The sequence below is a fragment of the Pseudomonas sp. Xaverov 83 genome (genome assembly GCF_019352905.1).
GTDB classification, from domain to species: domain Bacteria; phylum Pseudomonadota; class Gammaproteobacteria; order Pseudomonadales; family Pseudomonadaceae; genus Aquipseudomonas; species Aquipseudomonas yamanorum.
Genome location: NZ_JAAAFU010000029.1, coordinates 259622 through 315789, shown reverse-complemented (window position 1 = coordinate 315789; position 56168 = coordinate 259622). Strand labels below are relative to the sequence as shown.

Genomic DNA, 56168 nt, shown 5'->3' with positions numbered 1-56168 from the left:
AAATGACTGACCAGCAACACCCCCAGCGGTGCGCCGATGGCCAGGGCGCCGTAGCTGGCGATGCCGTTCCAGGAGATGACCTTGGCGGTATTCGCCGCGCCCACCCGGCCAATGCCCCAGCCGATGGAGCCCGAGCCCACCAGGCTTTCAGCGCTGCCCAGCACCAGGCGGCCGATCAGCAGGCTGGTGAGGCTCAACGCCGGCAGGTGTGACAGCCACGCCGAGAGCAACATGAACACGCCACTCAACCCGCAGCCCGCCAGGCCGTACATGACGGCGCGCTTGCTGCCGCGGTTATCGATGATGCGCCCGGCATAGGGCCGGCTCAGCAGGGTGGCCAGGTATTGCACGCTGATCACCAGGCCCGCGATCACGGCGCCAAAGCCCAGGTCGCTGTGCACGTAGCCGGGCAACACGGCCAGGGGAATGCCGATATTCAGGTAGCCGATGAAGGTGAACAGAACGATGGAAACGACTTGCAGCGTGACCGCCATGGGGCGCTGGGTATCTGGCATGGGGAGAGGTCCACTGTCGCAGCAGGAAAAGATAGGCTGCTTATGATACCGATGCTGGGCGCGTGCGGGGGCAGCAAACCAAACTTTTAGCGATCGGCGGGGTTGAGCAGTTGCGTGGTTACCAACGCGGCGAGGGCGTTTTCCTGGGTGCCGAAGCGCTTGAGCAGGAGGGCCTGTTTTTCCGGGGTGAGGCGGTTCCATACGTCGACCATCTGCAGGGCAGTGTCGAGCAGGGCGGTATCGGGGGTGGTGTCGGTCATGGCGGGGCTCACGGTGTTCAGGCGGTGTGGAAAGCGCGCAATGTCACGCTTTCCACACGGTCTGGGTACGGCTCTCAGTCTTCGCGCTTGCGGTCGACCGGTTTTGCCTCTTTTGGCTCGGGCTTGCTGGCACCGGCCTGTTGCGGGGTTGGCTGCTCAGTTTCGCGCAGGCTTGGGAAGGGGAGATTAGGGATTTCGTGCATCGTCGTCGCTCCTCGCAAGATCTGTTTTATCAATCGCAGGTGATTCCGCGCTTTCAAAAAGCTTGGGCAGGATACAGCACTGTAAATGACAGAAAGATTTTATCTCGAAAAATGAACACCTCTTCATCCCGCCGCGCAAGTGACGTGGCGCCACAGGTGGATCGGTTGTCATCGTACAACATCACCCGTAACGGATTGACATCGTGTTGCGGACTGAATATAACGCTAACAGTTGTATGACGACATATGACGTTACAGTTTTATAGCGCCCGTAATACGGGCGCGCTCGGTCGCAGAACGTAAGCCTCAAATCTAAAAATAATTAAGGTGAAGCGATGAAAATCAAAGGCATCCGTTGGTGGATGGTCGGGCTGATGACGGTCGGCCTGATTATTAACTACCTGGCCCGCAACACGCTGTCCGTCGCAGCCCCCACGCTGATGACCGACCTGAGTATCTCCACTGAGCAGTATTCCCACATCGTTGTTGCCTGGCAGGTGTGCTACGCCTTGATGCAGCCGATCGCCGGTTATGTGATCGATGCGATTGGTACCAAGATGGGCTTTGCGATCTTCGCCATTTCCTGGTCGGTGGTGTGTGCGCTGGCGGCGTTTGCCACCGGTTGGCAGAGCCTGGCAGTGGCCCGTGGCGCCCTGGGGCTGACGGAGTCGGCGGGCTTCCCCGGGGGCGTCAAGGCGATTACCGAGTGGTTCCCGGCTAAGGAGCGTTCCGTCGCCATCGGCTGGTTCAACTTTGGTTCGTCGTTTGGTGCGCTGCTGGCGCCGCCACTGGTGGTCTGGGCGATTTTGCACAGTGGCTGGCAGTTGGCGTTCCTGATCGTCGGCGGTATCGGCCTGGTATGGAGCGGGCTTTGGCTGCTGCTGTACAAGCACCCGCGTGACCAGCGCCTGCTGGCTCAAGCCGAGCGTGAGTACATCGAAGCCGGCCAGGAAACCCACCTCAAGGAAGGTGTGCAGAAGAAAGCCAGCTGGAAGCGCATCCTCAAGAGCCGTAACTTTTTCGCCATCGCCTCGGCGCGGATGCTCTCGGAACCGGCCTGGCAGACCTTCAACGCCTGGATTCCGCTGTACCTGATGACCGAGCGGCACATGAACATCAAGGAAATGGCGCTGTTCGCCTGGCTGCCGTTTCTGGCCGCCGACATCGGCTGCGTACTGGGTGGCTACCTGAGCCCGCTGTTCCATCGCTACTTCAAGGTTTCGCTGTTCACTTCGCGCAAGCTGGTGATGCTGTTCGGTTGCCTGTGCATGATCGGCCCGGCGTGCATCGGCCTGGTGGACAGTGCCTACACCGCGATTGCCCTGCTGTGTGTCGGTGGTTTCGCGCACCAGACCTTGTCCGGCGCGCTGTTTTCCATTGCCTCGGACTCATTCGGCAAGAACGACGTGGCCACCGCCACCGGTGGCGGGCAGATGTGCGGGTTTATCGGGGCTGCGGCATTTACCGCCGTGTTCGGCGTGCTGGTGACCAAGGTCGGCTACAGCCCGCTATTTGTGGTGCTGGCGATTTTCGACATCATCGCGGCCATCATCATCCTGACTGTGGCCCGGGAGATTGTTAAAGGCCCGGAGCCGACCGTCCAGACGGGGCACGGCGGCAGGTTGTTGCCGGTTTAACCCTGGCGCTCCATCGCCGCCTTGTAGAGCGAGTGCTTCGGCTGGGCAAACACCCGCGCCAGCATCGGTTCGAAGAAGCTCAATGGCAGGGTGTCGTAGGCTGGATCGAACGCCGCCGCGTCGTATTGCGCGCAGAACTCGATGGTTTGCCGGTACTGCGGGTGGTCGCCAAATTGCTCGCGCAGGTGGCGGTCCATCCCCAGGTGATGGAAGAAGTAGTAACCCTGGAAAATCCCGTGCTTCTCCACCATCCACAGGTTCTCGGGACTCACAAACGGCTTGAGGATCGCGGCGGCGATGTCCGGGTGGTTGTAGGAACCCAGGGTGTCGCCGATGTCGTGGAGCAGGGCGCAGACCACGTACTCTTCATCACGTCCGTCGTGCCAGGCGCGGCTGGCGGTTTGCAGCGAGTGAGTCAGGCGGTCCACCGGGAAGCCGCCGAAGTCGCCTTCCAGCAGTCGCAGGTGCGCCACGATTCGGGTTGGCAGTTGCCGGGCGTAGGCGCTGAAATCCTTGGCGATGATCGCCCAGTCTTCCTGGGTGCCATCCTGCATATGGGTGAAGCGGGCCTGCTGGTTCATCAAAGCCTCTCTTATTGTTTTTGAGGTGCAGGGCTAGAACGGCACCTTGCCTAGAATCATGTCGCGGTACATCACAAAATCCCCCAACAGGCTGTAAAGCGGGTGCTGGAAGGTCGCCGGGCGATTCTTTTCAAAGAAGAAGTGGCCGACCCAGGCAAAGCTGTAGCCCGCCACCGGAACCGCCAGCAGCAGCCACCAGGCGCCTTTGCCGATCGCGAACGCCAGAATGAAGATCACCAGACTGGTGCCGATAAAGTGCAGGCGACGGCAGGTGCTGTTGCCGTGTTCCCTCAGGTAATACGGGTAGAAATCAGCGAAGCTATTGAATTGTCTGACATTTTCCACAGTATCCGGCCCTCTGATTATTGTTCTGCCCGACAGATGTTCGGCGGGGAGCTTATTTGAGTCTAGAGTCATCAGTGGTAACAGCCAGTGACAATAGATGCCACTTTAGTATCCTTCGGATTCCTGGCTGTCGTTTCAGCCTTCCTTGTTAAGAAAACGCCATGAGCGAACGAACGACTTCTGCAAGCTGGGCGATGGGGATAGTCAAGGCGCTGGAGATGGACGGCCTGGATTGCCGTGCCTTGTTCAAGCAGCTTGGCCTGGATTACGCCGCGCTGAATGACCCGGATGCACGTTTCCCCCAGGACTCCATGACCCGGCTCTGGCAGCGTGCGGTCGAGCTGTCGGGCAACCCGGCGATCGGCTTGAACATGGGCAAGGTGGTGCGCCCGGCGTCGTTTCATGTGGCTGGCTACGCGTTGATGTCCAGTAACACCCTGGCCGAAGGTTTCATGCGCCTGGTGCGTTATCAGCGAATCATCGCTGAAAGTGCCGACCTGAGTTTCCGACTGTTACCCGAAGGTTATGCGTTGATTCTTACCGTGCACGGCGACCACCTGCCGCCCACCCGACAAAGCGCCGAAGCGTCCCTGGCCAGTGCCCTGGCGTTATGCGGCTGGCTGACCGGGCGCACTCTGCAACCGCGCAAGGTGCTGGTGCAGGGCGATCAACCGGCGGACCTGGCACCCTACAAACAAGCGTTCCATGCACCGTTGGTGTTCAACGCGCCCTATGACGCGCTGATCTTCGAGCGGGCAGATATGGAGGCGCCGTTGCCTACGGCGAACGAGGCGATGGCGTTGCTGCACGATCGTTTTGCCGGGGAATACCTGGCGCGGTTTTCCGAGAGCCGGGTGACCCACAAGGCGCGGCAGGTACTGTGTCGATTGCTGCCTCAAGGCGAGCCCAAGCGTGAGGTGGTCGCGCAGACGTTGCACCTGTCCCAGCGCACCTTGCAGCGTCGTTTGCAGGAGGAGGGCACCAGTTTCCAGACCTTGCTCGATGACACCCGCCGCGAACTGGCCGAGCAATACCTGGCGCAGCCGAGCATGACCCTGCTGGAGATTGCCTACCTGCTGGGGTTTGCCGACCCGAGCAACTTCTTCCGCGCGTTCCGCCGCTGGTTCGATGCCACGCCCGGCGAGTACCGGGCGCGGTTGCACGAGTTGCCTGTCAGTGACGCCAAAACGCCGGAATGCACAGCACAAACACCGTAATGATCTCCAGCCGGCCCAGCAGCATGCCGAACGACAGGATCCACTTGGCGGCATCCGGCAGGGTGGAGAAGTTGCCGGCCGGGCCGATGGTTTCCCCCAGGCCCGGGCCCACGCCGGACACGGTGCTGGCGGCGCCGGTCAGCGCGGTCATCCAGTCCAGGCCCAGCAGTGACAGGGCCAGGGCGATGGCGCAGATAGTGATGGCGAAGAAAAACGAAAAGGTCAGGATCGAACGCACGATTTCTTCATCGAGGCGATGGCCGTTGTACTTCTGCTTGATCACTGCCCGTGGGTGAATCAGCTGGTTCAAGTTGGCCTTGAGCAGGATGTAGGCCACCTGGAACCGGAAGATCTTGATCCCACCGGCGGTGGAGCCGGAGCAACCGCCCACAAAGCCCAGGTAGAAGAACAGCATCAGCGAGAAATTGCCCCAGATGCTGTAGTCCCCCAGCGCAAAACCGGTGGTGGTCACTACCGACGTGACGTTCACCGCTACGTGGCGCAGCGCCTCCAGCCAATGCAGATTGGTGGTCCACCAATACCAGGTGCCGAGCACCAGCCAGGTCACCACCAGCAAACCGAGCATGCCCTGCACCTGCTGGTCCTTGATCAGCGCCCGGCGGTTGCCGCGCATCGTGGCCACGTACAGGGTGAACGGCAGGCTGCCGAGAATCATCACCACCACCGCCACCCAGTGCACCGCCGGCTGTTTCCAGTGGGCCAGGGATTCATCGGAGGTGGAGAACCCGCCGGTGGAAATCGCCGACATCGCATGGTTGATCGCGTCAAACAGGCCCATGCCTGCCCACCAGAACGCCAGGCTGCCGAGGATGGTGATGCCCACGTACGCCGCCACGATCAGGCGCGCCACCATGTGCGAGCGGGGCATGACCTTTTCCGAGCGGTCGGAGGACTCGGTCTGGAACAGGCGCATGCCACCGATGCGCAGCAGCGGCAGGATCGCCACCGCCATGCCGATAAAGCCGATGCCGCCGAGCCAGTGCAACAGCGAGCGCCAGATGAGGATGCCCGGGGACATGGTGTCCAGGCCACTGAGCACCGTGGAGCCGGTGGCGGTGATGCCGGACATGCTTTCGAAGAAGGAGTCGGTGTAGCTGATGTGCTGGGTCAACAGGAACGGCAGTGCAGCGAAGATGCACACCACCAGCCAGCTTGTCACTGTGAGGAGGTACATGTCCCGCGGGCGCAGGTGCACGTGTTCCGGGCGACCGGGAATCACCAGCGCCAGGCCGGCGATGAAGGTAATCAGGCTGGCCCAGAGGAACGATGGCAGGTCGCTGGTGCGTTCGAAGAAGACCAGGGTCGCCATGGGGATGACCATGGCGATCGCCAGGGTGATCAGGAAGATGCCGATTATGAAACCGATTATCCGTAAGGTCGGCAACGCCATGAGGTCCGCTCGGTGTGACAGGAAAGGCGCCATTCTACCTGCGGTGCAGGGCAAGTAAACCGGGGGCTGGAAGGCGACGCCGGGCAAATGTGGGAGCGGCTTGCTCGCGAAAGCGGTGTGCCAGTCAACGGATGCATTGGCTGACCCACCGCTTTCGCGAGCAAGCCCGCTCCCACAGGGGGGTTGCGGTGGTTAATGGACCTTGAAGGGCAGGCACAAAAAAGGCGACCCGAAGGTCGCCTCATTCAACGCGGCACGGATCAGAATTCGTGATCAGCGTTATCCGGGTTCAAGTCACTGATGCCCAGCTTGCCAGCGGCCTGTTCGATCGAACCGGTCTGCTTGACCAGCGCGGCGATGGCATCACGCACGATCTGGTTGCCTTTATCGTTACCGGCAGCGATCAACTGGTCGTAGTGTTCGCCGTTGTTGGCGTGATCCACCATCACCTGGATCTTCGCTTCGGTCGACGCCAGGTCGGCTTTCAGTGTCGCATCGGCGGTTGGATCAGCCTTGGCCACCAGGGACGACAGGCTTGGACCGGTCATTTTGGTACCGTCGGTGCGGGTGTACTCGCCCAGGTAAACGTTACGAATGCCTTTGGCGTCATAGAAGTGCGAGTTGTGGGTGTTGTCGCTGAAGCAATCCTGTTCGTCTTCCGGCGAGTTGGCTTCCAGGGAAACCTTCATGCGCTCACCGGCCAGTTCGCCCAGGGACAGGCTACCCATACCGAACAGCATTTTGCGCAAGCCATCGGTCGGCGCTTCGGCTTCCAGGGTGGCGCGGTAGTTGTCTTCGACGTTGGGTTTCCAGTTGCCGACCATTTCTTCCAGGTCGCTGACCAACAGTTGAGTCACGGCGCGCAGGTAGGTGCGGCGACGCTCGTTGTGGCCGCCAGTAGCGCCATCACCGGTCATGTAGTCCGACGCTGGACGATTGCCGGCGCCCGGGCCGGTGCCGTTCAGGTCCTGGCCCCAGAGCAGGAATTCAATCGCGTGGTAACCGGTGGCCACGTTGGCCTCGGAACCGCCCAGTTCATTCAGGCTGGCGAGTTTTTCCGGGGTGATGTCTTTCACATCGACCTTGTCTTCGCCGACCTGGATTTCGTTGTTGGCAATGATGTTGGCGGTTGCGCCAGGGTTGCCCAGGGCGTGTTCGTAGGTTTTGTCGACGTAGTCGATCAGACCTTCGTCCAGGGGCCAGGCGTTCACTTGGCCTTCCCAGTCGTCAATGATGGTGTTGCCGAAGCGGAACACTTCACTCTGCAGGTACGGCACGCGCGCGGCGATCCAGGCGGTACGGGCCGCTTTCAGGGTGTCGTCGTTCGGGTTGGCGAGGAAGGTGTCGATCGCGGTTTGCAGGGTCTTCGCAGTGGACTCGGCATCGCTGTATACGGCGAAGACCATGTCAGCGTAATGCGCGACCACGGCCTTGGCAGCGGCCTCGTCGACCTGGCCTGCCGGGGCAGCCGCAGGGGCTGGAGTGCTGGCGGCGGCCGGGGCTTGAGGCGCGGCGGCCTTGTCTTTGCCTTCACCGCAACCGGCAAGAGAAATGGCAATGGCGAGAAGGCTGGCGGTGGCCAGGGGCATACGAATCATGGCGAACATCCTGCTTCGGTTGATGATGGGGCACGCGGGGGGCGCGCAAAACTGCGACATAATGCGAAAGATTTGCATTTTGTGTAAAGGGTTATAACTAGGAAATATTTAGTATCGATTTGCTGGCCATCGGCGCGTGCGGCACCGCTGGCCAGCATTGCTTCAGAGAATGGCGGCGTTATTGCGTTGGGCCTGTTTCAAGTAGGCCGCCAACTCCCGTGCCGGCAGGGGTTTGCTGTAGTGGTAGCCCTGACCTTCGTGGCAACCCTCGGAGATGATGTAGGCCTCCTGTTCGGCGGTCTCCACACCTTCGGCGATCACCTGCATGCCGAGGCTTTTGCCGAGCTGGATGATCGCCCGCACGATGGTCGCGTCGTCGTCGTCATCCAGCAGGTCCTGGACGAAGCTCTTGTCGATCTTGATCTTGTCCAGCGGCAGGCTTTTCAGATAGCTCAGGGACGAATAGCCGGTGCCGAAGTCATCAATTGCAATCAACGCCCCGGAGCGGCGCAGGCTCAGCAGGTGCTGGGCGGCGGTGCTGATGTCTTCCATCAGGCCGGTCTCGGTAACTTCCAGCTCCAGGCTGCGGGGCGGCAGGCGGTAGATTTGCAGCAGGTTGTTGACCACCCGTGGCAGCTCGGCGTGGTGCAACTGTACGGTGGACAGGTTGACCGCCATGCGCAGCTCGGTGAAGCCTATGTCATGCCATTCCCGGAGTTGCCGGCAGGCCTGGTCCAGCACCCATTCGCCGATGGCAATGATGGTGCCGTTCTGTTCGGCCAGGGGGATAAACAGGTCAGGCGGCACCAGGCCATGTTCCGGGTGCTGCCAGCGAATCAAGGCTTCGACACCCACCACGCGATGGTCGAGATAGCTGATCTGCGGCTGGTACACCAGGTGGAACTGCTCGCGGCTCAAGGCGTCGCGCAAATCCTTTTCCAGCTCGCGGCGGCGGCGCATTTCGCTGTCGACGCTGGCGATATAGAACTGGTAGCGGTTGCGCGAACGGCTCTTGGCCAGGGTCATGGTCTGTTCGGCTTTTTGCAGCAGCTTCTCGGTGCTGTCGCCGTCTTCCGGGAACAGGGTGATGCCGATGGTGGCACGCAGGCGGATCTGTTCGTGGTCGAGGGCGAATTCGGCCTCCAGGTCATCGAGGATGCTTTGCGCCAGCTCGGCTGCTTCGTAGGGTTGCTCGATATCGGCCTGCACCAGGGCGAACTGGTCGCCACCCAGGCGGGCGAGGGCGCCGAGGCGGCCGCTGTGGGCCCGCAGGCGGTCGGCCAGGGCCAGCAGCAATTGATCGCCGGCCTGGTAGGTGAACTGCTCGTTGACGCTTTTGAAGTCATCCAGCCCCACACACAGCACTGCGACACGGCGCTGCCGGCGGCCGGCGTCGGTCAGGATCTTGTCCAGTTGCTCCTGCAACTTCTGGCGGTTCGGCAGGCCGGTGAGAAAGTCGTACTGGGCCATGCGCAGCAGGCTGTTCTCCGCCTCGTGGCGCAAGTGGGTGTTGCGCTCGATGGATTCGAGCAACTGGTTGGCGGTGCTGATCCAGATCCCAAGTTCGTTTTTCTCGTGGCCCTTGAGCTGCGGAATCTTGTGCTCGCTGGGGCGATCGGGGTTGATCGAACTCAGGTGCTCGATGACGCGGGACAGCGGCTTGGTCAGCAGCCAGTGATAGACCAGGTACAACACCAGGCCCATGGCCAGGGCCCGCAGCACCCCGGAGATGAAAATGATCACCGAACTGACGAGAAACCCTTTGCCATAGGTGGCGGTGTCGAGGGTGATGCTCAGGTCGCCGTAGTACTCGCTATAAGGCCCGCGCCCCACCAGTGGCGTGGTGAAGGTGCGCTCCTGGCCCAGAATCAGGTCGGTCAGCCAGCGGGTCGGGGATTGTTGCAGGTCGCGAGTTTTCTCCGCGAGCATGGTTTCGTTGGGATGGCCGATGGAGGCCATGCGCACGGCATCGTCCTGGAACAGACCTTCGATGACCTGCATGCCCATCTCCCGGTCCAGGCTGTAGACGGCCTGGGTCGACGGGTCGCGAAACATGTCGAGGATGCGCTGGGCATCACCGGCCACGGCCTGGCGCGTCTTATAGGCATCAAAGACGATCTGCGCCGCGCTCAGCACCACGCCCACTGCCAATGCCGAAAGCAGCACCACCCGTAGCAACTTCACCGACAAGCTGTTTTTGAGTTCCAGCTTCAAAGGGGTATTCCTTGTTCCATGCGGGTAGCCTCAATATGCCATGAGTATTGGCAATCCGGTGAGGGCAGTCAAAGGAACATTGGGCTCGGAGCACCTGAATGCTAACAACTGAAGGTTGGGAAGGAGGAGGGCGGATCTGTCCGCCGTCCTCTTGTACTGCGCGGGGAGCGAAGGTGAATGCCTTTTTTATAGCTCGCGAGAGGTTGCCAAGGGTTTTGTTAGCCGAAAGTAATCTGCTCGGATGATTTCTGGTGAGCATCTTCGCCGATTTTACCCGGTTCCCCACCTGCGCTCTGACTTGTTGAATCCATCAGCTTGCTCAGCAGGTCCATGCCTTTTTCTGCCAGTGGCATGGCTGCTGAAACCGCTGACATTCCCATCGATAAAGGATCCATTGCGGACTCTCCTAACTGAAATGAGAGAGTTATTTCTCTCACTTGTTGGGTGGCCAGTTCATCGCCTTGAGTTCCACGGGTCCTGCATTACGCTTTTGTAACCTCCACAAAAAAGCCCGGCAATCGCCGGGCTCTTTCTACTGCAAGCAGTACTTAAGCAGTGAAGGTTTTGCCTTCGAACTGCTCAGCCACGAACTTCCAGTTGACCAGGTTCCAGAACGCTTCCACATACTTTGGACGCACGTTGCGGTAGTCGATGTAGTAAGCGTGTTCCCAGACATCGCAGGTCAGCAGCGGGGTGTCGCCGCTGGTCAGCGGGTTGCCGGCGCCGATGGTGCTGGCCAGGGCCAGGGAACCGTCAGCCTTTTTCACCAGCCAGCCCCAACCGGAACCGAAGGTACCGACGGAAGTCTTGGTGAACTCTTCCTTGAACTTGTCGAACGAACCGAACGCAGCGTTGATGGCTTCAGCCAGCGCGCCGGTAGGTTGGCCGCCGGCGTTTGGCGCCAGGCAGTTCCAGTAGAACGTGTGGTTCCAGACCTGAGCGGCGTTGTTGAAGATGCCGCCCGAAGAAGACTTGACGATTTCTTCCAGGGTCTTGCCTTCGAACTCGGTGCCGGGCACCAGGTTGTTCAGGTTCACGACATAGGTGTTGTGGTGCTTGTCGTGGTGATATTCCAAGGTTTCCTTGGAAATGTGCGGCTGCAGGGCATCGTGTGCGTAGGGCAGCGGCGGCAATTCGAAAGCCATGATGATTCTCCTAATCAGGTCAGTTGCGGTGAGCGCAAGGCCGATCACGGGCGGCCAAACAAGCGCCGGGGAGTTTGTACTCTTTGCGGCGCAGGGGCTGGATCATAGCACCGGGGGTGCGGCAAAACCACGCAACAACTGTGTGGGATAGAGGTTCCAGAGGGTTTTGGCTTCTGTTGAAAAAAGTTTATGCGGCGCTGATTAATTGATAGGCCACGCTGAACATCATGGCCGCCACCAGCAGGTCCAGAATTCGCCAGGTGGCGGGGCGCGCCAGCCACGGTGCCAGCCATGCGGCGCCCAGGGCCAGGGTCATGAACCACAGGAATGAAGCGCTGGCGGCACCGGCCACATAGGCGCCGGGTTCGGTCTGCTGGGCACCGAGGGAGCCGATCAACAGCACGGTATCCAGATACACGTGGGGATTGAGCAAGGTCACTGCCAGGGCGCTGAGCATCACCGCCTTCAGCGAGCGCACCTTGAGGTTCTCACCCTGGTCCAGGCTCTGCTTCGAGCAGGCCCGGCGCAAGGCGAGGGTGCCGTACCACAACAGGAACGCCGCACCGCCCCAACGGGCAACCGCCAGCAATATCGGGTTATGCGCCAGCACGGTCGCCAGGCCGAACACACCGGCGGCCACCAAGATTGCATCGCACACCACGCATAACGCCGCCACGGGCAGGTGATGTTCGCGCCGCAGGCTCTGCGCCAGCACAAACGCGTTCTGGGTGCCGATGGCCATGATCAAACCGAAGGCTACCAGCAGGCCGTTCATATAGCTTTGCCACATAGGATTTACTCCGCGTCCGCCGCCAATTGCCGCAACACCGCCATGGCGCGCTCGGCATCGGCGCGGCCAACAAACAGGTGATCGTGGTAGTAGCCGGCAATCACGTTGCAACTGATCCCGGCCTTGCCCAGGGCCGTGGCAAACGCGGCGGTCAGACCCACCGCTTCCAGGGCCGAATGCACGTTGAGGGTGATCCACGCTGCCACGTAGTCGAAGGCCAGCCCGGCCCGTTCGGCCTGCTGGCGCTCGACGATCAGCGTCAGGCCTTCCTGCTCGCGGAAGCTGCCGATCACGTCGCAACCCTCGGGGATGCGGCCGTCGGCCAGGGTACAGAACACGTAGTCACCGTCATTAAGCTGTGGGCTCATGCTGCGCAGCAGGGTTGCCAGGGCGGTTTCGCCAGCCATGTGGAAGGTCCTTGAATAAGAAGAAGCGATGCTGGCTATTCTCCCGTCCAAGGCTGTATAAGAAAAACCAATATTGCTGATCGCTCATTAGGAAAACTGATGTTCGACTATAAATTGCTTTCCGCCCTCGCTGCGGTGGTGGAACAGGCCGGCTTTGAGCGGGGCGCCCAGGTGCTGGGAATCTCTCAGTCGGCGATCTCCCAGCGCATCAAGCTGCTGGAAGCGCGGGTCGGCCAGCCGGTGCTGGTGCGCGCCACGCCGCCGACGCCCACCGAAATCGGCCGCCGTTTGCTCAACCACGTGCAACAGGTGCGGCTGTTGGAGCGCGACCTGCAAAGCCAAGTGCCCGCGCTGGATGAAGAGGGCATGCCCGAGCGCCTGCGCATCGCCTTGAATGCTGACAGCCTCGCCACCTGGTGGGCCGAGGCCGTCAGCGACTTCTGCGCCGAGCAACACCTGCTGCTGGATTTGGTCGTAGAAGACCAGACCGTCGGCCTCAAACGCATGCGTGCCGGCGAAGTGGCGGCGTGTATCTGCGCCAGCGAACGCCCGGTGGCCGGTGCCCGCAGCCTGTTGCTCGGTGCCATGCGCTATCGGGCGCTGGCCAGCCCGGCGTTTGTCGCACGGCACTTTCCCGATGGCGTACGCGCCGATCAACTGGCCCGCACTCCGGCGCTGGTGTTTGGCCCGGATGATTTTCTGCAGCATCGCTACCTGGCATCCCTGGGTGTCGACGGTGGTTTCGAACACCATTTATGCCCCTCGTCCGAAGGTTTTATCCGCCTGACGGAAGCTGGATTGGGCTGGGGCCTGGTGCCCGAATTGCAGGTGCGCGATCAACTGGAAAGAGGCGTGCTGGTGGAGTTATTGCCAGATAAGCCGATCGATGTGCCTCTGTACTGGCATCATTGGCGCAGTGGTGGACAATTGCTGGGTCTGCTGACGGATCATCTGGCACACACAACGGGGCAATGGTTGGTGCCGTTGGCGTGATGGCCAGCGTCAAGGCAACAGCGATGAAAAACGAAAGAATGCGGAGTAAGTCATGAAAATTCTGGTCACCGGCGCAAGCGGCTTCATTGGCGGGCGTTTTGCGCGTTTCGCCCTGGAGCAGGGCCTGGACGTGCGGGTCAACGGGCGGCGGGCCGAAGGTGTGGAGCACCTGGTACGGCGCGGCGCCGAGTTTATCCAGGGTGATTTGAATGATCCGGACCTGGTGCGCGAGTTGTGCCGCGACGTCGAGGCCGTGGTGCATTGCGCCGGGGCCGTGGGGCTGTGGGGGCGCTATCAGGACTTCCACCAGGGCAATGTGCTGGTCACCGAAAACGTGGTGGAGGCCTGCCTCAAGCAGCGGGTGGGACGCCTGGTGCACCTGTCGTCGCCGTCTATCTATTTCGATGGCCGCGACCACCTGGGGTTGACCGAAGAACAAGTGCCCAAGCGCTTCAAGCATCCGTATGCGGCCACCAAGTACCTGGCGGAGCAAAAGGTGTTTGGCGCCCAGGAGTTTGGCCTGGAAGTGCTGGCCCTGCGCCCGCGTTTTGTCACCGGTGCCGGCGACATGAGTATCTTCCCGCGCCTGTTGAAGATGCAGCGCAAGAACCGCCTGGCGATTGTCGGAGATGGCCTGAACAAGGTGGATTTCACCAGCGTGCACAACCTCAATGAAGCTTTGCTCAGCGGTTTGCTGGCGACGGGTTCAGCGTTGGGCAAGGCCTACAACATCAGCAACGGCGCCCCGGTGCCGGTGTGGGATGTGGTGAACTATGTGATGCGTCAAATGGACATGCCCCAGGTCACCCGTTACCGGTCCTACGGCTTGTCCTATAGTGTCGCGGCGCTGAACGAGGCCTTCTGTGCGATGTGGCCAGGGCGTCCGGAACCGTCTTTGTCACGGCTGGGCATGCAGGTCATGAACAAAGATTTCACCCTCGACATCACCCGGGCACGGCATTATCTCGACTACCAGCCCAAGGTCAGCCTGTGGGCGGCCCTTGATGAGTTCTGCAGTTGGTGGAAGGCTCAAGACGCAGGGCTTAAATAACCGGCAACACACCGGGAACCGAATGGGCGAACCCCGGTCGATCAGTGCGGCAGCCGGAGGTTTATACTCCGGCGCTTGGCTATCCATATGCCACCTCAAAGGATTTAAGGTTGATTCATGCGTAACGATGCTAACGACGACTTTGACAACGTTCCCAGCCTGCGGGCGGACACCTCGGACGACGATGATTTCGAGCCTACGCCGGCCACGTCCGTGCGCTCCCGGCCAGCGCCTGTCGTCAAGGTCAAGAGCGCCAGCACCGGGCCGTTGTGGGCACTGGTCGGTGCGTTGCTGTTTGCCTTTGCCGGCCTTGCCTGGTGGAGCTTCCAGCAGATTTCCCTGATGGGCCAGCAACTGGTGGCCACCCAGGAAAGCTTCGCGCGCATCAGCGAGGAAGCGGCGGGGCGCCTGCAGGATATTTCCGGCAAGGTGGTGGCCAGCGAAGCCAACGTGAACAACGGTAGCGAAGCCCTGAAGCTGCAGATCAAGCAGCTGGAGACCCAGTTGCTGGAGCAGGGCAAGCAGCAGTTGGGCGTGGCCGGCCAGGCCACTGACCTGGACAAGCGCCTGGAGCAAATGACCGCCAGCACGACCCAACTGTCCAGTGCCAACGCGCAACTGCAAGGGCAGGTCCAGGCGCTGACGGAGGCGGTGGCTGCCCTCAAGTCCCGGGACGCCGAGTTCAAGGACCTCTCCGCCGACGTCGCAGCCCTGAAAAAACAGGGCAACCCCACGGCCGCCATCGCCCGCCTGGAGCAGGACCTTGTGGTCCTCAAGAGCGAACTGGACAACCGCGCGGCGGCTTCCGACGGTCCGTCCACCAAGGAGTTCGACGTGTTCCGCATCCAGACCACGCGTAACGTCACTGCCTTGCAAAGCCAGGTGCAGAACCTGCAGCAGCAGATCAACCAGCCAGCCCGGATCACCCCTCTCGGGCAGCAGTGATGTGAGGCGCTGCAGGCGTCATTACACATGACGCCTGCAGGCCCTAGCACAATCAATGTCACCATCCTGTGACATTTCCTACCTCCTTCGTTACTTGCCCTCGCCCCGCCCTTGTTTAGACTCCCGTTATCCCGCACATAATAAAAAGGGCTAATCATGACCACGCAACCACTGCCTGCCAGTAGTTGGCTGAACGCTCCTGCCCATCACGCCTGGCTTGCCACTGAAGGCCAGCGCCTGCTGTCATTCGCCAAGGCTTCCAAACTGCCTGAAGGCTTCGGCAATCTCGACGATCACGGTGTTTTGCCGCCCGATGCCGTCGCCGAAACCATGAACACCGCCCGCATGACCCACAGCTTCGCCATGGCCCATGGCCTGGGCCTGCCCGGTTATGCCGACCTGGTGGAGCACGGGGTTGCGGCCCTCAGCGGCCCGCTGCGCGATGCCCGGCATGGCGGTTGGTTCGCCACGCCCAATGCCAGCGATGGCAACACCGGCAAGGCCGCCTATCTGCATGCCTTTGTCGCCCTGGCCGCCAGCTCCGCGGTAGTGGCCGGCGCGCCCGGCGCACAAACCTTGCTCAACGACGCGACCCACATTATCGACCAGTATTTCTGGAGTGAAGAGGAGGGCGCGATGCTCGAGTCCTTTGCCCAGGACTGGAGTGGTGTAGAAGCCTATCGCGGCGCCAACAGCAACATGCACGCCACCGAAGCGTTCCTGGCCCTGGCCGATGTCACCGGTGAAACCCGTTGGCTGGACCGCGCGCTGCGCATCGTCGAACGAATTATTCATACCCATGCGGCGGAAAACCGGGACATGGTCATCGAGCATTTCGACAGCCACTGGCAACCCCTGCGCGGTTACAACGAAGACAACCCGGCCGATGGTTTTCGCCCCTACGGCATCACCCCCGGCCACGGCTTCGAATGGGCGCGGCTGGTGTTGCACCTTGAGGCCGCGCGCCTGGATGCCGGGCTCGCCACCCCTGAGTGGCTGGTCACCGATGCCAAGGGCCTGTTCGCCAGCGCCTGCGAATATGCCTGGGCCGTCGACGGCGCCCCGGGCATTGTCTACACCCTCGACTGGAGCCAGCGCCCCGTGGTGCGCGAGCGCCTGCACTGGACCCATTGCGAAGCCAGCGCCGCTGCCCAGGCGCTACTCAAGCGCACGGGCGAACTGCATTACGAAACCTGGTACCGGCGCTTCTGGGAGTTCTGTGAAAGCCATTTCATTGACCGAACCCTCGGCAGCTGGCACCACGAACTGAGCCCGAAAAACCAGCCCAGCAGCAAGATCTGGGGTGGCAAGCCGGACCTCTACCACGCTTGGCAGTCTGTCTTGCTGCCGGGTCTACCCTTGTCACCGAGCATGGCCAGTGCCGTGGCCGCCGGGCGTTATGTCACCAAGTGGTGACATTTTGGCGTCCCTTTGTTACCTGCACCTGAAAAATCACTGTTTAAACTCGTTTGCAGCGCAAGCACCGACTTGCATGCATAACAACAAGAAAAAAGGTACTCAGATGAAAGCGATCAGTCGCCTCGCCGTAGCTATTTCCGTTGCCTCGTTGTTTCCCCTCAGTGCTTTTGCCGCCGACTCGAAAGGGACGGTTGAAGTTGTGCATTGGTGGACCTCGGGTGGCGAGAAAGCGGCAGTAGATGTCCTGAAGGCCCAAGTTGAAAAAGACGGTTTCACCTGGAAAGACGGTGCCGTCGCCGGCGGTGGTGGTTCGACTGCCATGACCGTCCTGAAAAGCCGCGCCGTTGCTGGCAACCCGCCTGGCATGGCTCAGATCAAAGGCCCCGACATCCAGGAATGGGCGTCCACCGGGCTGCTCGACACCGACGTCCTGAAGGAACCCGCCAAAGAAGAGAAGTGGGACAGCCTGCTGGACAAGAAAGTCTCCGATACCGTGAAGTACGAAGGTAACTACGTGGCCGTGCCGGTGAACATTCACCGCGTCAACTGGCTGTGGATCAACCCGGAAGTCTTCAAGAAAGCCGGTATCACCAAGAACCCGACCACCCTCGAAGAATTCTACGCAGCGGGCGACAAGCTCAAGGCCGCGGGCTTCATTCCGCTCGCCCACGGTGGCCAGCCTTGGCAGGACAGCACTGTATTCGAAGCGGTCGTGCTCTCGGTCATGGGGGCTGACGGTTACAAGAAAGCCCTGGTGGATCTCGACGAAAAAGCCCTGACCGGCCCTGAAATGATCAAGTCCCTGACCGAGCTGAAGAAAGTCGCGACCTACATGGATGCCGACGGCAAGGGCCAGGACTGGAACCTCGAAGCCGCCAAAGTCATCAACGGCAAGGCCGGCATGCAGATCATGGGTGACTGGGCCAAGAGTGAATGGACCGCCGCCAAGAAAGTCGCCGGCAAAGACTACGAGTGCGTAGCCTTCCCGGGCACCGACAAGGCCTTCACCTACAACATCGACTCCCTCGCAGCCTTCAAGCAGAAAGACAAAGGCACTGCTGCCGGTCAGCAGGACATCGCCAAGGTCGTGCTGAGCGAAAACTTCCAGAAAGTCTTCAGCATCAACAAGGGCTCGATCCCGGTTCGTATCGACATGTTGCAAGACATGGGCAAATACGGCTTTGACTCCTGCGCCCAGACTGCTGCCAAGGACTTCCTGGCGGATGCCAAGACTGGCGGCCTGCAACCGAGCATGGCCCACAACATGGCAACCACGCTGGCGGTGCAAGGCGCGTTCTTTGATGTCGTGACCAACTACATCAACGACCCGAAAGCTGACCCTGCCGATACCGCGAAGAAACTCGCGGCGGCGATCAAGTCGGCCAAGTAACGGTTAGTACCGAATGGCCTTGTGGGGGGACCCCTAACCCCCACAAGGCATGTTCCTGTAGTCCTTTTCCCTGTACTGGATTTTCCCATGAGTTCTGTTGCTGTGTTCAGCAAAGCCTCGCCGTTCGATGCACTGCAGCGCTGGCTACCCAAACTGGTGCTGGCGCCGAGCATGTTCATCGTTCTGGTGGGCTTCTATGGCTACATCCTGTGGACGTTCGTGCTGTCGTTCACTAACTCGACTTTCCTGCCGACCTATAAGTTTGTAGGCCTGGCGCAATACGTGCGCTTGTTCGACAACGACCGCTGGTGGGTCGCGAGCAAGAACCTGGCGGTGTTCGGTGGCATGTTCATCGGCATCACCCTGGTGATCGGTGTGACTCTGGCGATTTTCCTCGACCAGAAAATCCGTCGCGAAGGTTTTATCCGCACCATTTACCTGTACCCGATGGCGCTCTCGATGATCGTCACCGGTACGGCCTGGAAATGGCTGCTCAACCCGGGCATGGGCCTGGACAAATTGCTGCGTGACTGGGGCTGGGAAGGCTTTCGCCTCGACTGGCTGATCGACCCGGACCGTGTGGTGTATTGCCTGGTGATCGCCGCTGTGTGGCAGGCCTCGGGCTTCATCATGGCGATGTTCCTCGCCGGCCTGCGGGGTGTTGATCAATCGATCATCCGTGCCGCGCAGATCGACGGCGCGAGCATGCCGCGCATCTACTGGAAAGTAGTGCTGCCAAGCCTGCGCCCGGTGTTCTTCAGTGCGGTAATGATCCTGGCGCACATCGCGATCAAGAGTTTCGACCTGGTGGCGGCAATGACTGCGGGTGGTCCGGGTTACTCCTCCGACCTGCCGGCGATGTTCATGTACTCCTTCACCTTCAGCCGCGGCCAGATGGGCATGGGCTCGGCCAGTGCGATTCTGATGCTCGGTGCGATTCTCGCAATCATCGTGCCTTACCTGTACTCCGAGCTAAGGACCAAGCGTAATGACTAGTCTTGCCGGCAAACCTGCCATCAGCCTGAGCCGCGTCGCGATCTACGCGGTGCTGATCCTCGCTGTCCTGCTTTACCTGGTGCCGTTGGTGGTCATGTTGCTGACCAGCTTCAAGACCCCGGAAGACATCAGCACCGGCAACCTGCTGAGCTGGCCCACCGTGATCACCGGCATTGGCTGGGTGAAAGCCTGGGCCACGGTTGACGGCTACTTCTGGAACTCGATCAAGATCACCGTTCCGGCGGTACTGATCTCCACCGCCATCGGTGCGCTGAACGGCTACGTGCTGTCGATGTGGCGTTTCCGCGGTTCGCAGTTGTTCTTCGGCCTGTTGCTGTTCGGCTGCTTCCTGCCCTTCCAGACCGTGCTGCTGCCAGCCTCGTTCACGCTCGGCAAGATGGGCCTGGCCAGTACTACCACGGGCCTGGTGTTTGTGCACATCGTCTACGGACTGGCCTTTACTACACTGTTCTTCCGTAACTACTACGTCAGCATTCCCGATGCACTGGTGAAAGCGGCACGCCTGGATGGCGCGGGGTTCTTCACGATCTTCCGCCTGATCATCCTGCCGATGTCGACACCCATCATCATGGTGTGCCTGATCTGGCAGTTCACGCAGATCTGGAACGACTTCCTGTTCGGCGTGGTGTTCTCCAGCGGTGATTCGCAGCCCATCACGGTGGCGCTGAACAACCTGGTCAACACCAGCACCGGGGTCAAGGAATATAACGTTGATATGGCGGCGGCGATGATCGCCGGGCTGCCGACCCTGCTGGTCTATGTGGTCGCAGGCAAGTATTTCGTGCGCGGCCTGACGGCCGGCGCGGTCAAGGGGTAATCATGGCAACGCTTGAACTTCGTAACGTAAACAAGACCTACGGTACCGGCCTGCCGGACACCCTGAAGAACATCGAACTGTCGATCAAGGAGGGTGAGTTCCTGATCCTGGTCGGGCCTTCGGGTTGCGGTAAGTCGACCCTGATGAACTGCATCGCCGGCCTGGAAAACATCACCGGCGGCGCGATCATGATCGGCGACCAGGACGTCAGCGGCATGAGCCCCAAGGATCGTGACATCGCCATGGTGTTCCAGTCCTACGCGCTGTACCCGACCATGAGCGTGCGCGAGAACATCGAATTCGGCCTGAAGATTCGCAAGATGCCTCAGGCGGCGATCGACGAAGAAGTGGCGCGAGTGGCCAAGCTGCTGCAGATCGAGCACCTGCTCAATCGCAAGCCGGGCCAGCTCTCCGGCGGCCAGCAACAGCGTGTGGCCATGGGCCGTGCACTGGCGCGTCGTCCGAAGATCTACCTGTTCGACGAACCACTGTCCAACCTCGACGCCAAGCTGCGGGTCGAGATGCGTACTGAAATGAAGCTGATGCACCAGCGTCTGAAAACCACCACCGTCTACGTCACCCACGATCAGATCGAGGCGATGACCCTGGGCGACAAAGTGGCGGTGATGAAGGACGGCATCATCCAGCAGTTCGGCACGCCGAAAGAGATCTACAACGACCCGGCCAATCTGTTCGTGGCGAGCTTCATCGGTTCGCCGCCGATGAACTTCATTCCACTGCGCCTGCAACGCAAGGACGGCCGCCTGGTGGCGTTGCTGGACAGCGGCCAGGCCCGCTGTGAGTTGCCGTTGAACATGAACGATGCCGGTCTTGAAGACCGCGAAGTGATCCTGGGCCTGCGCCCGGAGCAGATCGTACTGGCCGCCGCTGAAGCCACCGGCGCGCCGACCATTCGGGCTGAAGTGCAAGTCACCGAGCCGACCGGTCCGGACACCCTGGTGTTCGTGCAAATCAATGACACCAAGGTCTGCTGCCGCCTGGCGCCCGATGTGGCGCCGCAAGTGGGCGAGACCCTGACCTTGCAGTTCGACCCGGCGAAGGTGTTGCTGTTCGACGCCAAGACCGGCGAGCGCCTGGGCACTGCCGCTTCGTTGCCGGCACAGGACCGTGCGGACAACGTCGCTCAATTCAAGGGACGCTGAAGTTTCAAATGATGTGTAGGGGCTTTTGTGAGAGTCCTGCTCTCACAAAGAAGTAAACCGCGTTAGATAAAAACAGTTAATAACAATAAAGACGAGGATGTAGGGATGAAAAAGCACCACAACAACACCCGGCTGATCTGCCAACTGTCAGCAGCAGCCGCCCTGGTACTGTCCGCCAATGCGATGGCGGACGACGCGTTCAGTGCCGATTCCAAGTGGATGACCGGCGATTGGGGCGGCGAGCGTACCAAGCTGATCGAGCAAGGTATCGACATCAAGGCGGATTACGTCGGTGAAGTCGGTGGCAACCTCAGCGGTGGCTACAACAACGACAAAACTGCCCGTTACGCTGACCAGTTCGGTCTGGGCGTGGCACTGGACCTGCAAAAGCTGTGGGGTTGGGATAACACCCAGGCCAAGATCCAGTTGACCAATCGTAATGGCGCAAACATCTCCAACGACCGTATTGGTGACCCGCGTGCCGGCACCTTGAGTTCGTCTCAAGAAGTCGACGGCCGAGGCCACATGGTGCGTCTGACCCAGTTCTGGATTCAGCACCAGATGTTCGACAACAAGCTGGACGTGAAACTCGGTTACTTCGGTGAAGGCGAAGACTTCAACACCTTCCCGTGCGACTTCCAGAACCTGTCGTTCTGTGGCTCGCAGGTCGGTAACTATGTAAACACATGGTACAACTGGCCCGTCAGCCAGGCGGCTATCCGCGTGAAGTACAACATCACGCCTGAGCTGTATGCGCAAATCGGTGCGTACAACCAGAACCCGTCGCAACTGGAGCACGGCAACGGCTTCAAACTCAGCGGCAGCGGCACCAAGGGCACCGTATTGCCGGTTGAATTGGTCTGGTCGCCGAAGGTCAATGGCCTGCCGGGCGAATACCGTGTGGGTTACTACAAGAGCACCGCTGACGCTACCGACGTACGTGAAGACGTCAACGGTAACGATGCTGGCACCACGGGCGCAGCCTTCCGCGTTCGCAGCAGCAAAAGCGGTTACTGGGGCGTTCTGCAACAGCAACTCACCACCCACAATGGCGATGCGTCCCGCGGCTTGAACATTGCGGCCAACGTCACCTTCCACGACAAAGACACCAACCTGGTCGACAACTACCAGTCGCTGATGCTTGTGTATAAAGGTCCATTCGACGCACGTACAAAAGATGACGTGGGTATCGGTGTATCCCGTATCCATGCCAACAGTGACGTGAAGAAAAACGCTGAGTTGCTCAACGCGGCCGGCGGTTTCACGGATTACGACCAATCGGGTTACGCACCGCTGCGTAACACGGAGTACAACGTCGAACTCAACTACGGCTTCCACGTCACCAACTGGCTGACCGTGCGTCCTAACCTGCAGTACATCGCCAACCCAGGTGGTGTGAAACAAGTCGACAACGCGGTGGTAGCGGGCCTGAAAATTCAGTCTACGTTCTAACGTTGTTGCGATAAGCTCCTTCTCTCTGTGCGCATTTTGCGGGTAGCCATGGCTATCCGCTTTTTTTGTGTGGGAGCTGGCTTGCCTGCGATGCGAGCCCCGCGGTGTATCTGGCACACCGAGGCGATGCCATCGCAGGCAAGCCAGCTCCTACAAAGATATTCAGGACCGTGGCACATGCATGAGCATCCGCTGCAACGCTTTTTCAAATCCCTGCGCGAGCGGCCGGTATTCGCGTGGGAACGCTTCCAGATGCGCGATGTGTTGGTGATTGATCACCCGCTCTGCCAAGCGGTGTTCAGTCGTCAGGGCGCGCAATTGCTGCACTTTCAGCCCACGGGCCAGAAGCCTTGGCTGTGGTGCGCGGCCAAGTGGCCGCAGGTCGGCGCCATTCGTGGCGGCGTGCCGGTGTGTTGGCCGTGGTATGGCCGCCATCCCAGCGAAAACGCCTGGCCATCCCATGGTTGGGCGCGGCTGATCGACTGGAAGCTGCTGGACAGCAGCACCGACGACGACGGCGTGCGTTTGCACTGGCAATTGCAGTTATGTGATTGGCAGGTCGATCTGCATGCGCACCTGGGGGAAACCTTGGAACTGCGTCTGGCCACCGAGCACCAGGATGAGCTGCCGTGCCAACTGAGCCATGCTTTGCATGCCTATTGGCGGATTGGCAACGTGGGTGAGGTAGCGCTGTCTGGGCTGGATGGTGCGCAAGGCTACGACCAGCTCAATCGCCAGGCGTGCCAGCAGGAAGGCGAGTTGCGGGTGGATGGCGGTTGTCAGCGAGTGTTCCAGCACGAGGGCGAATTGCACCTCAAGGACCACGCCTGGCAGCGCGAGCTGTGCATCGATACCGGTGAGAGTGCCGACACGGTGGTGTGGCACCCAGGGACCCGGCCGTTGCTGGGGGTGAGCTTCAACGAGGCTTCGGGGTTTGTGTGTGTGGAGTCGGCGATGGCTGCTGCGAGCCTGGCGCCAGGGGAGAGGGCGCATTTGAGTTTGCAGGCGAGGGCGGGGGCTTGATCCGGATGTTCTGGTGTTGCTGATGCCGCTTTCGCGAGCAAGCCCGCTCCCACATTCGACTGCATTCCAAAAGTGGAACTCGGTCTAATGTGGGAGCGGGCTTGCTCGCGAAGAGGCCGGCACAGTCACAGTCGATTCGGGCCTAGTTGAATTCATCCCCAACCGGATACCGGCTGTCGTTCAAACTCTCTTTGATCTTGCGCAAATGGGGCTGGAAATCCACCCCGCGACGCAAGGTCATGCCCGTCGCCAGCACGTCCAGCACTGTCAACTGAATGATCCGCGAGGTCATTGGCATGTAGATGTCGGTGTCTTCCGGCAACGGAATGTTCAGGCTCACCGTGCTGACCTTGGCCAGCGGCGAGTTCTCGGCGGTCACCCCCAGCACCGAGGCGCCGTTCTCCCGCGCAATACGCGCCACTTCCACCAGTTCACGGGTACGCCCGGTGTAGGAAATGATCACGAACAATTCCCCGGTGTGGGCCACCGAGGCGATCATCCGCTGCATCAGCACATCGGCATGGGCCGTGACCGACAGGTTGAAGCGGAAAAACTTGTGCAGGGCGTCCATGGCCACCGGCGCCGAAGCACCCAGGCCAAAGAAGTGGATCTGCCGGGCCTGGATCAGCAGGTCGACGGCCTTGCTGATCAGGTTCGGGTCCAGGGCCTGGCAGGCGCTGTCGAGGGACGCGATGGCACTGCCGAAGATCTTCTGGGTGTAGGCCTCCGGGTTATCATCGGCCTCCACCGCGCGGCTGACATACGCCGCGCCACTGGCCAGGCTTTGCGCCAGCTGCAATTTAAGTTCAGGGTAACCACTCACGCCGAACGAGCGGCAAAAGCGGTTCACTGTAGGTTCGCTGACCGAAGCGGCCTGGGCGAGGGCGGCAATAGAGAAGCGGGTCGCCTGCTGCGGGTTGAGCAGGATGACCTCGGCGACTTTACGTTCAGCCTTGTTCAATTCATCGAGGCGTTTCTGGATCTGTTCCAGTAGATTTCGCACGCGGTCCATTCATGTTTCCTTAGGGCGACGATGCAAATAAGGGTCGTCAACCAATCGACGAGCGGCCCTTTGCGGTGGCCTATCCTACTGAGGGTAGTTGAACACCACCACTCGGAATACGTTTTTCGGGAAAATGTTGTGGTTATTACTACATTTTTCCTTGAGTGATGCCTTAAAAAAAGGTATTTGTAGCTTAACTTGATAAAAGAACAAACATCATGCCTTCGATAACCGTAGAACCCTGCACCTTTGCCCTGTTTGGCGCCTTGGGTGATCTGGCGCTGCGCAAGTTATTTCCTGCCCTCTATCAACTCGATGGCGCCGGCCTCCTGCACGAAGACACACGCATCCTGGCCCTGGCCCGTGAGGCCGGTTCCGAGCAACAGCACCTGGCCCACATCGAAAAAGAATTGCGTAGCTACGTTGGCAAGGAACTGGACGAAACCGTCGCCCAGCGCTTCCTGGCCCGCCTGACGTACCTGCACGTCGACTTCCTGAAGGCCGACGACTACGTCGCCCTGGCAGAGAACGCCGGCACTGAACAACGCCTGATTGCCTACTTCGCCACCCCGGCGGCGGTGTATGGCGCGATCTGCGAGAACCTGTCCAAGGTCGGCCTGGCGGAAAACACCCGGGTCGTCCTGGAAAAACCCATCGGCTCGGACCTGGATTCCTCGCGCAAGGTCAACGACGCCGTGGCGCAGTTTTTCCCGGAAAACCGCACCTACCGCATCGACCACTACCTGGGCAAAGAAACCGTCCAGAACCTGATCGCCCTGCGATTTGCCAACAGCCTGTTTGAAACCCAGTGGAACCAGAACTACATCTCCCACGTGGAAATCACCGTGGCCGAGCAGGTAGGCATCGAAGGTCGCTGGGGCTATTTCGACAAGGCCGGGCAACTGCGGGACATGATCCAGAACCACCTGCTGCAGCTGCTGTGCCTGATCGCCATGGACCCGCCGGCCGACCTGTCTGCCGACAGTATTCGTGACGAGAAGGTCAAGGTGCTCAAGGCCCTGGCGCCCATCAGCCCGGACGGCCTCACCACCCAGGTGGTGCGCGGCCAATACATCGCCGGCTACAGCGCCGGCAAGCCGGTGCCGGGTTACCTGGAAGAAGAGAATTCCAACACCCAGAGCGACACCGAAACCTTCGTCGCGCTGCGGGCCGATATCCGTAACTGGCGTTGGGCCGGGGTGCCGTTCTACCTGCGCACCGGCAAGCGCATGCCGCAAAAGCTGTCGCAGATCGTCATCCACTTCAAGGAACCGTCCCACTACATCTTCGCCCCCGAGCAGCGCTTGCAGATCAGCAACAAACTGATCATCCGCCTGCAACCGGACGAAGGGATTTCCTTGCGAGTGATGACCAAGGAGCAGGGCCTGGACAAGGGCATGCAACTGCGCAGCGGGCCACTGCAACTGAATTTTTCCGACACCTATCGCAGCGCGCGGATTCCCGATGCCTACGAGCGGTTGTTACTTGAAGTCATGCGTGGCAACCAGAACCTGTTTGTGCGCAAAGATGAAATCGAAGCCGCGTGGAAGTGGTGTGACCAGTTGATCGCCGGGTGGAAAAAATCCGGTGATGCGCCCAAGCCGTATGCGGCGGGGTCCTGGGGGCCGATGAGCTCGATTGCACTGATCACGCGGGACGGGAGGTCTTGGTATGGCGATATCTGATTTGAAACTGCCTCAGGGCGTGACGGCCCATGAGTACCGCAACCCGGTGCTGCTGGCCGATGGCTTGGCCAATGACGTGGCCGAACAACTGCGCGCGGCCATCAGTGCCCGTGGCGCAGCGACCCTGGTGGTATCCGGTGGCCGCAGCCCGGTGGCGTTCTTCCAGAACCTCGCCAAGCAAGGCCTGGACTGGTCCAAGGTGACCATCACCCTGGCCGACGAGCGCTGGGTGCCGGTGGAACATGCCGACAGCAATGCCGGCCTGTTGAAGAAGTATTTGCTGCAAGGCCCGGCGGCCAAGGCGAAGTTCCTGAGCCTGTACAGCGTGGCCGCCACCCTTGATGACGCTGCCGAGCAGGCCGATCGCCTGTTGGCCGAGTTGCCGGCGATTGACGTGCTGGTGCTGGGCATGGGCGACGACGGCCACACTGCATCGCTGTTCCCCAACAGCCCGAACCTGGCTGAAGCGCTGAAGCCCGATGGCAGCCGTCGTTGCTGGCCGATGCTGGCGCCGACCGTGCCGCACCAGCGCCTGACCATGAGTCGCGCGTTGCTGGCTACCGCCCACTACACCGTGCTGTCGATTTCCGGTAGCTCGAAATTGACCACCTTGAGCGCCGCGCTGGCCAGTGACGACGTTGCTGCCATGCCGATACGCGCGTTTTTGCAACCTACTTTAGAGATTTACTGGTGCCCATGAGCCAAGGATCAGCCGCGATGAACAGCCCTCAACCTACCGTTTCCATGGCGGACAAAGTTGCCTTGATCGACAGCCTCTGCGCCAAGGCGCGGATCCTGCCGGTGATCACCATTGCCCGTGAACAGGACATTCTGCCGCTGGCCGATGCCCTGGCTGCCGGTGGTTTGACCGCACTGGAAGTGACCCTGCGTTCGCAGTTCGGCCTCAAGGCCATCCAGGTGCTGCGTGAGCAGCGTCCGGAGCTGTGCACCGGTGCCGGTACCGTGCTGGATCGCCATATGCTGGAAGCGGCCGAAGTGGCCGGTTCGCAATTTATCGTCACCCCCGGGATTACCCGTGACCTGCTGGAAGCCTCGGTACACAGCTCGATTCCGCTGTTGCCGGGCATCAGCAATGCCTCCGGGATCATGGAAGGTTATGGCCTGGGTTATCGCCGCTTCAAACTGTTCCCGGCTGAGGTGAGCGGTGGCGTGGCGGCGATCAAGGCCTTGGGCGGCCCGTTTGGCGAAGTGAAATTCTGCCCGACTGGCGGCGTAGGCCCGGCCAACATCAAGAGCTACATGGCTTTGAAGAATGTGATGTGCGTGGGCGGTAGCTGGATGCTGGACCCAGAGTGGATCAAGAACGGCGACTGGGCGCGTATCCAGGAAACCACCGCCGAGGCGCTGGCCCTGCTGGACTGATTGGATTTACCGAATCGTTGTTGCTGTGTTCTACGGCATTTTTGCGGCGCACTTGGTCGGTGTGCCGCTTTTTTTTGCCTGGAAGAAAACCAAGGACACGACCCCCCCTAGCAGCTGTCGAGCGCCAGCGAGGCTGCGTTGGCAGCACCGCTGATATCGAGCCAGGCGCAAAACCGAGTCGCGCCTGACGCAGCCTCGCTGGCGCTCGACAGCTGCTACGGATCAGTTTTTGCAGAGTTCGGTGATGGCTTTGATCAGCACATGAATGTCCGCCGCTGAGGTCAAAAAGCCTGGTGTCACCCGAATACAACTGCCGAACGAGGCCCCGCTGCGGGTTGTGGTGAAGAGGTTGTATTCCTTGAGCAACCGATCCGCCATCACCTGCTGATCCGGCTGATCAGTGAACTTGAACGAGGTGATCGCGCAATACAGCCGTGGATCATCCGGCGTCAGCACTTCAATCCCCGGCAACTGCCGCACCTCACTCACCCACAAATCCCGCAGGTAGTTGAGTCGGGCACCCTTGGCCTTCGAACCGCCCAACAAGCGATGCTCCTCGAACACCAGCGGCAGGGTCATCAGTGCCGGGAAATTCGGTGTGCTGTACGGCGTACGGGCCCGTACATCGGTGATGGAGTAGTGAAACTCACCCATGTCCGGATCAATGTCCGCCAAGCGCTGTGGGTCGATGTAGATAAAGCCCAGGGTCAATGGCGCGCCAATCCACTTGTGCAGGTTGAAACCGGCAAACGCGATACCCAACTGTGCCAGGTTGAATTCGATCTGCCCCAGCGCATGGGCGCCATCGAGGATCACATCAATTCCGTGTTCTTTGGCCGCGCTGGCAATCGCTTCCACGGGCATTACCAACCCGGTGCGGTGGGTGACGTAGGTCAGTGCCAGCAATTTGAGCCGCGGGTAGCGCACGAAGGCATCGCGGTACGTCTGCACCAGGCTGTCGAAACTGGCCGGGTGTTCGTGGGCAATCTCGATCACTTCTACGCCACGATTCTGCGCCAGCCAGCGCATGGCGCCCTTGACGGTGTCGTACTCCAGGTCGCTGATCAGCACCTGGTCGCCGGGCTGCAAGCGGTTGTAGTTACGGATCAGCGACTGCAACGCATCCGAGGCGCAACGGGTGAGGGCGATGGCTTCAGGGTCGGCGTCCATCAATTGCGCCAACTGGTTACGGATCTCGACGTTCTCGCCCTGCTCGAAACGCTGGCGCACATGGATCGAGTTGCTGCGGTTGATGAAGGCGACGTTGTCTTGATACTGCTGCAGTACCGCGCGGCTCATGCGCCCGAAGTAACCGTTTTCGAGGTTGATCGGGCCGGGCTCCAGGTCGTAGCGCTGGGCGATGGCGTGCCAGTGTTGTTCGTCGCGGGTACTGTCCATGTGCGTGCTCTATTAATGACGAGGGGCAGGCTTGCCGTGTTTGGCGCGTAGGGGCTCCAGCAATTCGGATAAGCCGTTGTGGTCGATTTCCTGCATCAGTGCCAGCAACCCGCCCAGCTCGCCGTGGGGGAAGCCTTCACGGGCAAACCAGTTCAGGTAGGGGCCGGGCAGGTCAGCGATGATCCGGCCCTTGTACTTGCCGAAGGGCATTTCGCGGGTGATCAGCAATTCAAGTTTTTCAGGATTCATTGGGGCTTCAGGTGTTTAAGTCGATGCCTTGGAAAATACAGGCATTCTGCATGGAGGCCAAATGACAGATCATGCAAATAAAGCGGATACAGATTTTTGATTAATTTATAACTTGTTGAAATATAAGGGTTAAATCGTTTTTCAAAAGCTGGCACGGGCGCTGCAATTACTAAGACACGTTTCTTAACCCGCGAAGGAATTGAAAAATGACTGATATCAACAAAGAATCGATCTCCGTACTTAATGACCTGATCGAGACCAGCAAGGACGGCCAGGAAGGCTTCAAGACCTGCGCAGAAGACATCAAGCATCCAGAGCTCAAAGCCCTGTTTGCCAAGCGTTCCGCTGATTGCGCCACCGCCGCTGCCGAACTGCAGACTGCCGTTAAAGCCCTGGGTGGCGATCCGGAAAAATCCGGTAGCGTCGCCGGTGCCTTGCACCGTGGCTGGGTCGACGTGAAGTCGATGGTTACCGGTAAAGACGAAGAGGCTGTACTGAACGAAGCCGAGCGCGGTGAAGACCACGCACTGAAGGCTTACAAAGAAGCGATCGAGAAGATCAACAAGCACAACCTGCTGGGCATTCGTGACCTGGTGGAGCGTCAGTTCCACGGCGCGCAACGTAACCACGACCAGGTGAAAGCCCTGCGTAACCAGGCTCGCGCTCAGTCTTGAGCTCCGCCTGAATAAAAAAAGCCCCGCAGATGCGGGGCTTTTTCATGGGCGATTATTCAGCCGATGCTGATGGCCGGCAATTCGGTCAAGGTCACGGTCTGCTGCTTGCGCGGCGCGAGGATCTCAGCCTCACCGTCCACCACCAACTCATCGCGCTGGTTGAACACGCGGGTGGCGATGCGCACGCGAAATTTCGGCAGCTTCTCCAGGATTTCCAGACGCACGGTCAGGGTGTCGCCGATTTTGACCGGCTTCTGGAAGGTCATTTGCTGGCCGATGTAGATCGTGCCGGGCCCGGGCAACTCGCACGCCACCGCTGCGCTGATCAGGGCGCCGCTGAACATGCCGTGGGCTATGCGCTCCTTGAACATGGTCGCCTTGGCGAATTCGGCGTCCAGGTGCACCGGGTTGTGGTCGCCGGACATCGCTGCGAACAACTGGATATCGCGTTCTTCGACGGTCTTGCTGTAGCTGGCGGTCTGGCCGACTTCGAGGGCTTCGTAAGGCGTGTTGGTAACCTGGGTCATCAGATGCTGCATCCTGTGGCTAATCGATAATCTTAATGTATTGATTTTAAACGAAAAATCATTCGCAGCGAGTAGGGCGGCGCAGTACTGCTGCCTGGGCCAGCCACGTCAGCACATCGGCTGTGACCGCATCACGGTTGGTTTCGTTGAATAATTCGTGGCGCGCCTGCGGATAAATGCTCAGCTCCAGATTCTGGCAGCCGGCTTCGCGCAACGCGTTGGCCAGACTTTTGAGACGCTTGCCTTCACTGACCGGATCACATTCTCCACCCATTATCAGGATCGGCAGGCCCGGATCGATCTGAGCGAGATTGGACGCTTTGCTGATTTGCTGCAAGCCGCCGAGCAGGTCGATCCACAGCTGGTTGGTGCAGCGAAAGCCGCAGAGCGGGTCGTTGACGTACTTGTCGACCTCCGCCGGGTCGCGGCTGAGCCAGTCGAAAGCGGTGCGATTGGGTTTAAACGCTTTGTTGAACGATCCAAATGACAGGAAATCAATCAGCGCGCTGCGCCCCCGCAAGCCCTGGCGCAGGCGTTCGACGTGGGCAATCACCTTGGCCGCGCCGTACAGCGCCACCGGCTGGAAGTTCGAGCCGCTGAGAATCGCCCCATTGAGGCTGGCGCTGTGGTGCAGCAGATACGCCTGGGCGATGTAGCTGCCCATGCTATGCCCCAGCAGGATGATCGGCACGCCCGGCGCCTGCTGGCCGATGTGCTGATTGAGGCTCGCCAGGTCACCCACCACTTTGTTCCAGCCGTCTTTCTCGGCGAACAGCCCCAGGGTGCCCTCGTCGGCGGTACGCCCGTGGCCGCGCTGGTCGGGGGCGTACAGGCCGTAACCGGCGTCACACAACGCCTGGGCCAGGCGCCCATAGCGGCCACTGTGCTCGGCCATGCCGTGGGCCAGCATGATCAGCGCCTTGGGCGGCCCGTCGGGTAGCCATTGGTTGACGTACACCCGACTGCGGTCATTCGCGGTCAGCCAGAAAGTGGTGTGGTTCATGGCGCTTCCTTTGCTCAGGGTCGTTGCAGTGTATCGCTCAATCGCCTCGGGCCGCTGGATCAGTGCTGGCCTTGGCGGGGAGATTCACACAATCAATGACGCATCTTGTTGTATTTGCCTGATTGACCATAGCTGCTAACGTCCCCAAAGCTCCGCTTTCATTGCAATCAAAAGCGGCCGGACCACTCAGGTAAGAGGACAAGAATAATGCAACCTGATTTCTGGAATGACAAACGCGCGGCCGGGGTGCCCAGCGAGATCGACCTGAGCGCCTACAAGTCGGTGATCGAAGTCTTCGAGCGTTCCTGCAAGACCTTTGCCGATCGTCCGGCGTTCAGCAACATGGGGATCACTCTGACGTACGCCGAGCTGGACCGGCGCAGTGCCGCGTTCGCCGGTTACCTGCAAGGGCACACCGACCTCAAGCCGGGTGATCGCATTGCGGTGCAGATGCCCAACGTCCTGCATTATCCGATTGCCGTGTTCGGCGCCCTGCGTGCCGGGCTGATCGTGGTCAACACCAACCCTCTGTACACCCCGCGGGAGATGCGTCACCAGTTCAAGGACGCCGGCATTCGTGCATTGGTGTACCTCAATCTGTTCGGCTCGCGGGTTGAAGAAGTCAGCAAAGACACCGAGATCGAATACCTGATCGAAGCGAAAATGGGCGACTTCATGCCCGCCGCCAAGGGCTGGCTGATCAACACCGTGGTCGACAAGGTCAAGAAGATGGTCCCGGCCTATAACCTGCCCCAGGCCATCTCGTTCAAGCGTGCCCTGCACATGGGCGCCGGCCAGGCGCTCATCCGCCACCCCGTGACCCTGGACGACATCGCGGTGCTGCAATACACCGGCGGCACCACCGGCCTGGCCAAGGGCGCCATGCTCACCCACGGCAACCTGGTGGCCAACATGCAGCAAGTGCGGGCGTGCATGTCGCAACTGGGGGACGACGGCCATCCGCTGATCAAGGAAGGGCAGGAGGTGATGGTCGCGCCGCTGCCGCTGTACCACATCTATGCCTTCACCGCGAATTGCATGTGCATGATGGTGTCCGGCAACCACAACGTGCTGATCACCAATCCCCGGGACATTGGCGGCTTTATCAAGGAGCTGAAAAAGTGGCGCTTCACCGGGATTCTGGGGCTCAACACGCTGTTTGTGGCGTTGATGGACCATCCGGATTTCAAGACCCTGGACTTCTCCCACCTCAAGCTCACCAACTCCGGCGGCACCGCGCTGGTCAAGGCGACGGCGGAGCGCTGGCAGCAACTGACCGGCTGCGCGATTGGCGAAGGCTACGGCCTCACCGAAACCTCACCAGTGGCCAGCACCAACCCCTATGGCGGCAAATCGAAGCTGGGTACCGTGGGCATTCCGGTGCCGGGCACGGCGATGAAAGTCATCGACGACAACGGCGTGGAGTTGCCGCTGGGCGAGCGGGGCGAGTTGTGCATCAAGGGCCCGCAAGTGATGAAGGGCTACTGGCAGCAACCGGTGGCGACCGCCGAGACCCTGGACGCCGAAGGCTGGCTCAAGACCGGCGATATCGCGGTGATCGACCCGGACGGCTTTGTGCGCATCGTTGATCGCAAGAAGGATTTGATCATCGTCTCGGGCTTCAACGTGTACCCCAACGAGATCGAAGACGTGGTGATGGCGCATCCAGCGGTGGCCAGCTGCGCAGTGATCGGCGTACCGGACGAGCGTACCGGCGAGGCGGTGAAGCTGTTTGTGGTGGCCCGTGCCCAAGGCGTGAGCCTTGAAGAGCTGAAGACCTACTGCAAGGCCAACTTCACTGGCTACAAGGTGCCCAAGCACATTGTGTTGCGTGAGTCGTTGCCGATGACGCCGGTGGGCAAGATCTTGCGGCGTGAATTGCGCGACATAGCCTGATTTGAAATAAGGTCAAAAAATGTGGGAGCGGGCTTGCTCGCGAAAGCGGTGTACCAGTCGACATATCCTGTGACTGACACTGCGCTTTCGCGAGCAAGCCCGCTCCCACATTTGGTGTTTATTCATTCAGTTTAAATGTGTAGAAGCCCATTCCAGAGCCTTTTATCGGCTTATAGAATCTTTGCTCTAAAAATGACCATTAGATATTCTTGAGTCATGTTTATGACCGTAGGGGCCTCTTTTGGCTCTAGGCGGCCCTTGGCAAAGCTGCTACTCTCGGCGCGCTTTGTGACCTCTTGGCCTGCTTTTAACCGCCAGACTCACCCAAAAACAAACAAATAATAATCGCATCAAATGCGATGAATGAATTCGCGTCGCTGAGGAGTGGGCTTCCATGATCGAAGACTTTTGGAAGGATAAGTACCCCGCCGGGATTGCTGCAGAAATCAATCCAGACGAGTATCCGAATATTCAGGCGGTACTGAAACAGTCCTGCCAACGCTTCGCCAACAAACCGGCTTTCAGCAACCTGGGCAAGACAATCACCTACGGTGAACTGTACGAACTGTCCGGCGCCTTTGCCGCCTACCTGCAACAGCATACCGACTTGCAGCCCGGTGATCGAATCGCCGTGCAACTGCCCAACGTCCTGCAATACCCGGTCGCCGTATTCGGTGCCATCCGTGCCGGCTTGATCGTGGTCAACACCAACCCGCTGTACACCGCGCGGGAAATGGAACACCAATTCAACGACTCCGGTGCCAAGGCCTTGGTTTGCCTGGCCAACATGGCGCACCTGGCTGAAAAAGTCGTGCCCAAGACTTCCGTCAAGCACGTGATCGTCACCGAAGTCGCCGACCTGTTGCCGCCGCTCAAGCGCCTGCTGATCAACAGCGTCATCAAGTACGTGAAGAAGATGGTCCCGGCTTATCACTTGCCCAAGGCCATCAAGTTCAACGACGTCTTGGCCAAGGGCCACGGCCAGCCGGTGAACGAAGTCAGCCCCGACGCCAGTGACGTGGCCGTGCTGCAATATACCGGCGGCACCACCGGCGTGGCCAAGGGCGCGATGCTGACCCACCGCAACCTCGTCGCCAACATGCTGCAGTGCAAGGCGCTGATGGGCTCCAACCTCAATGAAGGCTGCGAGATCCTGATTACCCCGCTGCCGCTGTACCACATCTATGCCTTCACCTTTCATTGCATGGCGATGATGCTGATCGGCAACCACAACATCCTGATCAGCAACCCGCGCGACCTGTCGGCGATGGTCAAGGAACTGTCGAAGTGGAAGTTCAGCGGCTTTGTCGGCCTGAACACCCTGTTTGTTGCGCTGTGCAACAACGACGCCTTCCGCAAGCTGGATTTCTCGGCGCTGAAAGTCACCCTGTCGGGTGGCATGGCCCTGCAACTGGCGGCGGCCGAGCGCTGGAAAGCGGTTACCGGCTGCTCCATCTGCGAAGGTTACGGCATGACCGAAACCAGCCCGGTGGCCACCGTGAACCCGATCCAGAACATCCAGATCGGCACCATCGGCATCCCGGTGCCGTCGACCCTGTGCAAGGTCATCACCGATGACGGCGTCGAACTGGCGCTGGGTGAAGTGGGCGAGTTGTGCGTCAAGGGCCCGCAAGTGATGAAGGGCTACTGGCAGCGCGAAGACGCCACCGCCGAGATCCTCGACAGCGAAGGCTGGCTGAAGACCGGTGATATCGCGATCATCCAGCCCGATGGCTACATGCGCATTGTCGACCGCAAGAAGGACATGATCCTGGTCTCCGGTTTCAACGTGTACCCCAACGAGCTGGAAGACGTGCTGGCGACCCTGCCGGGCGTGCTGCAATGTGCGGCCATTGGTGTGCCGGACGAGAAGTCCGGGGAACACATCAAGATCTTCATCGTGGTCAAGCCCGGTGCCACCCTGACCAAAGACCAGGTGATGGAGCACATGCGTGCCAACGTCACCGGCTACAAGGTGCCCAAGGCCGTGGAGTTCCGCGATGCGCTGCCGACCACCAACGTGGGCAAGATCCTGCGTCGTGAACTGCGGGACGAAGAACTGAAAAAGTTGGGTTTGAAGAAGTAAATCGGCCCCAACAAAAAGCCCCGCAGATGCGGGGCTTTTTATTGGCGATGATTCCGCCACTTGGAATGCAATCCAAATGTGGGAGCTGGCTTGCCTGCGATAGCGGTGGGCCAGTCACCGCGGTGTTAGCTGACCCACCGCTATCGCAGGCGAGCCAGCTCCCACAGGTTTGAACCGTATTCCTACAGTACGAATTGCGCGAAGCTCACACCGGCACCAGCCGGGCGTACATCCTTCAGGAACGAGTCCTTGTCGGCACTCAGCTCCAAAGTGATCTCCGGCTTACGCTTGCCAGCATTACGCACCACCAGCCCTTCCAGCTTCTCGCGCAAAAACACCGTCGGCACCTTCAGGTGCAGCAACTGGTCGCTTTCGGCGTTGTGCATCAACAAGTGAATCCACTCGTACTGGCCCACGGCAATCCGGCCCACCGGCAGGTCGAACCACCAGATGTTGCGTTTGCGGTCCAGGTCGGTGAAGTGGCAGTTGTTGACGCCGAGTACGGCACCGCCCAGTTCCTGGTTTCTGCGGGCGATGGCCTGTGCTTTATTGAGTTTCATAACCTTCCTACGGGATCTGTTATCCAGCGCTTGCGCCTGGATGTGCCCGGCATTCTCGTGGGTTGGCCGCAAAACATAAAGCCAAACCTGTACGGCGCGATGAAATGCCGCTCAAAAAATAATTGAAACTCTCTGGAAAGGCCAAGGGTCAACGATTACGTAGTGACCAAAATCCTCGATTGTTCCCAGGAGAAATACCATGAGTAGCACATCGGATAAGGCAAAAGGTTTGGCGAACGAAGCCGTCGGCAACATCAAACAAGGTGTTGGCAAAGTCACCGGCAACGACAAGTTGCGGGCTGAAGGCGTGGTTCAGGAAAAGAAAGGCGAAGTGCAAAAAGCAGTCGGCGACACCAAGGACGCGGTAAAGAAAGCGGTCAAATAGTCCTGACCTGGCTGACTGCTCTCCAGCAGCCGAACGGCCATCCACGGATGGCCGTTTTTGTGTCACCCGTAGTGATTAAACATTGGAAATTGTTTCAAGGTCGCCAAATGGGCTACCTTGATGTAGAAAACGGCCCCTGAGTCGCCCACGAACTCATATTTTTTGCGGCGAAAGGAGACGCTATGATTTTTCCGGTATTACAAGGCCTGCCCTTGCACAAAGTGCTGGTGCGCACCGTCACAGAGTTCCTCGATGACGAGATGCCTACGTACGCCTCGGCACTGGCCTACCAGATGCTGTTCTCGCTGTTTCCCTTCCTCCTGTTCCTGATTGCCCTGATCGGTTTCCTGCACCTGCCGGACTTCTTCACCTGGCTGCGCATGCAATCGGAATTGGTATTGCCGCCCCAGGCCCTGGAGCAGGTCAACCCGGTGATCGACCAGTTGCAGCAATCCAAGGGTGGACTGTTGTCGGTGGGTATCGTGATTGCGCTGTACACCGCCTCGGCGGGTGTGCGGCTGATGATGAGTGCGATGAACGCCGCCTACGACGTGGTGGAAGGCCGGCCTATCTGGAAGCGGTTCCCGTTGTCGATTTTCTACACCGTAGGTTTCGCCGGCATGCTGTTGGCCGCCGCTGCACTGATGGTGCTTGGGCCGCAGGTGATGGAATGGCTGGCGGGGCAGATCGGCATGCAGGAATTCGTGGTCACGCTGTGGACCATCCTGCGCTGGCCGCTGATCGTGATCCTGTTGATGTTTTCCGTGGCCTTGATGTACTACGTGATGCCTGACGTGAAGCAGAAGTTTCGCTTTATCACCCCAGGATCGGTGCTGGCGGTGGTGGTCTGGATCATCGCTTCCCTGGGGTTTGGCTACTACGTCAAAACCTTCGCCGACTACAACGCCATGTATGGCAGTATCGGCGCGATCATTGTGTTGCTGCTGTACTTCTACATCTCGGCCGCCGTGCTGTTGCTGGGGGCGGAGATGAACGCGGTGATCGAACACATGTCGGCTGAAGGCAAGGATCCTGGTGAAAAGGACTTTGACGAGCACGACGAAAAAAAGCATGTTTCCGGCCTCGGCCGAGAGCCCTCACTCAAGCCCACTACCGACGAAGTCTGATCGATGATCCGTGAAATCCTGAAAATGGGCGATGAACGCCTGCTGCGTATTGCCCCGCCGGTTCCGCCGGAGATGTTCGACAGCCCCGAGCTGTGGCAGTTGATTGATGACATGTTCCAGACCATGGAACACGTCGGCGGCGTTGGCCTGGCCGCACCGCAGATTGGCGTGGACCTGCAACTGGTGATCTTCGGTTTCGAGAGCAGCGAACGCTACCCCGACGCGCCCGCCGTGCCCCAGACCATCCTGATCAACCCGCTGATCACGCCGCTCAGCCCGGTGCTGGAAGAGGGTTATGAAGGGTGCCTGTCGGTGCCTGGTTTGCGTGGGGCAGTGGACCGCTACCAGCAGATTCGCTACGAAGGGTTTGACCCCAAGGGCGAGCCGATTGTGCGGATCGCCGAAGGCTTTCACGCACGGGTGGTACAGCACGAGTGCGATCACCTGATCGGCCGGCTGTACCCGTCGCGGATTACCGATTTCAGCAAATTCGGGTTTATTGAAGTGATGTTCCCGGATATGGATCCGACGGCAGACGAATAACCCTCAGGCAAAACACACCTCAAACTGTGGGAGCTGGCTTGCCTGCGATAGCATCACCTCGGTTTAGCTGATACACCGAGGTGCCTGCATCGCAGGCAAGCCAGCTCCCACAATCAGGTCATGTTCATTCAGATTTTGCGGGCTTCACAAACCGCAACGTCATCCGGTCCGACTCACCAATCGCCACATACTTCGCCTTGTCCTTCTCCCCCAACGTCAACGCCGGCGGCAAGGTCCAGACCCCATCCGGGTAATCCTTGGTGTCTTTCGGGTTGGCATTCACCTCACTCTGTCCCTCAAGCTTGAACCCCACATCGGTCGCCAGTTTCACCACATACGCCGTGGTCAGGTAACCGCTGTGCTTGATGTCCTCCAGCGATGCCCCATCCTTGGCCCGGTGATCCACCACCCCCAGCACGCCACCCGGCTTCAACACCTTGAAGAACGCCTCGAACATCGCCGGCGCCGTATCCGCCATCACCCAGTTATGCACGTTGCGAAAAGTCAGCACGGTGTCCGCCGAGCCTGGAGTGCCCAGCACCGGCGCCTTGGGGTCGAACTCGGCAAAGCCTGCCTTGGAATAATGCACCGGGTCTGCGGCGAATTTCTTCTTCAGGTTTTCCTCTGACGTACGCGCATAGGCACTGCTATTCGGCGCCTGCACAGCGGCGATGTAATGGCCATTATCCTTGAGCAGCGGCGCCAGCACTTCGCTGTACCAGCCGGCACCCGGGGTGATTTCGATCAGGGTCTGGTTAGCCCGCAAGCCAAAGAATTCCAGGGTCTGTTGCGGGTGACGATAAACATCGCGCGCGCTGTTGGCCGGCAGGCGCCAACTGCCGGCGAGCACGCTTGCGTACTGCTCGGCGGAAACCGGCGCTTCGGCTGCCTGGCTCAAGGCCGGGGAGAGGAGGGCTGCAAGGGATAAGGCTGCAAGGGTCGCTTTCATGATCATCCTGTAATGGGCCGCTGGTGCCGCCGAGGCTAGCATGGGGCCCACAACGGCTGATCACACTTTATTGAAGGTCGACCTCACCAACGGTTCTAAGCCCATCGCAATCATTGGCTTGTTACGTTTGTAACGCACCAGGCGCTCGGACAGAGACTGCGGCAGCAACGTGTCCTGGGTAAAACCCAGGCGCTGGTAAAAACCTTCCAGGTCCGGATGGCACAGCAGCCACACCGTGCCTTCAACGCCGGCCACCGAGGCTCGAACCAATTGCGCCGCCAGCCCCTGGCCACGCATCGCCGGGTCGACAAACAGCCCGGTCAACCATTGCCCGCCCACCACCGGCGTCAGGCACAGCCCTGCGACGATCTCGCTACCTTTGGCCACCCACAACTGGCCGCCCTTGAGGGCCTTCATCGGTGAGTTATGGCTGCGGTAGAACTTGTTCAGCAGCGGCCACAGAGGCTCTGCCAGTCGGTCGATGTGCAACTCGGGCATGGTTTTCAAACACGCGAATTCAGGGGGCGAAGATTATAAGTCGGGCAAAGCGCCTTCTGTTGGGCAATCGGTGTTATACCCAGTGTTACATCCCCTGTAAGTGGAGCACGCATCATGGCCAAAGGTCTGAATTCCAAGAAAGCTGACAAGAAGAAACCGGCAAAGACCGCCGATGAAAAACGCGCCGAGAAAAAGGCCAAGAAAACCGACAGCAATCTGTTCGGTCATTAAGTTCTAAGCTAAGCACCAAACGATCTGCAAGATTTCCCCGCCTCATTGCACAGAGCAGGATGAAGCCGACTTTTTCGTCGGCCACGCCTGCCCTGAGCTGCCGATGTCCAACTACCTTGATGAAACCCACAGCCTCGAAATCGAAGCCCTGGCCCAGACCTTTACCGCTCGCACCGAGTGGCCGACCTGGCTGCTGTTGATCGGTGTGTATACCGGTTGGTTTACAGTGATGCTCGGCAGCCATTGGCTTGGCCTGTGGCTGAGTACCGCGCTGTTGATTCCGCTTGTGACGCTGTGGATGTCCCTGCAACACGAACTCCTGCACGGCCATCCCACCCGTTTCAATGCCCTGAACAAAGTCCTCGGCTACGCGCCGTTTGCCGTCTGGTACCCCTACACCCTGTACCGCAACTGCCACCTGGTGCACCACAACGACGAAGACTTGACGGTGCCGGGTGTCGATCCGGAAAGCCGCTACCTGAATCAATTGCAGTGGTCAGCGAGTTCACCCTTTGAGCGCACCCTGCATTGGCTGACCAAGACCGTCCTCGGGCGCTTCCTGCTGGGTTCGCCGCTGGCGCTGTGGAAACTGGCGCGCAACGAATTCAGGCGTCTGCGCCAAGGCCAGCGCCAAGCCTGGTTGATGTGGCTGAGCCATGGCACCGTGACCGTGCTGATGCTGACCTTCATTGCCCACTACAGCGTGTTGCCGGTGTGGCACTACGTGGTGCTGGTCAGCGTGCCGGCCTTGTCGGTGGCGGCGATCCGTTCCTACTATGAACACCGCCCGCACCCACAACCGGAACAGCGCACGGTGCTCAATGAAGCGGCCTGGCCGTGGACCTGGCTGTTCCTCAACAACAACCTGCACCTGGTGCATCACGATTTGCCGAAGTTGCCGTGGTACTTGCTGCCCACCGTCTATCGTGCGCGCCGGGAACAATGGGTGGCGCGCAGCGGCGGGTTCCTGGTGCAGGGTTACGGCCAGTTGATCGGCCGTCACGGGCTCAAGGCCATCGACAGTCCACGGCATCCCTTTGCTTGAGAGACGATCATGAGTGACCGCTACGCCGAACTGCTGATGTACGTGGCGCCACAAGAAGTGCAACAGGCCAATGAGCGCTGGCTTTCGCGCATCCTTGAACGCCTGGGCCTGACCCGCCGCAATGCCGAACATCTCGACCTGCGCAGCCTGTGGCGCGCCCCCGAATTGCTGCTGACGCAAACCTGCGGCTACCCGCTGATGACCGAGTTGCGCGGGCAAGTCCAGGTGATTGGCCGCCCGCGCTACGAACTGCCCCACAGCAGCGGCGGCCAGCATTGCAGCCTGCTGCTGACCCGCGACGACAATCCACGCACCGCCTTGGCCGACTTCCATAACAGCCGCGGCGTGATCAACGGCCATGACTCCAACAGCGGCATGAACCTGCTGCGTGAACGCCTGGCGCCGCTGCAGCAGGGCGGTCGGTTCTTTGCCGAAGTCGGTATCAGCGGCGCTCATCGCGAAAGCCTGCGCTGGCTGCGGGAAAACCGCGCCGACCTTGCCGCCATCGACAGCGTGACCTTCGACTACCTCGCGCGTTTTGCGCCGCAGGAAGTGGCCGGGCTGCGGATCGTCACCCGCAGTGCGCCCAGCCCGACGTTGCCGTACATCACCGCGCCGGGCTCAAGTGAACACCTGCGGGAAGCCATGAACCTGGCCTTGCAGGACCTGCCCGACGTGGTGCAAACCCTCGGCGTACACGAAGTGCTGCCCGCCAGCGAAGCGGATTACCAGGTGCTGCTGGATTACCGGCAACAGGCCGAAGCCCTGGGTTATCCACTCCTCCAATGATCGTTCCCACGCTCCGCGTGGGAATGCATCCTGTGACGCTCTGCGTCACGATTTCAAGCAGACGCGGAGCGTCCAAGGCGGCATTCCCACGCAGAGCGTGGGAATGATCGGTTATATAAAAATACCTTTTAAATATTATTAAAGAATAAGCAGCCTTGCTAGGATCGCTCCACCGGAACACCGGACATAACGCGCAACCTACTCAGATGGAGCCACTATGTCCGGCGCCGACACTTCTCACAGCGATTACGTGGGCGGATTATTCCGCAGTCATTACGACTGGCTGTGCGGCCGTTTGCACCGCCATCTCGATTCCCGTGCCCACGCCGAAGACATCGCCGCCGACACCTTCGTCCAACTGTTGAGTTCCCCGGGCGTGGCGCCGATCCGCCAGCCACGCGCCTTGCTCACCACCATCGCCCAACGCCTGATGTACCAGCTATGGCGCCGTCGAGACCTGGAGCGCGCTTACCTCGACGCCCTCGATCAGGACGAAACCTCGCCCGCGCCATCCCCGGAAGACCTCGCGCAAATGCTCGAAGCCCTGCAGGCCATCGACCAGTTGCTCGACGGCTTGCCGGCCAAGGTCAAGGCGACCTTCCTGTTGTCGCAACTCAACGGCCTGACCTACCCGGAAATCGCGGCCGAGCTGGGCATTTCCCAACGCTCGGTCAGCGACTACATGACCCGCGCCGTCAATCGCTGCCTGCGGCTGTGCCTGGAATGAGCGACGAACTGATCGACAGCGCCACTCGCTGGGTGGTGTTGCTGCGCTCCGGCGAGGCGAGTGCCACCGACTGGCAGCGTTACCACCAGTGGCGCGCCGCAGATCCGCGTCACGAAGCCTTGTGCCAACAACTGGAAACCCGCCTTGGTGTGTTTCAAATCCCGCAGGCCCAAGGCGTCAGCGGCAAGGTATTGCAGCAGGCACTGGACGCGCCTTCCAGCCGCCGCACCGTGTTGCGCGGCGCCCTGGTGGGCGCTGGCCTGATGCTGGGCGCCGGTTGGCTGGCCCGGCCGGTGGTGGAGGATTTGACTGCCGATATCCGCACCGGCACCGGCGAACGGCGCACTGTAGAGCTGGCCGATGGCAGCGAGTTACTGCTCAACGCCCGCAGTGCCGCCGATATTCAATTCGACCCACAACGCCGCGTGGTGCGCCTGCGCGACGGTGAGTTGCTGGCGAAGATCGCCAAGGACAGCCACCGGCCGTTTTTCATCCAGACTGACCAGGCCCGAGTGCGCGCCGATGGCAATCGCCTGCTGTTGCGTGAGCGCGAAGGGCAGGGCCACGTGGTTGCGCTCAACGGCGCCCTGGAGATCGACGGCCAGAACGGCGAACGCCTGCAGCTGGAGGCCGGGCACGAGGTCACTTACGACCGCTTCGGCTTCGGACCGGTGCTCGCCAGTTCCTCGGGCGCGACCGCCTGGATCGATGGCTTCCTGCAAGTGCGCGACCGCCCGCTGGTGGAGGTGATCGATGCACTGCGCCCGTATCACAACGGCGTGCTGCGCCTCGATCCGGCAGTAGCAGGGTTGCGGGTCAGCGGCCTGTACCGCCTCGACAATCCCGACCAGATCCTCGACACCCTGGCGCGCACCCTGCCGATCCACATCACCCGTCGGACCGGTTTGTGGGTGACCGTCAGTGCCACCTGAAAACGGGTCACCTCGGTCAAGGTGGGAGCTGGCTTGCCTGCGATGCGAGCATCTCGGCCTCTCAGATGTACCGCAGCGATCCCATCGCAGCCTCGCTAAAGCTCGACAGCTTCCACAGTTGACCGCGTCGTTTCCGAATGTCGGTTCTAACGACATAACCAAACGATCTGCAAGTTTTGCCCCGGCCATCCCACATCACTCCCGTAGGCGCTGCGGGGAGCAGCGCTCAGGAGTTTCCTTGGGGGGAGCCAACGTGAGCCCATTCAACCGTACACCGCTTCGAACCTTTGCCCTGGTGCCGTTGGCCAGTCTGTTCCTGTCTTTCGCTGCCAGCGCCGAAGACGCGCGACAGGTCTACCACATCGCGCCCGGCCCGCTGGACGAAGTGCTGCTGAACATCAGCCGCCAGAGCGGCCAAGTGATTTCCTTCACGCCGCAGCTGGGCAACTATTCCTCGGCCAGGGTCGACGGTTCACTGTCGGCGCAACAGGCCGTAGACGCCGCACTCAAGGGCACCGGCCTGCAAGTCCAGGTCAGCCCGGACGGTGCCTTCATCATCAAGGAAGGCGCCAAAGCCGCGCCCGCCAGCAACAGCATCAAGGCGCAAACCGCCGAAGCCCAGGCGCCGACCCTCGACCGCGTGGTCGCCATCGGTACCCGTCGCAGCGATGCCACGGCCCTGACCAGCAGCGCCCCGGTAGACGTGATCAACGCCGAAGAGCTCAAGCAAACCGGCGCCACCAGCCTTAACCAGGCGCTGTTCCAACTGCTGCCGTCGTTCAACTTTCCGCAGAACAACAGCGCCACCCGCGGCCAGGATCCGAAAGGCGCGTCCCTGCGCGGCTTGTCCCCGGACCAGACCCTGGTGCTGATCAACGGCAAGCGCCGGCACACCTCGGCGGTGGTGAACATTTCCGGCGGCGTGCCGTTCATTGGCGCGCAGCCGGTGGACCTGGACATGATCCCCATCAGCGCCATCGACCACGTCGAAGTGCTGCGCGATGGCGCCTCGGCGCAATACGGGTCTGACGCGGTGGCGGGGGTGGTCAACATCGTGCTCAAGGAGCGCGACAGCGGTGGCGGCATCAACACCCAACTGGGCAAATACGCCCAAGGCGACGGCTTCAGCAAAACCACCGATGGCTGGTACGGTATCGGCTTGCCAGGGGACGGTTTCCTGACCCTGAGCTTCAACACCCTGAACAACAAACCCGATGACATCGGCGACAAATACGTCGCCGATGGCCAGGTACAAGACCCGCGCTGGGGCGGTGCCGGGCGCGACAAATACAACCTGGCGGCCAACGCCGAGATCGGCCTGAATGACCAATGGCGTCTCTACAGCTTCGCCACCTTCGGCCAGGACACCTCGGTCAACAACACGCCGCCGCTACTGGCCAGCAGCCCTAACAACGTGGCCGGGATCTACCCCAACGGCACCATCCCGAAATACCGCTATCGCTATGAAGACGGCGCCGTCACCGTCGGCACCCGCTACGAAGACGAGAGCATCGGCCGCTTCGATTTGAGCGCCACCTATGGCCGCGACGAGCACGACGAACTGGCCTTCAACACCGTCAACCCGAGCTATGGACTCAACAGCCCGACCAAGTTCAACGTGGCCACGCTGGTCAACGACCAGACCAACATCACCCTGGATTACGCCAAGGATCTGAACGTCGACTGGTCGAGCCATCCCCTCACCGTGTCGGCGGGCGTTGCCTACCGGCATGAACAGTATCGGCTGGAGGCGGGCGACTACGATTCCTACTCCTACGGCGGCATCGACGGCGTGCAGGTTGGTGCGGTGCAGGCGTCGGGCCTGACCCCGGACGACGCCGGCACCTTCAAGCGTGATGTAGGTGGCGTGTACTTCGGCCTGGAAAACCAGGTCACCGACAAGCTCCAGGTGGGCATTGCCGGGCGTACCGAGCACTACTCGGACTTCGGCTCGGCCACCACCGGCAAGCTCTCGGCGCGCTATGACTTCACCCCGCAAGTCGGCCTGCGGGCCACGGTCAATAACGCCTACCACGCGCCGAGCCTGGGGCAGATCGGTACTTCCTGGACCACCACCACCAACCTCGACGCCAACGGCAACCCGGTGCTGACCCGCATGCTGCCCGCCGACAACCCGGCCGCCCGCGCCCTCGGTGCCCAGCCGCTGAAACCCGAGAAGTCCACCAACTATTCCCTGGGCCTGGTGCTGCGCCCAACCGAACAGGCCTCGCTGACCATCGATGCCTACCAGATCTCGATTCGTGACCGCCTGCTGTTCAGCGGCGGGATTTCCGGGCCACTGGCCGAGCAGATCCTCAAGGATGCCGGCTACGGCCAGTACTCCTGGGCGCAGTTCATGACTAACGCCGCCGACACCCGCACCCGTGGCGTCGACATCGTGGGCAAGTACAACCTGGACCTTGAGCAGTTCGGCAACCTGAACCTGTCGGCGGGCTACACCAAGGCCCGCACCACAATCGAAAAGGTCCACGAAAACCCCAATGGTTTCGAAGTGCTGACCCGCGAGTCCCGTGGCTTCCTGGAGCACGGTTACCCGGAAGACAAGCTGGTGTTTGGCGCGGTCCACAAGCTCAACCAATGGACCATCGCCCTCAACGAAACCCGTTACGGCAAGTACCGCAAATATGCCTCGAGCGAAGCCAACGCCCAGTACGACCAGACCTTCAGCGCGCAATGGACCACCGACCTGGACGTGAACTACGCCTTCACCAAACAACTGCGGGTGTCGGTGGGCGTCAACAACCTGTTCGACAGCAAGCCTGATGACTACAACACCCGTTTGCGCCAGACCCCGGGCCAGCAATACAGCTACCTGTCGCCGACGGCGCCGGAAGGAGCGTTTTACTACACGCGGCTCAGTTATGACTTTTAAACCCTGATCTAGAAAGGTGTGGAGATCAACTGTGGGAGCTGGCTTGCCTGCGATTGCATCACCTCGGTCTTCCTGAAAAACCGAGGTGTCTGCATCGCAGGCAAGCCAGCTCCCACACTGACACTGCCCACTCTGGATCTGTCTTGAATCTCCAAGAGGCTACTTATGAGAACACTCAAAAACCTGCTCGGTGGCTCGCTACTGGCGCTGACCGTCCTGGCACAGTCCGCCACAGCCGCCGAACCTGCCAAACCGATCCACTTTGGTGACATCACCTGGGAAAGCGGCAGCCTCATCACCGAAGTGCTGCGCCTGATCGTCGAGAAAGGCTACGGCCTGCCCACCGACACCTTGCCCGGCAGCACCGTGAGCCTGGAAGCCGCCCTGGCCAAGGACGATATCCAGGTGATCGGCGAAGAGTGGGCCGGGCGCAGTCCGGCGTGGGTCAAGGCCGAAAGCGAAGGCAAGGTGTTCGGCCTGGGCGATACCGTCAAAGGCGCCACCGAAGGCTGGTGGGTGCCGGAATACGTGATCAAGGGCGACGCCGAACGCGGCATTAAACCCCTGGCCCCGGAGCTTAAATCCGTCGCCGACCTGGCCCGCTACAAGGATGCGTTCCGCGACCCCGAAGACCCGACCCGCGGGCGCTTCCTCAACAGCCCCACCGGCTGGACCTCGGAGATCGTCAACAGCCAGAAACTCAAGGCCTACGGCCTGACCGACACCTTCGTCAACTTCCGCACCGGCTCCGGCGCGGCGCTGGATGCCGAGGTCGCTTCGTCGATCCGACGCGGCAAACCTGTGCTGTTCTACTACTGGTCGCCGACGCCGCTGTTGGGGCGCTTCAAGCTGATCAAACTGGAAGAGCCACCGTTCAACGCCGAAGCCTGGAAGACCCTGGCCGACGCCAACAACCCGCACCCCATCGGTACTCGCTCGATGCCAGCGCACCTGGCGATTGGCGTGTCGGCGCCGTTCAAGGCGCAGTACCCGCAACTGGTGACGTTCTTTGAAAAGGTCGACCTGCCGATTGACCTGCTCAACGGCATCCTCGCGCAAATGGCCGAGAAACGCACCGCGCCGCGCCAAGTGGCCGAAGCGTTCCTGAAAGAACAACCGCAGGTCTGGCAGCAATGGGTGCCGGCGGACGTCGCAGCCAAGGTCAAGGAGAGTCTCTGATGCACAAGCTCATCGCTGCCACACTGTTGGCGCTGTGCGCCGGGCCTCTGCTGGCGGCAGACCCGGCCACCCTGCGCGTCGGGTACCAGAAAAGCTCGGTGAGCATGGTGCTTGCCCGTGAGCATCACCTGTTCGAAGAAGGGCTGCCGGGCACCAAGGTCGAGTGGATCGAATTCCTCGGCGGCCCGCCGCTGATCGAAGCCTTGAACGGCGGCAGCATCGACATCGGCAATATCGGCGACATCCCGCCGATCTTCGCCCAGGCTGCCGGCATCGACATCCGCTACATCGGCGTCGAACCCAATGACGGGCGCACCGAAGCGATCCTGCTGCCCAAGGACAGCACCGTGCAAAGCGTGGCCGAACTCAAGGGCAAGCGCGTTGCGCTGCTCAAGGGTTCCAGCGCCCACAACCTGTTCCTCAAAAGCCTGCTGCGTGCGGGCTTGCAGTGGAAGGATGTGAACGTGGTGTACCTGTCGCCCTCCGACGGCCGTGCCGCGTTTGAACAAGGCAAGGTCGACGCCTGGGTCGTATGGGACCCGTACTACTCGGCGGCGGTGGTGGACGGTTCGGCGAAAGTGTTGGGGGATGGCCAGGGGCTGAACCCGGCGGGCAGTTTCTTCATCGCCAGCGGGCCGTTTGCCAAGCAGCACCCGCAGGCGATTGCTGCGATTCTCAAGGTGTTTGCCCAGGCGCAGCGGTTGTCCCTGGACCAGCACGACGAAAGCGTCGCGCTGATGGCCAAGACACTGGGCTTGCAGCTGGCGGTGGTGGAAAGCTACTTCCAGCATCGCTCGCCGACGCCGAGCCGGCCACTGAACGCGACGGACATCGCCACCCAACAAGGCACCGCCGACGCGTTTTTTGCCAATGGCCTGATCCCGAAAAAGGTCGATGTGCAGCAAGTTGTGTTCAAGGCCCCATAACAAGCTCCCTCGGCACATAAAAGCCTCTTCAGCGTCGACCTTCGTAACCCATCAGTGAGCAGACCATGCAACCGATCTACATCGACTTCCTTAACGGCCTGGACATCGACGAACTGGCCCTGACCAACGACGAAATCCTCGACGCCATCGAATCCAGCCTGGCGATCCAGGGCCGCAGCGAGGCGGTGATCGAGCCGCGCATGCACCTGATTCCCGGCGGTGAAATCAACGGCCACTTCAACGTGCTGCGCGGTGTATTGGGCGGCGCAATCGGCTACGCCGGGGTCAAGGTGGTGGGCGACTTTGTCGACAACTACCGCAAGGGCCTGCCCTCGGAACTGGCGATTCTCAACCTGCTGGACCCGGCCACTGGCATCCCCAAGGCTATCCTTGATGCCTCGGCGATCACCGACATGCGCACCGGCGCCGTCACTGCTATCGGCGCCAAATACCTGGCCCGGCCCGACAGTAAAATCCTCGCGCACATCGGCGCCCGTGGCACCGCGTATTGGAACGTGCGGCTGCTGGACCATCTGTTCGACTTCGAAGAAATCCGCGTGCACTCGCGGCGCAGCGAAAGCCGCGAAGCCTTCGCCGAGCGCCTGCGCCGGGACCTCGGCAAACCGGTGATTGTCACCGACGATTGGGAGTCTACGGTGCGCGGCGCCGACATCGTGGTGGAGGCGTCACGCCTGGATCAGCCGCAACCCTTGCTGCGTACCGAGTGGATCAAGCCCGGCGCCTTCGTCGTGCCTTACGGCACCATGAGCGCAGTGGAATTGTCCTTGACCGACATCATGCACAAACGGGTGGTGGACGATTGGGGCCAGTGCAAGGGCGGTATGTTTGGCGCATTGCGCGCCCATGTCGATGCCGGGAAACTCAGTGCCGAAACCTTGCATGCGGAGTTGGGGCAGATCGTCGCGGGGTTGAAGACCGGCCGCGAAACCCCCGAAGAAACCATCCTGTTCTGGCACCGTGGGTTGAGCCTGAGCGACATCGCCTTGGGCCACGCACTGCTGGAAAAATCCAAGCGCCTGGGCATCGGCCAGCGGTTGCGTTGGGCATGATTCACTTCGATCCCGATGGTTTGGCGATTGAGGATTTACTGTTGATTGCCCGGCAGGATGCACCGGCTGAATTCAGCGGTGCGGCCCGCCAGCGTATCGACGAAGGCCATCAACTGTTGCTGCGCCTGGTGGCTGAAGGCACGCCGATTTACGGGGTGACCACCGGCCTGGGTGCGGCGGTGGATACGCCGGTGTCGCCGGTGCAGGCAAACATTCCACTGGGGCGCGCAGTGGGCGTTGGGCGCCTGGCCAATCGACAGGAGTTACGCGCGATCACGGCAGCCCGGTTGGCCGGGTTGGCCCAGGGGCGCTCGGGCATTTCGCCAAGGGCGGCGCAGGCGCTGTTGGATTTGCTTAATAGCGGCCTCGAACCCGAGGTGCCGTTGCTCGGATCATTAGGCGAGAGCGACCTGGCGCCGTTGGCCCATTTGAGCCTGGCGCTGAACGTACCACTGACGGGCAAGGATGGCCTGGCGCTGGTGTCGGCCAACGCTGCGAGTATCGGCCTTGGGGCGTTGCTGGTGGCTGAAGCCGAACAGGCATTGCAGGCCGTGTTGGCGGGGCTGGCGTTGTCGTGTGAAGGCTATCGGGCCAACCTCAGTCCGTTCCAGCCGTGGGCTTCGCGGTTGCGTCCGGCGCCGGGGCAAAGCGGGCAATCAGCGGCGGTGCTGGAATTGCTGGCGGGCGGCGAATTGGCCGATAACCCGCGTCGGTTACAGGACCCGCTGAGCTTTCGCTGTGCCACGGTGATTCAAGGCGCGGCGCAACAGGCGGTGCAGGCGTTGCGCGAGTTGATCGAACTGGAACTGGCCAGCGGCGCGGACAATCCGGCGTTGATCAGCGAAGACGCGTTGGCGCTGGCCACGGCCAATTTCGACAGCACCCATCTCGCGCTGGCGGCCGAAGGCTTGGGCCTGGCGTTGAGCCGCGTGGCGGTGTGCAGCGCCGAGCGGATTGCCAAGTTGCTGTCGCCGGCCTCCAGTGAACTGCCACGCTTTTTGATCAAACAGCCCGGGCACGTAGGCATGGCCGCCTTGCAGCGCACCGGTTCGGCGTTGGTGGCGGAGATTGGGCATTTGGCCAATCCGATCCCGGCGGTGAGCGTGCCGGTGGCGGATCGCGTGGAAGATTATGCGGGGCAGGCGTTGGCGGTGGTCGAGAAAACCCGGCAGTTGGTGCAGCGCGTGGTGTGGCTGGGCAGCATTGAGCTGATCGTGGCGGCGCAGGCAGTGGACCTGCGCGGCACGGTTCAACTGGGGCGGGGCACCCGGCGTATTCATGAGGCAGTGCGCAGCCAGGTGGCACACCTCGATCAGGATCGATCGGGGTCGGTGGATGTGCTGGCGTTGGCTACATTCATCGAAAACGATGGCTTGAAACCCATTCTCTAAAACAATGGAGATCAAATGTGGGAGCTGGCTTGCCTGCGATAGCGGTATTGGATTCACCATCGCTATCGCAGGCAAGCCAGCTCCCACATTTTTGACTGCATTTCAGGTCATGGATTTTCAGCGGCCAGGGCGGCAATTACCGCCGGCCGCTCGCTGATCCGCTGCTGGAACTTCGCCAGCGCCGGCCATTGCTGCAAATCGATATCAAACAACCCCGCCCAGCGCAGCACCACAAACAGGTACGTATCCGCCACCGAATACTGCGCGCCCAGCAGGTAGTCCTGACGCTCCAGGGTCTGCACCAGAATCGCAAACCGCTTGAACAGTGTGGCCTTGAACAGCGCCTTCACCTCATCCGGAATCGCATCCTTGAACAACACCCCCAGCCCGCCATGAATCTCGCTGGAGACAAAGTTCAGCCACTCCTGCAAACGCACCCGCTCCCAACTGCCATTAGCCGGCGCCAGGCCCGCCGCAGGTACCCGGTCAGCCAGGTATTGCAGAATGGCGGCGCCTTCGGTCAGCACCTCGCCGTTGTCCAGTTGCAGCGCCGCCACGTAGCCCTTGGGGTTGATCTGCAGGAAATCATCACCGTCAGCGGTGAGCTTTTTCTGGTTGTCGACGCGAATCAATTCAAACGGTAGGGCCAGTTCCCGCAGCACGATATGGGACGCGAGGGAACAGGCATTCGGGGAAAAATACAGCTTCATCGGGGCAACTCCGCAGGACAGTTGCCTTCAGTCTCGTGGGCATGGCACCTTGCGTAAAATTAATCTTTCAGAATCCTGCCATAAGGACAGCTACTGCCATGATGAACCTGATGCACTGGCGCCTGCTGGTGGCCGTGGCGGACAACGGCAGTATCACCGCGGCCTCCGAGCGGGTGGGCATGACCCAATCCGCCGCCAGCCAGGCGATGGCGGCCATGGAGGCCAACCTCGGTGCGCAGTTGTTTGTACGTGAAGCACGCCAGACCTTGCCCACCGCCCTGGGCCTGCAAGTGATCGAGCAGGCGCGGGTGATGTTGGGAGCGTTGCAGGCGATTCGCACCACGGTGGACGAAGCGCGGCCCATGCTGCGTGGGACGATTCGCATCGCGAGTTTCCCCATGGTGCTGGCGGTGTTCCTGCCGCCGCTGCTGCGGCGGTTCAACCAGCTTTACCCGGGCATCGAGGTCACGGCCCTGGAAGTCACGGACGATGAAGTGAACACCTTGCTCGACGCAAATCTGATCGACCTGGGGGTGGTGCTCAACCCGCCGTCCGAGCGCAATGCTGCGGTGCTGGGGCGCGATAACTGGGTGGCGGTGCTGCCGATGGCCCACGGGTTTTCCCGGCGCCCGGCGCAGGCAACCGTGACGCTGGAAGAATTGGTGGAGCAACCCTTTGTGCTCGCCACCGGCGGCTGCACCGTCAACGCCCGCAGCCTGGCGCAGGAAGCCGGTCTGACATTGCGCGAGGTACGGGTGGAAGTGCGGGAATGGAACAGCGCCTTCAGCCTGGTGCGCGAAGGTGTCGGCGTCACCCTGGTACCCGAGATGACCCTGCCGGCCCAGCGCCACGGCTTGCGCATCATGCCGCTGGCGGAGCCGGTGCATCGCGAGTTTGCGTTGGTGACATCACGCCACCAACCGCCTTCCGCAGTGGTTAATGCTTTGTTGCAAATGCTGGCTGACTAGTGGCCTTGCATAGCGCCAACGCCTGTCTATGCTCACCCAGAACCGTTGATGACGCTCGGCATATAAAGCGTTTCGGATAGGTTCCCCCATAAAGGTCTGCGATCAAGATTCAAACCGTGAATGGAATGCGCCCGCGTGGGCGTCGGGAAAATAAAGGGTGATCCGCCATGTTCAACCGCCAACACAAATCCGACCTGCTGGAAATCGAACGTTTCTCCTGTGCGCTTACCGAAGCCAAAGCCAAATTGGCCGCCATCAGCCGTTCCATGGCAATGATCGAGTTTGATCGCGACGGCATCGTGCTGGATGCCAATGAAAACTTCTGCAGGACCATGGGCTACCGCGCCGAAGAAATTCGCGGCCAGCATCACCGGATTTTCTGCGAAGAGGCCTACACCCACACCGACGCCTACGCCAAGCTCTGGCGCGACCTGGCGCGGGGCGAGCCTCTCAGTGGCACCTTCATGCGGTTGAACAAGCATGGTCAGGAAGTGTGGCTGGAGGCCAGTTACATGCCGGTAATCGGTGCCGACAACCAGGTGCAGAGCGTGATCAAGGTGGCCTCTGACATCTCGGCGCGGATTCACCACGAGCATGAAAACCAAAGCTTGATCGACGCCATCGGCCGCTCCATGGCGGTGATTGAATTCACTCCGCAAGGCCAGATTCTGAATGCCAACGACAACTTCCTGAAGACAGTGAAGTATTCCCTCGGTGAAATCGTCGGCCAGCATCACAGTATGTTCTGCCATCGGGGTGAGACCGATTCGCCGGCCTACAAGGCATTCTGGGCCTCGCTCAATCGCGGCGAATATCACTCCCATCGGTTTGAGCGCAAAGACAAATTCGGCCAGACGCTGTTTCTGGAAGCCTCCTACAACCCGATCTTCGATGCCAGCGGACGCCTGTACAAAGTGGTGAAGTTCGCCAGTGACATCACCGACCAGGTCACCACCTTGCGCACCGCCGCCGACTCGGCCCACGCCACCTCGGTGCAGAACGACGCCTGCGCCCGCAAGGGTTCGGAAGTGGTGCAGCAGACCGTGCAGATCATCGAAGAAATTTCCCGTGACCTGAATGAGGCTGCCGTGAGTATCGATGCGGTGAGCAAGCAGTCGGACATTATCGGCAGCATCGTCCAGACCATCCGGGGCATTGCCGACCAGACCAACCTGCTGGCGCTCAACGCCGCGATCGAAGCGGCCCGGGCCGGTGAACATGGGCGCGGGTTTGCGGTGGTGGCGGATGAGGTGCGCAGCCTTGCGGCACGTACCAGCCAGGCGACGATCGAGATTGTGGATGTGGTGCGCAAGAACCACGACCTGTCGATCAGCGCGGTGTCGAGCATGCAGTCGAGCTTGAGCCGCACGGGGCTTGGGGTGGAGCTGGCGAATGAAGCGGGGCAGGTGATCCTGGAGATTCAGGAAGGGTCACGGCATGTGGTGGATGCGATCAGTCAGTTCAACTCGACACTGCAACTGCAGTAACACCGCAGATCAAATGTGGAATGAGCTTGTGTGGGAGCGGGCTTGCTCGCGAATGCGGTGTGTCAGTCAGCACATGGATTGACTGACACACCGCATTCGCGAGCAAGCCCGCTCCCACATTTGGTTTGTGGTGTTGCTTAGATCGCAGCCAGGGTTTCTTTCACCGTCTGCGCCTGCGGGTCAGCGGTTTTCGCTGCTACTTGCTGCGCCTGCTGGTCCTTCAGGCGTGCGGCCACTTCCTTGGAAATGGCATCCTGCTTTTCCTGTGGCAGGTTTTTCACATCTTCTTCGGTCAAACCCTGTTCCTTGAGCAGTTGCTCGCGGATGCGCTCGGCCGGGCTTTTCTTCATGTAGTCGGTGAAGTCACTGCGGGCCGATGTGGTGGAGTCGGTCTTGGGCACATCGGTGCTCGACGTGGTCGCGGTGGTGGCCTGCAACTGCACGCGGGTCTTGGCAAAGGCTGCGTCGATGTTGTCAGCCTTGGCATCGGCGGCGGCCTGGGTGGTGGACACGCCGGCGGCACCTTGCGCGTTTTGCGCGGCACCGCTGTACAGCGCGCTGGCGGCGGCGTTGGCCGGGTCCATGTCTGCGCGCTTGATGCGTTGGATCGTCGACTGAGCCTGGGGATTGTTGTTGATCAGCATGATCAGGACACCTGTGGATGTGGGCGGTGCCACAGGAGGAGCAATTAGCGTGCCCAATGGTGTGGCCCCGTGTTTACGGGGCTTTTGGCCGCCACCGTCGGCAAGCCTTGGCATGCCGACGGCCAGGGTTTGCCGCTAGTGGGCAATGTTCTCCAGCGCCAGGTTGCGGGTGCGCGGGCCGAACCAACTGATGGTGATCATCACGATCAACATGCTGCTGGCGATAAACGCCAACACGCCGGGCGTGCCGAGGTGTTCGAGGATCACACCGATCAACAGGCTGCTGAACACCGTCGACAGCCGACTGAACGAATAGCAGAAACCTACCGCCCGGGCGCGGATATTGGTGGGGAACAGCTCACTCTGGTAGGAGTGATAACTGAAGCTCAGCCAGGCATTGCAGAAGGTGATCATCACCCCGCAGATCACCAGCCCCACGGCGGTGGTTTGCAGCGCGAACAAACTGCCGAAGATCACCGCCCCCAGGGCCGAGCCGACAATCTGCCATTTGTTTTCAAAACGGTTCGCCACCTTCACAAACAGCAGCGGCCCCAGCGGGTAGGCGAGGGTGATGATGAAGGCATAACCCAAGCTGTGAGTGACGCTCACGCCCTGGCCCGAGAGCAGCGCCGGCAGCCAGTTGCCGAAGCCGAAAAAGCCGATGGCCTGGAACACGTGAAACACAATCAGCATCAGCGCCCGGCGCCGGTACGGCGGTTGCCAGATATCGGCAAAGCGCCCTTGGCCCTGCACGCTGACGGCTTCCGGCTCCGGTTCGTCCAGCGGCTTGCCGTGGTCTTTCTGGCAGCGCGCTTCGAGGCTGTCCATAATCTGCCCGGCCTCGTCGAAGCGGCCTTTTTGCGCGAGCCAGCGCGGTGACTCCGGCAGGCGCTTGCGCAGTTGCCAGATAAACAGCGCAAACACCGCACTGCTCACCACCACCCAGCGCCAGCCGGAGATCCCGAACGGCGCCTGGGGCACCAGCCACCACGACATCAAGGCCACCGCCGGCACCGACAGGAACTGGATGAAAAACGCGAAGGCAAATGCCGAACTGCGCATGCGCTTGGGCACCAGTTCCGAGAGGTAGGCGTCGATGGTCACCAGCTCGATCCCCAAACCAATGCCCACCAAAAAGCGCATGCAGATGATGCCCAGTGCGGAGGTCTGGATGCCCATCAACACGGTGGCGACGGTGTACCAGATCAACGCAAAGGTGAAGATCGCCCGGCGCCCGTAACGGTCGGCAATCGGGCTGAGCAGGCTGGCGCCGAGGAACAGGCCGAGGAAGGTCGCCGAGGCAAAGGCCGCCTGGTCAGAGAAGCCGAATACACCCTGGCTGCCGGTGTGGAAAATTCCGTCACTGATCAGGCCGGGGCTGATATAGGCAGTCTGGAACAAGTCATACAGCTCGAAAAAACCGCCAATCGACAGCAGCGCCACCAAGCGCCAGACGGTGGCGACGGCGGGCAACCGATCAATGCGCGCGCTGATGTGCGCGGCGCGGATCGGGTCGATGCCGTCTGCGGTAGAAGGGAAAGACATGGGCAGAAGACTCAATAAGTGATCGGGATCTCGAATTCCTGGAACGCATCATCCACCGGTTGGTAACCCAGC

The 56168-nt window shown here is 60.7% G+C and carries 56 protein-coding genes and 1 pseudogene (2 of these 57 running past the window's edge); 33 read left to right on the top strand and 24 right to left on the bottom strand.

Translation table 11 applies throughout. The annotated features are described in order from the left end of the window. From K0H47_RS12850 to K0H47_RS31060, 3 genes are all read right to left on the bottom strand, one after another. Positions 1-515, bottom strand: the beginning of a protein-coding gene (locus K0H47_RS12850) for an MFS transporter (RefSeq protein ID WP_017475721.1). It extends 685 nt beyond the left edge of the window; the window shows 515 of its 1200 coding nt (coding positions 1-515); the start codon lies at positions 513-515; its stop codon lies off the left edge, out of view. 86 nt (positions 516-601) lie between these two features. Beyond that, positions 602-775 carry a hypothetical protein gene (locus K0H47_RS12845; protein WP_010169883.1) on the bottom strand — a complete coding sequence of 58 codons (174 nt, stop codon included), beginning with the start codon at positions 773-775 and terminating at the stop codon, positions 602-604. Between the two features lie 74 nt (positions 776-849). After that, a complete protein-coding gene (locus tag K0H47_RS31060) occupies positions 850-978 on the bottom strand; it encodes a hypothetical protein (RefSeq protein ID WP_256579784.1) in 129 nt (42 codons plus the stop codon). A gap of 362 nt (positions 979-1340) precedes the next feature. Between K0H47_RS31060 and K0H47_RS12840 the strand changes: the two genes are divergently transcribed. Further along, positions 1341-2615 (top strand): MFS transporter, encoded by a 1275-nt coding sequence (locus tag K0H47_RS12840; protein WP_063033910.1) that lies wholly within the window; start codon positions 1341-1343, stop codon positions 2613-2615. On the opposite strand, the gene K0H47_RS12835 is transcribed toward K0H47_RS12840, so the two are convergent. Together K0H47_RS12835 and K0H47_RS12830 are read right to left on the bottom strand one after the other, a co-directional pair. Beyond that, complete coding sequence (locus K0H47_RS12835) at positions 2612-3196, bottom strand: HD domain-containing protein (protein WP_063027683.1); 585 nt, start codon at positions 3194-3196, stop codon at positions 2612-2614. The genes K0H47_RS12840 and K0H47_RS12835 overlap by 4 nt on opposite strands. Positions 3197-3229: 33 nt before the next feature. Next, positions 3230-3541 carry a DUF962 domain-containing protein gene (locus tag K0H47_RS12830; RefSeq protein WP_063027685.1) on the bottom strand — a complete coding sequence of 104 codons (312 nt, stop codon included), beginning with the start codon at positions 3539-3541 and terminating at the stop codon, positions 3230-3232. A 161-nt stretch (positions 3542-3702) separates the two neighbouring features. On the opposite strand from K0H47_RS12830, the gene K0H47_RS12825 reads away from it, so the two are divergent. After that, on the top strand, positions 3703-4758 hold the full coding sequence (locus K0H47_RS12825; RefSeq protein ID WP_003212986.1) for an AraC family transcriptional regulator: 1056 nt from the start codon (positions 3703-3705) through the stop codon (positions 4756-4758). Here K0H47_RS12825 and K0H47_RS12820 read toward each other — a convergent pair. The 7 genes from K0H47_RS12820 to K0H47_RS12790 form a co-directional block, all read right to left on the bottom strand. Beyond that, complete coding sequence (locus tag K0H47_RS12820) at positions 4715-6169, bottom strand: TrkH family potassium uptake protein (protein ID WP_219272824.1); 1455 nt, start codon at positions 6167-6169, stop codon at positions 4715-4717. The two genes, K0H47_RS12825 and K0H47_RS12820, sit on opposite strands and share 44 nt — an antisense overlap. Before the next feature lie 260 nt (positions 6170-6429). Beyond that, positions 6430-7767, bottom strand: coding sequence for an imelysin family protein (locus K0H47_RS12815; protein WP_063027687.1), 1338 nt, complete (start codon positions 7765-7767; stop codon positions 6430-6432). 162 nt (positions 7768-7929) lie between these two features. Further along, positions 7930-9981: a bifunctional diguanylate cyclase/phosphodiesterase gene (locus tag K0H47_RS12810; protein ID WP_063027689.1), complete on the bottom strand. Its 2052-nt coding sequence runs from the start codon at positions 9979-9981 to the stop codon at positions 7930-7932. 218 nt (positions 9982-10199) lie between these two features. Continuing rightward, a complete protein-coding gene (locus K0H47_RS12805; protein ID WP_017475729.1) occupies positions 10200-10376 on the bottom strand; it encodes a hypothetical protein in 177 nt (58 codons plus the stop codon). A 153-nt stretch (positions 10377-10529) separates the two neighbouring features. Then, positions 10530-11126: a superoxide dismutase gene (locus tag K0H47_RS12800; protein WP_003212997.1), complete on the bottom strand. Its 597-nt coding sequence runs from the start codon at positions 11124-11126 to the stop codon at positions 10530-10532. A gap of 187 nt (positions 11127-11313) precedes the next feature. Beyond that, a complete protein-coding gene (locus tag K0H47_RS12795) occupies positions 11314-11916 on the bottom strand; it encodes a LysE/ArgO family amino acid transporter (RefSeq protein ID WP_201140179.1) in 603 nt (200 codons plus the stop codon). Between the two features lie 5 nt (positions 11917-11921). Next, complete coding sequence (locus K0H47_RS12790) at positions 11922-12323, bottom strand: ACT domain-containing protein (RefSeq protein WP_201140180.1); 402 nt, start codon at positions 12321-12323, stop codon at positions 11922-11924. Between the two features lie 99 nt (positions 12324-12422). Between K0H47_RS12790 and K0H47_RS12785 the strand changes: the two genes are divergently transcribed. From K0H47_RS12785 to K0H47_RS12740, 10 genes are all read left to right on the top strand, one after another. Then, on the top strand, positions 12423-13316 hold the full coding sequence (locus tag K0H47_RS12785) for a LysR family transcriptional regulator ArgP (protein WP_063027695.1): 894 nt from the start codon (positions 12423-12425) through the stop codon (positions 13314-13316). A gap of 52 nt (positions 13317-13368) precedes the next feature. Beyond that, on the top strand, positions 13369-14367 hold the full coding sequence (locus K0H47_RS12780) for an NAD(P)-dependent oxidoreductase (protein ID WP_063027697.1): 999 nt from the start codon (positions 13369-13371) through the stop codon (positions 14365-14367). Between the two features lie 117 nt (positions 14368-14484). Continuing rightward, complete coding sequence (locus K0H47_RS12775) at positions 14485-15312, top strand: hypothetical protein (RefSeq protein WP_063027699.1); 828 nt, start codon at positions 14485-14487, stop codon at positions 15310-15312. Between the two features lie 156 nt (positions 15313-15468). After that, positions 15469-16728, top strand: a complete 1260-nt coding sequence (locus K0H47_RS12770; RefSeq protein ID WP_093206857.1) for an AGE family epimerase/isomerase — start codon at positions 15469-15471, stop codon at positions 16726-16728. Between the two features lie 106 nt (positions 16729-16834). Next, positions 16835-18121 carry an ABC transporter substrate-binding protein gene (locus tag K0H47_RS12765; RefSeq protein ID WP_003213009.1) on the top strand — a complete coding sequence of 429 codons (1287 nt, stop codon included), beginning with the start codon at positions 16835-16837 and terminating at the stop codon, positions 18119-18121. Between the two features lie 87 nt (positions 18122-18208). Then, positions 18209-19117, top strand: a complete 909-nt coding sequence (locus K0H47_RS12760; RefSeq protein WP_003213011.1) for a carbohydrate ABC transporter permease — start codon at positions 18209-18211, stop codon at positions 19115-19117. Next, the gene (locus tag K0H47_RS12755) at positions 19110-19955 is read left to right on the top strand and encodes a carbohydrate ABC transporter permease (protein WP_003213012.1); all 846 of its coding nucleotides are present in this window, start codon (positions 19110-19112) and stop codon (positions 19953-19955) included. Before K0H47_RS12760 ends, K0H47_RS12755 begins: the two co-directional genes overlap by 8 nt. Positions 19956-19957: 2 nt before the next feature. Next, the gene (locus K0H47_RS12750; RefSeq protein WP_017475738.1) at positions 19958-21118 is read left to right on the top strand and encodes an ABC transporter ATP-binding protein; all 1161 of its coding nucleotides are present in this window, start codon (positions 19958-19960) and stop codon (positions 21116-21118) included. A 105-nt stretch (positions 21119-21223) separates the two neighbouring features. Next, positions 21224-22570, top strand: coding sequence for a carbohydrate porin (locus tag K0H47_RS12745; protein WP_063027703.1), 1347 nt, complete (start codon positions 21224-21226; stop codon positions 22568-22570). Positions 22571-22747: 177 nt separating this feature from the next. Beyond that, complete coding sequence (locus K0H47_RS12740; RefSeq protein WP_219272822.1) at positions 22748-23593, top strand: D-hexose-6-phosphate mutarotase; 846 nt, start codon at positions 22748-22750, stop codon at positions 23591-23593. Between the two features lie 142 nt (positions 23594-23735). Here K0H47_RS12740 and K0H47_RS12735 read toward each other — a convergent pair whose 3' ends face one another. Next, the gene (locus K0H47_RS12735; RefSeq protein WP_172834605.1) at positions 23736-24596 is read right to left on the bottom strand and encodes a MurR/RpiR family transcriptional regulator; all 861 of its coding nucleotides are present in this window, start codon (positions 24594-24596) and stop codon (positions 23736-23738) included. Positions 24597-24814: 218 nt separating this feature from the next. Between K0H47_RS12735 and zwf the strand changes: the two genes are divergently transcribed. From zwf to K0H47_RS12720, 3 genes are read left to right on the top strand one after another with little or no spacing between them, the layout of a single operon-like run. Then, complete coding sequence (gene zwf, locus K0H47_RS12730; RefSeq protein ID WP_063027707.1) at positions 24815-26281, top strand: glucose-6-phosphate dehydrogenase; 1467 nt, start codon at positions 24815-24817, stop codon at positions 26279-26281. Next, positions 26268-26981 (top strand): 6-phosphogluconolactonase, encoded by a 714-nt coding sequence (pgl, locus tag K0H47_RS12725; RefSeq protein ID WP_093206863.1) that lies wholly within the window; start codon positions 26268-26270, stop codon positions 26979-26981. The genes zwf and pgl overlap by 14 nt, the downstream gene beginning before the upstream one ends. Positions 26982-26998: 17 nt before the next feature. Continuing rightward, positions 26999-27664, top strand: coding sequence for a bifunctional 4-hydroxy-2-oxoglutarate aldolase/2-dehydro-3-deoxy-phosphogluconate aldolase (locus K0H47_RS12720; RefSeq protein WP_177027281.1), 666 nt, complete (start codon positions 26999-27001; stop codon positions 27662-27664). 222 nt (positions 27665-27886) lie between these two features. Here K0H47_RS12720 and K0H47_RS12715 read toward each other — a convergent pair whose 3' ends face one another. Both K0H47_RS12715 and K0H47_RS12710 read right to left on the bottom strand, forming a co-directional pair. After that, complete coding sequence (locus K0H47_RS12715) at positions 27887-29062, bottom strand: aminotransferase class V-fold PLP-dependent enzyme (RefSeq protein ID WP_177027280.1); 1176 nt, start codon at positions 29060-29062, stop codon at positions 27887-27889. Positions 29063-29074: 12 nt separating this feature from the next. Next, positions 29075-29311 carry a DUF3820 family protein gene (locus K0H47_RS12710; protein WP_003213031.1) on the bottom strand — a complete coding sequence of 79 codons (237 nt, stop codon included), beginning with the start codon at positions 29309-29311 and terminating at the stop codon, positions 29075-29077. 206 nt (positions 29312-29517) lie between these two features. Here K0H47_RS12710 and K0H47_RS12705 point away from each other — a divergent pair, with 206 nt between their 5' ends. Beyond that, positions 29518-29985 carry a PA2169 family four-helix-bundle protein gene (locus K0H47_RS12705; protein WP_017475745.1) on the top strand — a complete coding sequence of 156 codons (468 nt, stop codon included), beginning with the start codon at positions 29518-29520 and terminating at the stop codon, positions 29983-29985. A gap of 56 nt (positions 29986-30041) precedes the next feature. Here K0H47_RS12705 and K0H47_RS12700 read toward each other — a convergent pair whose 3' ends face one another. Together K0H47_RS12700 and K0H47_RS12695 are read right to left on the bottom strand one after the other, a co-directional pair. Next, positions 30042-30512 carry a MaoC family dehydratase gene (locus K0H47_RS12700; RefSeq protein WP_003213034.1) on the bottom strand — a complete coding sequence of 157 codons (471 nt, stop codon included), beginning with the start codon at positions 30510-30512 and terminating at the stop codon, positions 30042-30044. Between the two features lie 58 nt (positions 30513-30570). After that, the gene (locus tag K0H47_RS12695; RefSeq protein ID WP_063027711.1) at positions 30571-31515 is read right to left on the bottom strand and encodes an alpha/beta hydrolase; all 945 of its coding nucleotides are present in this window, start codon (positions 31513-31515) and stop codon (positions 30571-30573) included. A gap of 207 nt (positions 31516-31722) precedes the next feature. Between K0H47_RS12695 and fadD2 the strand changes: the two genes are divergently transcribed. Both fadD2 and fadD1 read left to right on the top strand, forming a co-directional pair. Next, positions 31723-33411 carry a long-chain-fatty-acid--CoA ligase FadD2 gene (gene fadD2 / locus K0H47_RS12690; protein ID WP_219272821.1) on the top strand — a complete coding sequence of 563 codons (1689 nt, stop codon included), beginning with the start codon at positions 31723-31725 and terminating at the stop codon, positions 33409-33411. Positions 33412-33805: 394 nt separating this feature from the next. Continuing rightward, a complete protein-coding gene (gene fadD1, locus K0H47_RS12685; RefSeq protein WP_017475748.1) occupies positions 33806-35497 on the top strand; it encodes a long-chain-fatty-acid--CoA ligase FadD1 in 1692 nt (563 codons plus the stop codon). Between the two features lie 182 nt (positions 35498-35679). Here fadD1 and K0H47_RS12680 read toward each other — a convergent pair whose 3' ends face one another. After that, on the bottom strand, positions 35680-36057 hold the full coding sequence (locus K0H47_RS12680; protein WP_178912724.1) for a hypothetical protein: 378 nt from the start codon (positions 36055-36057) through the stop codon (positions 35680-35682). A gap of 199 nt (positions 36058-36256) precedes the next feature. On the opposite strand from K0H47_RS12680, the gene K0H47_RS12675 reads away from it, so the two are divergent. The 3 genes from K0H47_RS12675 to def all read left to right on the top strand — a co-directional run bounded on the left by K0H47_RS12675 (position 36257) and on the right by def (position 38112). Next, positions 36257-36442 (top strand): CsbD family protein, encoded by a 186-nt coding sequence (locus K0H47_RS12675; protein ID WP_003213044.1) that lies wholly within the window; start codon positions 36257-36259, stop codon positions 36440-36442. Between the two features lie 182 nt (positions 36443-36624). After that, complete coding sequence (locus K0H47_RS12670; protein ID WP_219272819.1) at positions 36625-37569, top strand: YihY/virulence factor BrkB family protein; 945 nt, start codon at positions 36625-36627, stop codon at positions 37567-37569. A 3-nt stretch (positions 37570-37572) separates the two neighbouring features. Then, positions 37573-38112: a peptide deformylase gene (def, locus tag K0H47_RS12665; protein WP_003213049.1), complete on the top strand. Its 540-nt coding sequence runs from the start codon at positions 37573-37575 to the stop codon at positions 38110-38112. Positions 38113-38236: 124 nt separating this feature from the next. Here def and K0H47_RS12660 read toward each other — a convergent pair whose 3' ends face one another. Then, complete coding sequence (locus K0H47_RS12660) at positions 38237-39061, bottom strand: class I SAM-dependent methyltransferase (RefSeq protein ID WP_219272818.1); 825 nt, start codon at positions 39059-39061, stop codon at positions 38237-38239. 60 nt (positions 39062-39121) lie between these two features. Next, entirely contained in the window at positions 39122-39559 is a 438-nt protein-coding gene (locus tag K0H47_RS12655; protein ID WP_063027719.1) for a GNAT family N-acetyltransferase, read from the bottom strand. Between the two features lie 334 nt (positions 39560-39893). On the opposite strand from K0H47_RS12655, the gene K0H47_RS12650 reads away from it, so the two are divergent. The 9 genes from K0H47_RS12650 to K0H47_RS12610 all read left to right on the top strand — a co-directional run bounded on the left by K0H47_RS12650 (position 39894) and on the right by K0H47_RS12610 (position 50742). After that, positions 39894-40835, top strand: coding sequence for a fatty acid desaturase (locus K0H47_RS12650; RefSeq protein WP_219272816.1), 942 nt, complete (start codon positions 39894-39896; stop codon positions 40833-40835). Positions 40836-40844: 9 nt separating this feature from the next. Next, the gene (locus tag K0H47_RS12645; RefSeq protein ID WP_219272815.1) at positions 40845-41624 is read left to right on the top strand and encodes a phosphate/phosphite/phosphonate ABC transporter substrate-binding protein; all 780 of its coding nucleotides are present in this window, start codon (positions 40845-40847) and stop codon (positions 41622-41624) included. A gap of 217 nt (positions 41625-41841) precedes the next feature. Then, positions 41842-42351 carry a sigma-70 family RNA polymerase sigma factor gene (locus K0H47_RS12640; RefSeq protein ID WP_003213062.1) on the top strand — a complete coding sequence of 170 codons (510 nt, stop codon included), beginning with the start codon at positions 41842-41844 and terminating at the stop codon, positions 42349-42351. Beyond that, on the top strand, positions 42348-43283 hold the full coding sequence (locus K0H47_RS12635) for a FecR domain-containing protein (protein ID WP_093206896.1): 936 nt from the start codon (positions 42348-42350) through the stop codon (positions 43281-43283). The genes K0H47_RS12640 and K0H47_RS12635 overlap by 4 nt, the downstream gene beginning before the upstream one ends. Positions 43284-43536: 253 nt before the next feature. Beyond that, positions 43537-46176 (top strand): TonB-dependent receptor, encoded by a 2640-nt coding sequence (locus K0H47_RS12630; protein WP_063033911.1) that lies wholly within the window; start codon positions 43537-43539, stop codon positions 46174-46176. Between the two features lie 165 nt (positions 46177-46341). Further along, complete coding sequence (locus tag K0H47_RS12625) at positions 46342-47355, top strand: ABC transporter substrate-binding protein (RefSeq protein ID WP_219272813.1); 1014 nt, start codon at positions 46342-46344, stop codon at positions 47353-47355. Continuing rightward, a complete protein-coding gene (locus K0H47_RS12620) occupies positions 47355-48281 on the top strand; it encodes an aliphatic sulfonate ABC transporter substrate-binding protein (RefSeq protein WP_219272811.1) in 927 nt (308 codons plus the stop codon). The genes K0H47_RS12625 and K0H47_RS12620 overlap by 1 nt, the downstream gene beginning before the upstream one ends. 65 nt (positions 48282-48346) lie before the next feature. Further along, positions 48347-49351 (top strand): ornithine cyclodeaminase family protein, encoded by a 1005-nt coding sequence (locus K0H47_RS12615; protein WP_219272810.1) that lies wholly within the window; start codon positions 48347-48349, stop codon positions 49349-49351. Further along, entirely contained in the window at positions 49348-50742 is a 1395-nt protein-coding gene (locus tag K0H47_RS12610) for an aromatic amino acid lyase (protein ID WP_219272808.1), read from the top strand. Before K0H47_RS12615 ends, K0H47_RS12610 begins: the two co-directional genes overlap by 4 nt. 107 nt (positions 50743-50849) lie before the next feature. On the opposite strand, the gene gstA is transcribed toward K0H47_RS12610, so the two are convergent. Beyond that, entirely contained in the window at positions 50850-51452 is a 603-nt protein-coding gene (gene gstA, locus K0H47_RS12605; RefSeq protein WP_219272807.1) for a glutathione transferase GstA, read from the bottom strand. Between the two features lie 98 nt (positions 51453-51550). Here gstA and K0H47_RS12600 point away from each other — a divergent pair, with 98 nt between their 5' ends. From K0H47_RS12600 to K0H47_RS31400, 3 genes and pseudogenes are all read left to right on the top strand, one after another. Further along, complete coding sequence (locus K0H47_RS12600; protein WP_063027737.1) at positions 51551-52420, top strand: LysR family transcriptional regulator; 870 nt, start codon at positions 51551-51553, stop codon at positions 52418-52420. A 167-nt stretch (positions 52421-52587) separates the two neighbouring features. After that, positions 52588-53316, top strand: a pseudogene (locus tag K0H47_RS31405) (PAS domain-containing protein); the annotation flags it as partial. A gap of 18 nt (positions 53317-53334) precedes the next feature. Beyond that, positions 53335-53907, top strand: coding sequence for a methyl-accepting chemotaxis protein (locus tag K0H47_RS31400; protein WP_371131994.1), 573 nt, complete (start codon positions 53335-53337; stop codon positions 53905-53907). Positions 53908-54044: 137 nt separating this feature from the next. Here K0H47_RS31400 and K0H47_RS12590 read toward each other — a convergent pair whose 3' ends face one another. The 3 genes from K0H47_RS12590 to K0H47_RS12580 form a co-directional block, all read right to left on the bottom strand. After that, positions 54045-54551, bottom strand: coding sequence for a hypothetical protein (locus tag K0H47_RS12590; RefSeq protein WP_063027741.1), 507 nt, complete (start codon positions 54549-54551; stop codon positions 54045-54047). Positions 54552-54686: 135 nt separating this feature from the next. Next, complete coding sequence (locus K0H47_RS12585) at positions 54687-56096, bottom strand: MFS transporter (protein ID WP_063027742.1); 1410 nt, start codon at positions 56094-56096, stop codon at positions 54687-54689. Positions 56097-56107: 11 nt separating this feature from the next. Further along, positions 56108-56168, bottom strand: the end of a protein-coding gene (locus K0H47_RS12580; protein ID WP_063027744.1) for an NAD(P)-dependent oxidoreductase. It continues 677 nt past the right edge of the window; the window shows 61 of its 738 coding nt (coding positions 678-738); the start codon falls outside the window, past its right edge; its stop codon occupies positions 56108-56110.

Coding starts and splice junctions, on each gene's coding strand:
- K0H47_RS12845 (WP_010169883.1), bottom strand. CDS start 775: ATGACCGACACCACCCCCGATACCGCCCTGCTCGACACTGCCCTGCAG.
- K0H47_RS31060 (WP_256579784.1), bottom strand. CDS start 978: ATGCACGAAATCCCTAATCTCCCCTTCCCAAGCCTGCGCGAAACTGAG.
- K0H47_RS12840 (WP_063033910.1), top strand. CDS start 1,341: ATGGTCGGGCTGATGACGGTCGGCCTGATTATTAACTACCTGGCCCGC.
- K0H47_RS12835 (WP_063027683.1), bottom strand. CDS start 3,196: ATGAACCAGCAGGCCCGCTTCACCCATATGCAGGATGGCACCCAGGAA.
- K0H47_RS12825 (WP_003212986.1), top strand. CDS start 3,703: ATGAGCGAACGAACGACTTCTGCAAGCTGGGCGATGGGGATAGTCAAG.
- K0H47_RS12820 (WP_219272824.1), bottom strand. CDS start 6,169: ATGGCGTTGCCGACCTTACGGATAATCGGTTTCATAATCGGCATCTTC.
- K0H47_RS12815 (WP_063027687.1), bottom strand. CDS start 7,767: ATGATTCGTATGCCCCTGGCCACCGCCAGCCTTCTCGCCATTGCCATT.
- K0H47_RS12805 (WP_017475729.1), bottom strand. CDS start 10,376: ATGGATCCTTTATCGATGGGAATGTCAGCGGTTTCAGCAGCCATGCCA.
- K0H47_RS12800 (WP_003212997.1), bottom strand. CDS start 11,126: ATGGCTTTCGAATTGCCGCCGCTGCCCTACGCACACGATGCCCTGCAG.
- K0H47_RS12795 (WP_201140179.1), bottom strand. CDS start 11,916: ATGTGGCAAAGCTATATGAACGGCCTGCTGGTAGCCTTCGGTTTGATC.
- K0H47_RS12790 (WP_201140180.1), bottom strand. CDS start 12,323: ATGGCTGGCGAAACCGCCCTGGCAACCCTGCTGCGCAGCATGAGCCCA.
- K0H47_RS12785 (WP_063027695.1), top strand. CDS start 12,423: ATGTTCGACTATAAATTGCTTTCCGCCCTCGCTGCGGTGGTGGAACAG.
- K0H47_RS12780 (WP_063027697.1), top strand. CDS start 13,369: ATGAAAATTCTGGTCACCGGCGCAAGCGGCTTCATTGGCGGGCGTTTT.
- K0H47_RS12775 (WP_063027699.1), top strand. CDS start 14,485: ATGCGTAACGATGCTAACGACGACTTTGACAACGTTCCCAGCCTGCGG.
- K0H47_RS12770 (WP_093206857.1), top strand. CDS start 15,469: ATGACCACGCAACCACTGCCTGCCAGTAGTTGGCTGAACGCTCCTGCC.
- K0H47_RS12765 (WP_003213009.1), top strand. CDS start 16,835: ATGAAAGCGATCAGTCGCCTCGCCGTAGCTATTTCCGTTGCCTCGTTG.
- K0H47_RS12760 (WP_003213011.1), top strand. CDS start 18,209: ATGAGTTCTGTTGCTGTGTTCAGCAAAGCCTCGCCGTTCGATGCACTG.
- K0H47_RS12755 (WP_003213012.1), top strand. CDS start 19,110: ATGACTAGTCTTGCCGGCAAACCTGCCATCAGCCTGAGCCGCGTCGCG.
- K0H47_RS12750 (WP_017475738.1), top strand. CDS start 19,958: ATGGCAACGCTTGAACTTCGTAACGTAAACAAGACCTACGGTACCGGC.
- K0H47_RS12745 (WP_063027703.1), top strand. CDS start 21,224: ATGAAAAAGCACCACAACAACACCCGGCTGATCTGCCAACTGTCAGCA.
- K0H47_RS12740 (WP_219272822.1), top strand. CDS start 22,748: ATGCATGAGCATCCGCTGCAACGCTTTTTCAAATCCCTGCGCGAGCGG.
- zwf (WP_063027707.1), top strand. CDS start 24,815: ATGCCTTCGATAACCGTAGAACCCTGCACCTTTGCCCTGTTTGGCGCC.
- pgl (WP_093206863.1), top strand. CDS start 26,268: ATGGCGATATCTGATTTGAAACTGCCTCAGGGCGTGACGGCCCATGAG.
- K0H47_RS12720 (WP_177027281.1), top strand. CDS start 26,999: ATGAACAGCCCTCAACCTACCGTTTCCATGGCGGACAAAGTTGCCTTG.
- K0H47_RS12715 (WP_177027280.1), bottom strand. CDS start 29,062: ATGGACAGTACCCGCGACGAACAACACTGGCACGCCATCGCCCAGCGC.
- K0H47_RS12710 (WP_003213031.1), bottom strand. CDS start 29,311: ATGAATCCTGAAAAACTTGAATTGCTGATCACCCGCGAAATGCCCTTC.
- K0H47_RS12705 (WP_017475745.1), top strand. CDS start 29,518: ATGACTGATATCAACAAAGAATCGATCTCCGTACTTAATGACCTGATC.
- K0H47_RS12700 (WP_003213034.1), bottom strand. CDS start 30,512: ATGACCCAGGTTACCAACACGCCTTACGAAGCCCTCGAAGTCGGCCAG.
- K0H47_RS12695 (WP_063027711.1), bottom strand. CDS start 31,515: ATGAACCACACCACTTTCTGGCTGACCGCGAATGACCGCAGTCGGGTG.
- fadD2 (WP_219272821.1), top strand. CDS start 31,723: ATGCAACCTGATTTCTGGAATGACAAACGCGCGGCCGGGGTGCCCAGC.
- fadD1 (WP_017475748.1), top strand. CDS start 33,806: ATGATCGAAGACTTTTGGAAGGATAAGTACCCCGCCGGGATTGCTGCA.
- K0H47_RS12680 (WP_178912724.1), bottom strand. CDS start 36,057: ATGAAACTCAATAAAGCACAGGCCATCGCCCGCAGAAACCAGGAACTG.
- K0H47_RS12675 (WP_003213044.1), top strand. CDS start 36,257: ATGAGTAGCACATCGGATAAGGCAAAAGGTTTGGCGAACGAAGCCGTC.
- K0H47_RS12670 (WP_219272819.1), top strand. CDS start 36,625: ATGATTTTTCCGGTATTACAAGGCCTGCCCTTGCACAAAGTGCTGGTG.
- def (WP_003213049.1), top strand. CDS start 37,573: ATGATCCGTGAAATCCTGAAAATGGGCGATGAACGCCTGCTGCGTATT.
- K0H47_RS12660 (WP_219272818.1), bottom strand. CDS start 39,061: ATGAAAGCGACCCTTGCAGCCTTATCCCTTGCAGCCCTCCTCTCCCCG.
- K0H47_RS12655 (WP_063027719.1), bottom strand. CDS start 39,559: ATGCCCGAGTTGCACATCGACCGACTGGCAGAGCCTCTGTGGCCGCTG.
- K0H47_RS12650 (WP_219272816.1), top strand. CDS start 39,894: ATGTCCAACTACCTTGATGAAACCCACAGCCTCGAAATCGAAGCCCTG.
- K0H47_RS12645 (WP_219272815.1), top strand. CDS start 40,845: ATGAGTGACCGCTACGCCGAACTGCTGATGTACGTGGCGCCACAAGAA.
- K0H47_RS12640 (WP_003213062.1), top strand. CDS start 41,842: ATGTCCGGCGCCGACACTTCTCACAGCGATTACGTGGGCGGATTATTC.
- K0H47_RS12635 (WP_093206896.1), top strand. CDS start 42,348: ATGAGCGACGAACTGATCGACAGCGCCACTCGCTGGGTGGTGTTGCTG.
- K0H47_RS12625 (WP_219272813.1), top strand. CDS start 46,342: ATGAGAACACTCAAAAACCTGCTCGGTGGCTCGCTACTGGCGCTGACC.
- K0H47_RS12620 (WP_219272811.1), top strand. CDS start 47,355: ATGCACAAGCTCATCGCTGCCACACTGTTGGCGCTGTGCGCCGGGCCT.
- K0H47_RS12615 (WP_219272810.1), top strand. CDS start 48,347: ATGCAACCGATCTACATCGACTTCCTTAACGGCCTGGACATCGACGAA.
- K0H47_RS12610 (WP_219272808.1), top strand. CDS start 49,348: ATGATTCACTTCGATCCCGATGGTTTGGCGATTGAGGATTTACTGTTG.
- gstA (WP_219272807.1), bottom strand. CDS start 51,452: ATGAAGCTGTATTTTTCCCCGAATGCCTGTTCCCTCGCGTCCCATATC.
- K0H47_RS12600 (WP_063027737.1), top strand. CDS start 51,551: ATGATGAACCTGATGCACTGGCGCCTGCTGGTGGCCGTGGCGGACAAC.
- K0H47_RS12590 (WP_063027741.1), bottom strand. CDS start 54,551: ATGCTGATCAACAACAATCCCCAGGCTCAGTCGACGATCCAACGCATC.
- K0H47_RS12585 (WP_063027742.1), bottom strand. CDS start 56,096: ATGTCTTTCCCTTCTACCGCAGACGGCATCGACCCGATCCGCGCCGCG.